Annotated in this window: 56 protein-coding genes, 1 other RNA gene and 1 riboswitch (2 of these 58 running past the window's edge); of the genes, 25 read left to right on the top strand and 32 right to left on the bottom strand. The window is 65.0% G+C overall.

Annotation, left to right across the window (positions count from 1 at the left end):
* The 6 genes from Q7U29_RS05865 to dapE form a co-directional block, all read left to right on the top strand.
* Positions 1–630 carry the 3' portion of a DUF1036 domain-containing protein gene (locus Q7U29_RS05865; protein ID WP_304739464.1) on the top strand. Its footprint begins 357 nt before the window's first position, so the window shows 630 of its 987 coding nt (coding positions 358–987); its start codon lies beyond the left edge, outside the window; the stop codon is at positions 628–630.
* A gap of 155 nt (positions 631–785) precedes the next feature.
* Positions 786–1,478: a pyrimidine 5'-nucleotidase gene (locus Q7U29_RS05860; protein WP_304739436.1), complete on the top strand. Its 693-nt coding sequence runs from the start codon at positions 786–788 to the stop codon at positions 1,476–1,478.
* A gap of 238 nt (positions 1,479–1,716) precedes the next feature.
* On the top strand, positions 1,717–2,562 hold the full coding sequence (gene dapD / locus Q7U29_RS05855) for a 2,3,4,5-tetrahydropyridine-2,6-dicarboxylate N-succinyltransferase (protein ID WP_304739435.1): 846 nt from the start codon (positions 1,717–1,719) through the stop codon (positions 2,560–2,562).
* A gap of 73 nt (positions 2,563–2,635) precedes the next feature.
* The gene (locus Q7U29_RS05850; RefSeq protein WP_304739433.1) at positions 2,636–3,178 is read left to right on the top strand and encodes a DUF805 domain-containing protein; all 543 of its coding nucleotides are present in this window, start codon (positions 2,636–2,638) and stop codon (positions 3,176–3,178) included.
* 72 nt (positions 3,179–3,250) lie between these two features.
* Positions 3,251–3,865 carry a DUF805 domain-containing protein gene (locus Q7U29_RS05845; protein WP_304739431.1) on the top strand — a complete coding sequence of 205 codons (615 nt, stop codon included), beginning with the start codon at positions 3,251–3,253 and terminating at the stop codon, positions 3,863–3,865.
* A complete protein-coding gene (gene dapE, locus Q7U29_RS05840; protein ID WP_304739429.1) occupies positions 3,862–5,025 on the top strand; it encodes a succinyl-diaminopimelate desuccinylase in 1,164 nt (387 codons plus the stop codon). The genes Q7U29_RS05845 and dapE overlap by 4 nt, the downstream gene beginning before the upstream one ends.
* A gap of 140 nt (positions 5,026–5,165) precedes the next feature.
* On the opposite strand, the gene truA is transcribed toward dapE, so the two are convergent.
* The 3 genes from truA to def form a co-directional block, all read right to left on the bottom strand.
* Entirely contained in the window at positions 5,166–5,903 is a 738-nt protein-coding gene (gene truA, locus Q7U29_RS05835; protein WP_304739428.1) for a tRNA pseudouridine(38-40) synthase TruA, read from the bottom strand.
* Positions 5,903–6,835, bottom strand: coding sequence for a methionyl-tRNA formyltransferase (gene fmt / locus Q7U29_RS05830; protein WP_304739426.1), 933 nt, complete (start codon positions 6,833–6,835; stop codon positions 5,903–5,905). Before fmt ends, truA begins: the two co-directional genes overlap by 1 nt.
* A gap of 136 nt (positions 6,836–6,971) precedes the next feature.
* Positions 6,972–7,499, bottom strand: coding sequence for a peptide deformylase (gene def, locus Q7U29_RS05825; RefSeq protein ID WP_304739424.1), 528 nt, complete (start codon positions 7,497–7,499; stop codon positions 6,972–6,974).
* A gap of 189 nt (positions 7,500–7,688) precedes the next feature.
* On the opposite strand from def, the gene Q7U29_RS05820 reads away from it, so the two are divergent.
* Positions 7,689–8,897, top strand: coding sequence for a DNA recombination protein RmuC (locus Q7U29_RS05820; RefSeq protein WP_304739422.1), 1,209 nt, complete (start codon positions 7,689–7,691; stop codon positions 8,895–8,897).
* A gap of 192 nt (positions 8,898–9,089) precedes the next feature.
* Here the strand turns inward: Q7U29_RS05820 and Q7U29_RS05815 are convergent, their stop codons facing one another.
* Entirely contained in the window at positions 9,090–9,389 is a 300-nt protein-coding gene (locus Q7U29_RS05815) for a GIY-YIG nuclease family protein (protein WP_304739420.1), read from the bottom strand.
* A gap of 92 nt (positions 9,390–9,481) precedes the next feature.
* On the opposite strand from Q7U29_RS05815, the gene Q7U29_RS05810 reads away from it, so the two are divergent.
* Entirely contained in the window at positions 9,482–10,852 is a 1,371-nt protein-coding gene (locus tag Q7U29_RS05810) for an MFS transporter (protein ID WP_304739418.1), read from the top strand.
* Positions 10,853–11,039: 187 nt separating this feature from the next.
* Here the strand turns inward: Q7U29_RS05810 and Q7U29_RS05805 are convergent, their stop codons facing one another.
* The 5 genes from Q7U29_RS05805 to ffs all read right to left on the bottom strand — a co-directional run bounded on the left by Q7U29_RS05805 (position 11,040) and on the right by ffs (position 14,559).
* Positions 11,040–11,468: a hypothetical protein gene (locus Q7U29_RS05805; protein ID WP_304739462.1), complete on the bottom strand. Its 429-nt coding sequence runs from the start codon at positions 11,466–11,468 to the stop codon at positions 11,040–11,042.
* A gap of 27 nt (positions 11,469–11,495) precedes the next feature.
* On the bottom strand, positions 11,496–12,101 hold the full coding sequence (recR, locus tag Q7U29_RS05800) for a recombination mediator RecR (RefSeq protein WP_304739417.1): 606 nt from the start codon (positions 12,099–12,101) through the stop codon (positions 11,496–11,498).
* Between the two features lie 5 nt (positions 12,102–12,106).
* A complete protein-coding gene (locus Q7U29_RS05795; protein WP_304739415.1) occupies positions 12,107–12,427 on the bottom strand; it encodes a YbaB/EbfC family nucleoid-associated protein in 321 nt (106 codons plus the stop codon).
* A gap of 19 nt (positions 12,428–12,446) precedes the next feature.
* The gene (locus tag Q7U29_RS05790; protein WP_304739413.1) at positions 12,447–14,300 is read right to left on the bottom strand and encodes a DNA polymerase III subunit gamma/tau; all 1,854 of its coding nucleotides are present in this window, start codon (positions 14,298–14,300) and stop codon (positions 12,447–12,449) included.
* Positions 14,301–14,462: 162 nt separating this feature from the next.
* Positions 14,463–14,559: signal recognition particle sRNA small type (gene ffs, locus Q7U29_RS05785), an RNA gene on the bottom strand.
* 264 nt (positions 14,560–14,823) lie between these two features.
* On the opposite strand from ffs, the gene Q7U29_RS05780 reads away from it, so the two are divergent.
* The 6 genes from Q7U29_RS05780 to Q7U29_RS05755 all read left to right on the top strand — a co-directional run bounded on the left by Q7U29_RS05780 (position 14,824) and on the right by Q7U29_RS05755 (position 19,721).
* The gene (locus Q7U29_RS05780; protein ID WP_304739411.1) at positions 14,824–15,249 is read left to right on the top strand and encodes an HIT domain-containing protein; all 426 of its coding nucleotides are present in this window, start codon (positions 14,824–14,826) and stop codon (positions 15,247–15,249) included.
* Positions 15,250–15,253: 4 nt separating this feature from the next.
* The gene (nudC, locus tag Q7U29_RS05775; protein WP_304739409.1) at positions 15,254–16,204 is read left to right on the top strand and encodes an NAD(+) diphosphatase; all 951 of its coding nucleotides are present in this window, start codon (positions 15,254–15,256) and stop codon (positions 16,202–16,204) included.
* Positions 16,205–16,285: 81 nt separating this feature from the next.
* Positions 16,286–17,248 carry a sugar kinase gene (locus Q7U29_RS05770; RefSeq protein WP_304739407.1) on the top strand — a complete coding sequence of 321 codons (963 nt, stop codon included), beginning with the start codon at positions 16,286–16,288 and terminating at the stop codon, positions 17,246–17,248.
* A gap of 70 nt (positions 17,249–17,318) precedes the next feature.
* Complete coding sequence (locus tag Q7U29_RS05765; RefSeq protein WP_304739405.1) at positions 17,319–17,822, top strand: Lrp/AsnC family transcriptional regulator; 504 nt, start codon at positions 17,319–17,321, stop codon at positions 17,820–17,822.
* A gap of 69 nt (positions 17,823–17,891) precedes the next feature.
* Complete coding sequence (locus Q7U29_RS05760; protein ID WP_304739403.1) at positions 17,892–18,239, top strand: hypothetical protein; 348 nt, start codon at positions 17,892–17,894, stop codon at positions 18,237–18,239.
* 15 nt (positions 18,240–18,254) lie between these two features.
* On the top strand, positions 18,255–19,721 hold the full coding sequence (locus Q7U29_RS05755; protein WP_304739402.1) for a methyl-accepting chemotaxis protein: 1,467 nt from the start codon (positions 18,255–18,257) through the stop codon (positions 19,719–19,721).
* Positions 19,722–19,889: 168 nt separating this feature from the next.
* Here Q7U29_RS05755 and Q7U29_RS05750 read toward each other — a convergent pair whose 3' ends face one another.
* The 4 genes from Q7U29_RS05750 to Q7U29_RS05735 form a co-directional block, all read right to left on the bottom strand.
* The gene (locus Q7U29_RS05750; RefSeq protein WP_304739400.1) at positions 19,890–21,389 is read right to left on the bottom strand and encodes a phosphomannomutase/phosphoglucomutase; all 1,500 of its coding nucleotides are present in this window, start codon (positions 21,387–21,389) and stop codon (positions 19,890–19,892) included.
* A 120-nt stretch (positions 21,390–21,509) separates the two neighbouring features.
* Positions 21,510–22,025 (bottom strand): TIGR02281 family clan AA aspartic protease, encoded by a 516-nt coding sequence (locus tag Q7U29_RS05745; RefSeq protein WP_304739398.1) that lies wholly within the window; start codon positions 22,023–22,025, stop codon positions 21,510–21,512.
* A 243-nt stretch (positions 22,026–22,268) separates the two neighbouring features.
* Positions 22,269–24,746 (bottom strand): ATP-dependent helicase HrpB, encoded by a 2,478-nt coding sequence (gene hrpB, locus Q7U29_RS05740; RefSeq protein ID WP_304739396.1) that lies wholly within the window; start codon positions 24,744–24,746, stop codon positions 22,269–22,271.
* A gap of 167 nt (positions 24,747–24,913) precedes the next feature.
* Positions 24,914–26,233 carry a UDP-glucose/GDP-mannose dehydrogenase family protein gene (locus Q7U29_RS05735; RefSeq protein WP_304739395.1) on the bottom strand — a complete coding sequence of 440 codons (1,320 nt, stop codon included), beginning with the start codon at positions 26,231–26,233 and terminating at the stop codon, positions 24,914–24,916.
* Between the two features lie 263 nt (positions 26,234–26,496).
* Here Q7U29_RS05735 and Q7U29_RS05730 point away from each other — a divergent pair, with 263 nt between their 5' ends.
* Positions 26,497–27,570 carry an acyltransferase family protein gene (locus Q7U29_RS05730; RefSeq protein WP_304739393.1) on the top strand — a complete coding sequence of 358 codons (1,074 nt, stop codon included), beginning with the start codon at positions 26,497–26,499 and terminating at the stop codon, positions 27,568–27,570.
* Between the two features lie 138 nt (positions 27,571–27,708).
* On the opposite strand, the gene Q7U29_RS05725 is transcribed toward Q7U29_RS05730, so the two are convergent.
* On the bottom strand, positions 27,709–28,302 hold the full coding sequence (locus tag Q7U29_RS05725) for a hypothetical protein (protein WP_304739391.1): 594 nt from the start codon (positions 28,300–28,302) through the stop codon (positions 27,709–27,711).
* 149 nt (positions 28,303–28,451) lie between these two features.
* On the opposite strand from Q7U29_RS05725, the gene polA reads away from it, so the two are divergent.
* Both polA and Q7U29_RS05715 read left to right on the top strand, forming a co-directional pair.
* Positions 28,452–31,568 (top strand): DNA polymerase I, encoded by a 3,117-nt coding sequence (gene polA / locus Q7U29_RS05720; protein ID WP_304739389.1) that lies wholly within the window; start codon positions 28,452–28,454, stop codon positions 31,566–31,568.
* Positions 31,569–31,763: 195 nt separating this feature from the next.
* Positions 31,764–32,726: a dihydrodipicolinate synthase family protein gene (locus Q7U29_RS05715; RefSeq protein ID WP_304739387.1), complete on the top strand. Its 963-nt coding sequence runs from the start codon at positions 31,764–31,766 to the stop codon at positions 32,724–32,726.
* 123 nt (positions 32,727–32,849) lie between these two features.
* On the opposite strand, the gene Q7U29_RS05710 is transcribed toward Q7U29_RS05715, so the two are convergent.
* Positions 32,850–34,592 (bottom strand): amidohydrolase family protein, encoded by a 1,743-nt coding sequence (locus Q7U29_RS05710; protein ID WP_304739385.1) that lies wholly within the window; start codon positions 34,590–34,592, stop codon positions 32,850–32,852.
* A gap of 90 nt (positions 34,593–34,682) precedes the next feature.
* Complete coding sequence (locus Q7U29_RS05705; protein WP_304739383.1) at positions 34,683–35,900, bottom strand: MFS transporter; 1,218 nt, start codon at positions 35,898–35,900, stop codon at positions 34,683–34,685.
* Positions 35,901–36,078: 178 nt separating this feature from the next.
* Between Q7U29_RS05705 and Q7U29_RS05700 the strand changes: the two genes are divergently transcribed.
* A complete protein-coding gene (locus Q7U29_RS05700) occupies positions 36,079–37,335 on the top strand; it encodes an ATP-grasp domain-containing protein (RefSeq protein ID WP_304739381.1) in 1,257 nt (418 codons plus the stop codon).
* A 151-nt stretch (positions 37,336–37,486) separates the two neighbouring features.
* Here the strand turns inward: Q7U29_RS05700 and Q7U29_RS05695 are convergent, their stop codons facing one another.
* The gene (locus tag Q7U29_RS05695) at positions 37,487–37,654 is read right to left on the bottom strand and encodes a hypothetical protein (RefSeq protein ID WP_304739379.1); all 168 of its coding nucleotides are present in this window, start codon (positions 37,652–37,654) and stop codon (positions 37,487–37,489) included.
* A 256-nt stretch (positions 37,655–37,910) separates the two neighbouring features.
* Between Q7U29_RS05695 and Q7U29_RS05690 the strand changes: the two genes are divergently transcribed.
* Entirely contained in the window at positions 37,911–38,153 is a 243-nt protein-coding gene (locus Q7U29_RS05690; RefSeq protein ID WP_304739377.1) for a hypothetical protein, read from the top strand.
* Between the two features lie 57 nt (positions 38,154–38,210).
* Here the strand turns inward: Q7U29_RS05690 and Q7U29_RS05685 are convergent, their stop codons facing one another.
* The 4 genes from Q7U29_RS05685 to Q7U29_RS05670 form a co-directional block, all read right to left on the bottom strand.
* Complete coding sequence (locus tag Q7U29_RS05685) at positions 38,211–38,501, bottom strand: hypothetical protein (RefSeq protein ID WP_304739375.1); 291 nt, start codon at positions 38,499–38,501, stop codon at positions 38,211–38,213.
* Entirely contained in the window at positions 38,502–38,735 is a 234-nt protein-coding gene (locus Q7U29_RS05680; RefSeq protein ID WP_304739373.1) for a transcriptional regulator, read from the bottom strand. It abuts the gene before it with no gap.
* A 133-nt stretch (positions 38,736–38,868) separates the two neighbouring features.
* Positions 38,869–39,870, bottom strand: a complete 1,002-nt coding sequence (locus tag Q7U29_RS05675; RefSeq protein WP_304739371.1) for a hypothetical protein — start codon at positions 39,868–39,870, stop codon at positions 38,869–38,871.
* Positions 39,871–39,945: 75 nt separating this feature from the next.
* Entirely contained in the window at positions 39,946–42,189 is a 2,244-nt protein-coding gene (locus tag Q7U29_RS05670) for a TonB-dependent receptor (protein WP_304739370.1), read from the bottom strand.
* A gap of 111 nt (positions 42,190–42,300) precedes the next feature.
* Positions 42,301–42,502: riboswitch (cobalamin riboswitch) on the bottom strand.
* Between the two features lie 138 nt (positions 42,503–42,640).
* Between Q7U29_RS05670 and Q7U29_RS05665 the strand changes: the two genes are divergently transcribed.
* From Q7U29_RS05665 to Q7U29_RS05655, 3 genes are read left to right on the top strand one after another with little or no spacing between them, the layout of a single operon-like run.
* A complete protein-coding gene (locus tag Q7U29_RS05665) occupies positions 42,641–43,684 on the top strand; it encodes an iron ABC transporter permease (RefSeq protein WP_304739369.1) in 1,044 nt (347 codons plus the stop codon).
* On the top strand, positions 43,681–44,457 hold the full coding sequence (locus Q7U29_RS05660; RefSeq protein ID WP_304739368.1) for an ABC transporter ATP-binding protein: 777 nt from the start codon (positions 43,681–43,683) through the stop codon (positions 44,455–44,457). The genes Q7U29_RS05665 and Q7U29_RS05660 overlap by 4 nt, the downstream gene beginning before the upstream one ends.
* Positions 44,457–45,329 carry an ABC transporter substrate-binding protein gene (locus tag Q7U29_RS05655; RefSeq protein WP_304739367.1) on the top strand — a complete coding sequence of 291 codons (873 nt, stop codon included), beginning with the start codon at positions 44,457–44,459 and terminating at the stop codon, positions 45,327–45,329. Before Q7U29_RS05660 ends, Q7U29_RS05655 begins: the two co-directional genes overlap by 1 nt.
* An 85-nt stretch (positions 45,330–45,414) precedes the next feature.
* Here Q7U29_RS05655 and Q7U29_RS05650 read toward each other — a convergent pair whose 3' ends face one another.
* From Q7U29_RS05650 to soxC, 11 genes are all read right to left on the bottom strand, one after another.
* Positions 45,415–46,455, bottom strand: coding sequence for an MBL fold metallo-hydrolase (locus Q7U29_RS05650; RefSeq protein WP_304739366.1), 1,041 nt, complete (start codon positions 46,453–46,455; stop codon positions 45,415–45,417).
* Between the two features lie 216 nt (positions 46,456–46,671).
* Positions 46,672–47,157, bottom strand: a complete 486-nt coding sequence (locus Q7U29_RS05645; protein ID WP_304739460.1) for a heme-binding protein — start codon at positions 47,155–47,157, stop codon at positions 46,672–46,674.
* Between the two features lie 59 nt (positions 47,158–47,216).
* Positions 47,217–47,678, bottom strand: coding sequence for a hypothetical protein (locus Q7U29_RS05640; RefSeq protein WP_370691699.1), 462 nt, complete (start codon positions 47,676–47,678; stop codon positions 47,217–47,219).
* 11 nt (positions 47,679–47,689) lie between these two features.
* Complete coding sequence (soxB, locus tag Q7U29_RS05635; RefSeq protein ID WP_304739362.1) at positions 47,690–49,432, bottom strand: thiosulfohydrolase SoxB; 1,743 nt, start codon at positions 49,430–49,432, stop codon at positions 47,690–47,692.
* Positions 49,433–49,584: 152 nt separating this feature from the next.
* Positions 49,585–49,902, bottom strand: coding sequence for a hypothetical protein (locus tag Q7U29_RS05630; protein ID WP_304739360.1), 318 nt, complete (start codon positions 49,900–49,902; stop codon positions 49,585–49,587).
* Entirely contained in the window at positions 49,899–50,759 is an 861-nt protein-coding gene (gene soxA, locus Q7U29_RS05625) for a sulfur oxidation c-type cytochrome SoxA (RefSeq protein ID WP_304739358.1), read from the bottom strand. The genes Q7U29_RS05630 and soxA overlap by 4 nt, the downstream gene beginning before the upstream one ends.
* A gap of 30 nt (positions 50,760–50,789) precedes the next feature.
* Positions 50,790–51,101, bottom strand: coding sequence for a thiosulfate oxidation carrier complex protein SoxZ (soxZ, locus tag Q7U29_RS05620; RefSeq protein WP_304739356.1), 312 nt, complete (start codon positions 51,099–51,101; stop codon positions 50,790–50,792).
* Positions 51,102–51,124: 23 nt separating this feature from the next.
* Positions 51,125–51,616 (bottom strand): thiosulfate oxidation carrier protein SoxY, encoded by a 492-nt coding sequence (soxY, locus tag Q7U29_RS05615; RefSeq protein WP_304739354.1) that lies wholly within the window; start codon positions 51,614–51,616, stop codon positions 51,125–51,127.
* 27 nt (positions 51,617–51,643) lie between these two features.
* Positions 51,644–51,949, bottom strand: a complete 306-nt coding sequence (soxX, locus tag Q7U29_RS05610) for a sulfur oxidation c-type cytochrome SoxX (RefSeq protein WP_304739458.1) — start codon at positions 51,947–51,949, stop codon at positions 51,644–51,646.
* A 116-nt stretch (positions 51,950–52,065) separates the two neighbouring features.
* Positions 52,066–52,761 (bottom strand): c-type cytochrome, encoded by a 696-nt coding sequence (locus tag Q7U29_RS05605; protein WP_304739352.1) that lies wholly within the window; start codon positions 52,759–52,761, stop codon positions 52,066–52,068.
* Positions 52,745–54,031: a sulfite dehydrogenase gene (gene soxC / locus Q7U29_RS05600; protein WP_304739350.1), complete on the bottom strand. Its 1,287-nt coding sequence runs from the start codon at positions 54,029–54,031 to the stop codon at positions 52,745–52,747. The genes Q7U29_RS05605 and soxC overlap by 17 nt, the downstream gene beginning before the upstream one ends.
* A gap of 250 nt (positions 54,032–54,281) precedes the next feature.
* On the opposite strand from soxC, the gene Q7U29_RS05595 reads away from it, so the two are divergent.
* The 3 genes in view from Q7U29_RS05595 to Q7U29_RS05585 are tightly spaced (at most 49 nt apart) and all read left to right on the top strand, a layout consistent with a single transcriptional unit that may run on beyond the window.
* Entirely contained in the window at positions 54,282–54,575 is a 294-nt protein-coding gene (locus Q7U29_RS05595; protein WP_304739456.1) for a helix-turn-helix transcriptional regulator, read from the top strand.
* Positions 54,572–54,721, top strand: a complete 150-nt coding sequence (locus Q7U29_RS05590) for a hypothetical protein (RefSeq protein ID WP_304739348.1) — start codon at positions 54,572–54,574, stop codon at positions 54,719–54,721. Before Q7U29_RS05595 ends, Q7U29_RS05590 begins: the two co-directional genes overlap by 4 nt.
* A gap of 49 nt (positions 54,722–54,770) precedes the next feature.
* Positions 54,771–54,798, top strand: partial view of an MBL fold metallo-hydrolase gene (locus Q7U29_RS05585; protein ID WP_304739346.1) — the start only. It continues 752 nt past the right edge of the window; the window shows 28 of its 780 coding nt (coding positions 1–28); its start codon is at positions 54,771–54,773; the stop codon falls past the right edge of the window.

Below are 54,798 nucleotides of genomic sequence, written 5' to 3'. Positions count from 1 at the left end.
AATCCGACGAAGACCGACGACGGCCATCTGGTGGCGTATCTGGCGGAAGGCAGCGAATATGACGACGAGCAGGCGCGGCTGGCCGCCATTCAGCGGCTGCTGGTGATCGCGGGCTATGATGCGGCGCCGATCGACGGCCTCGACGGCCCGAAGACGCAGGCCGCACTGGCGGCATTCCTGAAAAGCCGCGGGCTGACCGCCGACCTGGTGCAGTCGCCGAAATTCTTTTCCACCATGATCGACGCGGTGCAATCGCCGTCCACCACCGGGCTGACCTGGTGCAACGACACGCCGCACAAGATCATGGCCGCGATAGCCACCGACGACGGCAAGACCGTGATCAGCCGCGGCTGGTACCGCATCGATCCCGGCAAATGCCTGCATCCCGACGTGTCAGGCCAGCCGAAGCAGATTTTCAGTTTCGCCGAGGCGGTCGACGGCGAAAACCGCGCGCTCAAGTTCAGGGACCGGCCGCTGAACTGGGGCGGCGCCACCCAGCTCTGTACCCGCGAGAGCAAATTCGAGGTCAACGACCAGCACGACTGCGGCAACCGCGGCCTCACCGTGACCGGCTTTGCCGCCGTCGACATGAGCAGCGGCGGCAAGACGCTGCGGTTTGCATTGCCGTGATCTTCCGTCGTCCCTGCGAACGCAGGGACCCATAACCACCGGCCCCAATTGGAATCGCAAATGCCCGCAACAATCGCGTTCAACTCGCACCGTGATCACGACAGCCGCCGCGGCGTATGGGTCCCCGCGTTCGCGGGGACGACGGGATGAGAGAGATGACAACTCCCCGCCGCTTCACCGACATCGACACCTGGGTGTTCGATCTCGACAACACGCTGTATCCGCATCACGTCAATCTGTGGCAGCAGGTCGATACCCGTATCGGCGAGTTCGTCAGCGCCTGGCTGAAGATCACGCGGGATGAGGCGCGAGTGATCCAGAAGGACTATTATCGCCGCTACGGCACCACCATGCGAGGCATGATGACCGAGCACGGCGTGCGCGCCGACGACTATCTCGCCTATGTGCACAGGATCGATCATTCGCCGCTGGAGCCGAACCCGGCGATGGGCGCTGCGATCGCCAGACTTCCCGGACGCAAGCTGATCCTGACCAACGGCTCCACCGACCACGCGAGCGCGGTGCTGGCGCGGCTCGGCATCGGCGACCACTTCGAGGCGGTGTTCGACATTATCGCCGCGGACCTGGAGCCGAAGCCGGCGCCGCAAACCTATCAGAAATTCCTCAGGGATCACGGCGTGACTCCCGCCACCTCGGCGATGTTCGAGGATCTGGCGCGCAACCTCGTGGTACCGCACCAGCTCGGCATGACCACCGTGCTGGTGGTGCCCGACGGCTCACAGGAAGTGGTCCGCGAGGACTGGGAACTGGAAGGCCGCGATGCCGCCCATGTCGATCATGTCACGGATGACCTGACGGGGTTTTTGCAGAAGGTGTTGTCGACGTAGTAAGGAACAGCTCCAACAACACGTCGTCCCGGTCCCCGAGCCGGGACCCATAGCCACCGGCCAATGGGATTGCGAAAGATCGTCAAACAGCTTCCGTGTGCCGAAAGATCACGCGGTGTGGGTCCCGGCGCGGAGGCCGGGACGACGGTTGGGAGAGTCTTGACTCTCCCCTGCCAAATCCCGACAAAAGCCTCCCAATTGCCGCCCCGACAATCCCGCGCGCCCTGAGGAAATCTCGATGTCTCTCGCCTCCCTCGAATCATCCGTCAACACCGCGTTCGATGCCCGCGACAGCGTCTCGACCGCGACCAGGGGCGAAGTCCGCGACGCCGTCGATTCGGCGCTCGAACTACTCGACAAGGGCGAGGCCCGGGTTGCCGAGCGCGACGTCAGCGGCAAGTGGAAGGTCAATCAATGGCTGAAGAAGGCGGTGCTGCTGTCGTTCCGGCTCAACGACATGAGCGCGATATCAGGCGGCCCCGGCCAGGCCTCGTGGTGGGACAAGGTGCCCTCGAAGTTCGACGGCTGGGGCGAGAACCGGTTTCGCGACGCCGGCTTTCGCGCGGTGCCGGGCGCCATCGTCCGCCGCTCGGCCTTCATCGCCAGGAACGTGGTGCTGATGCCCTCCTTCGTCAATCTCGGCGCCTATGTCGATGAATCCACCATGATCGACACCTGGTCGACGGTCGGCTCCTGCGCCCAGATCGGCAAGCGCGTGCACATTTCCGGCGGCGTCGGCATCGGCGGCGTGCTGGAGCCGCTGCAGGCCGAACCCGTCATCATCGAGGACGATTGCTTCATCGGCGCGCGCTCGGAAGTCGCCGAAGGCGTGATCGTGCGCAAGGGCGCGGTGCTGTCGATGGGCGTGTTCCTCGGCGCCTCCACCAAGATCGTCGATCGTGACACCGGCGAAACCTTCATCGGCGAAGTGCCGGAATATGCCGTCGTGGTGCCCGGCAATCTGCCGGCTCGCCCCCTGAAGAACGGCCAGCCCGGCCCGTCCACCGCCTGCGCGGTGATCGTCAAGCGGGTCGACGAGCGCACCCGCGCCAAGACCAGCATCAACGAGCTGCTGCGGGATTAATTCGAACCGAATTCGGCGTCGCACGACCAATCTTCCGGAACCGCCGGCCATTGCCGGCGGTCCGGAGGTCGCGATGGACTACGCCTGGTTACTCCTGAGCTTCAGGGGCCGCCTCAACCGCGCCAGATATCTCGTGGTGCAGTTGGCGCTCCTCACCGCCTGGCTCGTATTGTGGCTCAAGCTCTCGCCGCAATCGGAGGCGCTGCACTGGGTCGTCGCACTCACGATGTTCTGGCTCAACACCGCCACGACGGCGAAGCGGCTTCATGACCGCAACCGGAGCGGCTGGTGGGCGGTTGCCGTCCTTTTCGTGAACCTGCTTTCCTATGCGTATTACAGCCTCTTTATCGGCCTCTATTTCGGCGTCGATATCTCGATCGGCAAGGAATTGCTGCTCGTGATGCTGGCGGTTGCCCTGCCCGTTCTGCAAACCTGGGTCGTCATCGAGTTGTTTTTCCTGATGGGGTCAGATGGACGCAACCGGTTCGGGCCCGATCCGCTTTCACAGGTCACGACCGGCGCTCCGGCGCCCTCGCGACCAATTCAGGACAACGTCCCGGCCTTTCTGGTGCGCAACGCCGGCTTGCCGCTCGCAGCACATGGGCGGCGATCCTAGGTTCGAACCGAAATCGGGCGGTGTGCGACCAATATGCCGAACCGCGGGATCTCCCGCGCCGGAGGTTTCCCGATGGACTGGAACTGGTTTCTGTTCAGCTTCGACGGCCGCATCAATCGCGCCAAACTCTGGCTCGCGGTGCCGGTCATCCTGTCCTGGATGATCTTCCTGGGCCTGCTGGCCATCGTGCTCGGGAGCCTGTTCGGCAACCCCGCACCGACAGGTTCACTCAGTTTCAGCACCTCGGATCTCTTCAAACTGCTTAATCCCGACTCATATCAGTCGTTGCGAACTGCCGGTCAGCCATTGCTGCTCATCAAGGTGGTCGGCACACCGCTGGTTCTGTGGGTCTACCTTGCGACGTCCATCAAGCGACTGCATGACCGCGACAGGAGCGGCTGGTGGATGGTCCCGTTCTTCGCAATGCCCGGCATTTTCAACGAACTCGCCGATCGGTTCGAGTATTCCCATGCGGCGATGGCGCTGGGTCTTGCCACCTTCGTGCTCTACCTCTGGGGCTTCGTCGAGATGTATTGCCTGAAGGGGTCGCGCAAGACCAACCGGTTCGGACCCGACCCGCTGGCGCCGATCGATGCAATGCCGGGCTGGCAGCAGCGGAGCGAAATCGAAATGGTGCCGCACAAGGCTGGTCCACCTCCGGTTTGGTATGTTAAGCGGAGTGCATGAATGATGCCCTCTCCGCTCTCTCCATCGCCCGCGACCTGCTGCGCTGCCCCTCGGTAACACCGGCTGATGCCGGCGCGCTCGGCGTTCTCGAAAACATCCTGCAGGCCGCCGGCTTCGAGGTGCACCGGGTCACCTTCGGCGAGCCCGGCACCGCCGATATCGACAATCTCTATGCCCGCATCGGGGCTTCGGCGCCGCACATCACCTTTGCCGGACATACCGACGTGGTGCCGCCGGGCGACGAGAGCGCCTGGACCCATGGCGCGTTCTCCGGCGACGTCAAGGACGGCTTTCTGTACGGGCGCGGCGCCGTCGACATGAAGGGCGGCATCGCCTGCAGCGTGGCCGCGGTGCTGGAGTATCTCGCAGCCCATGATGGAAAGCCGAAGGGTTCGATCTCGTTCCTGATCACCGGCGACGAGGAGGACATCTCCGTCAACGGCACCATCAAACTGCTGCAATGGGCGGCGGCCCGCGGTGAGAAATTCGACCACTGCGTGCTCGGCGAACCCAGCAACCAGGAAGTGATGGGCGACTGCATCAAGGTCGGCCGGCGCGGCTCGCTGCATGGCATGCTGTATGTCGACGGCATCCAGGGCCACGTCGCCTATCCGCACCGCGCGGCGAATCCGGTGCCGGATATTTCAAGGTTGATCGTGGCGCTCAGCGACGAGCCGCTCGATCACGGCAGCGCCCAGTTCCAGGCCTCCAACCTCGAATTCACCTCGGTCGACGTCGGCAACAAGGCCGGCAACGTGATCCCCGGCCAGGCTCGCGCGAAATTCAACATCCGCTTCAACGATCTCCACACCCAGGAGACGCTGCGCGAGTTGGTGGAAGCGCGCATGACCAAGGCGTGCGGCAACCGGATCAAGGCCCGGATCGTTTGGGAGCCGTCGAATTCCAACGTGTTCGTGACAAAGCCCGGTCCCTTCACGGATCTCGCGGTCGCCGCGATCGAGGAAGTCACCGGCCGCAAGCCGGAACTGTCGACCTCCGGCGGCACTTCGGACGCGCGCTTCATTTCGAGCTACTGCCCGGTGATCGAGTTCGGCCTGGTCGGCCAGACCATGCACCAGATCGACGAGCGGACGCCGGTTGCCGATCTTGAAAAATTGACGAAGGTCTATCGCGGCGTGCTGGATAGGTATTTTGGGTGATCTGTTTTCTTCCCCCTCTCCCGCTTGCGGGGGAGGGCCGGGGTGGGGGTGCTTCAACAGCACCGGCGCCAGCGGATAGAATTCCCCCACCCGCGCGCTTCGCGCGCGACCTCCCCCGCAAGCGGGAGAGGTAAAGAAAGCTAATAATCCACCCGCACCAGATACAGCCCGTCCGGCGGCGCGACCGGGCCGCAGGCGGTGCGGCTTCTCGCGTCGAGCGCCTTCTGCAGATCGTCGGCGCTCCAGCGGCCCTCGCCGACCCAGACCAGCGAGCCCACCATCGAGCGCACCTGGCTGTGCAGGAACGAGCGCGCCGAGGTGATGATGTTGACGGCGTCGCCGTCTCTCACCACGTCGAGCTGGTCGAGCGTCTTCTCCGGCGATTTGGCCTGGCATTCGGTATCGCGGAAGGTGGTGAAGTCGAACTTGCCGACCAGCCGCTGCGCCGCCTCATGCATGGCGTCGCTGTCGAGCGGCCGCGGCAGCCGCCAGACCTTGCCGATGTCGAGCGCAAGGTTGGCCCGGCGATTGGAGATGCGATAAATATAATGACGCTTCCTGGCCGAGAACCGCGCCTCGAAACTGTCGGGGACGATCTCTGCACTGAGCACGCCGATCGGATGCGGCCGCAAATGCGCGTTGAGGCCGTCGCGAAAGCGGCCCGGCACGAAATGTTTGGCAATGTCGCAATGCGCGACCTGTCCCAGCGCGTGCACCCCGGCATCGGTGCGGCCGGCGCCGTGCACGCGCACCCGCTCGCCGCAGATTGCCTTGACCGCGTCTTCCAGGGCGCCCTGCACCGTGGCGCCATTGTCCTGCAGCTGCCAGCCGCAGAACGGCGCGCCGTCATATTCGATGAGGAGTTTGTAGCGGGGCATCACACGAGCCGCAGCGGCGGTCGCAACGGGGTGCCGCGCAAAAATTCCTGCGCCTTCATCGGCTTTGCGCCGGCGCGCTGCAGGTCGAGAATGCGGACCGCGCCGTCCCGGCAGGCAATCGTCATGTGGTCATCGAGCAGATCGCCCGGCGCGCCCTCTCCCCTGGCCAGTTCGCAGCGCAGTATCTTGATCCGGACCTGCTCGCCATCGATCGCCAGTTCGCACCAGGCGCCGGGAAACGGCGACAGCCCGTGAATGTGGCGCAGTACCTCGCGGGCCGGCCGGTTCCAGTCGATCCGCGCTTCGGCCTTTTCGATCTTGGCGGCGTAGGTCACGCCCTCATCGCTCTGTTTCGTGAGCTGCAATCTGCCGCGCTCCAGCGCGCCCATCGCGCGCACCATCAGGTCGGCGCCGAGCGGCGCCAGCGCGTCATGCAGATCGGCGGCCGTCATGGCATCTGATATCGCCAGGCGTTCGGCCATGGCGACGTCGCCGGTATCGAGACCGACATCCATTTTCATCACCATCACGCCGCTCTCGGCATCGCCGGCCATGATGGCGCGGTTGATCGGGGCGGCCCCGCGCCAGCGCGGCAGCAGCGAGGCATGCAGATTGAAGCAGCCGAGCGGCGGCGCATCGAGGATGGTCCTGGGCAGGATCATGCCATAGGCGACGACCACCGCGGCATCGGCCCCGTGGGAGCCAAACTCCTCCAGCGCTTCCGGCGTCTTCAAGGTGGTGGGCGTGAGTACCGGGATGTTGAGCCGCCGAGCTTCCTGCTCCACCGGAGTCGGCTGCAGCTTCATGCCGCGCCCGGCGGGCTTGGCCGCGCGGGTATAGACCGCCGCGATCTCGTGGCCATGGGCGACGAGTTCCAGCAGCGTCGGCACTGCGAAATCGGGCGTGCCCATGAAGATCAGACGGAGCGGCATATTCGCGGAAGTCCCTACGGCAAATTCAGTTTACTCGTCATGGCCGGGCCTGACCCGGCCATCCACGTCTTTGGTCCGCGAAGAAAGTAAGACGTGGATGCCCGGGTCAAGCCCGGGCATGACGGCTGAGAGAACTCTACTCCGTCGCCCGCTTCGCGGCTTTTGTAAACTTCTTCAGCACGCGGTCGCGCTTCAACTTCGACAGATAGTCCACGAACAGCACGCCGTTGAGGTGGTCGATCTCGTGCTGGATGCAGGTCGCGAACAGGCCGTCGGCGTCTTCCTCATGCACCTTGCCGTCGAGGTCGGTGAAACGGATGCGCACCTGCGACGGCCGCTCGACCTCTTCGTAATATTCGGGGATCGACAGGCAGCCTTCCTCGTAGACTGAAAACTCTTCCGACGACGACACGATCTCCGGGTTGATGAAGACCCGCGGTCGCGGCGAGATCTCGCCGTCCTCGTTCTTCTTGGCGAGGTCCATCGTGATCAGCCGCAACGGCTGCGCGACCTGGATTGCCGCGAGACCGATACCGGGCGCGTCGTACATGGTCTCCAGCATGTCGTCAGCCAGCCGGCGGATCTCTGCCGTGACCTTTTCGACAGGTTTGGAGATCAGCCGCAACTGCTTGTCCGGCAGGATGATGATTTCTCTGAGTGCCATGGTCTTTCTGGGTGCCTTCGGGGGCGATTTAAGCTGCCGATCTGCCGGGGTCAATGCGTCAGCCGAGCCCGTTAACCCCGCGCTAACCATGAATCTTCAGGCAAACTTAACCACGAAAATCAGGCTTCGATTAACCATAAACGTTCCCTCTTCGTTCGCGTTTCCCGCCGAATCGGCTACAAGGGCGGCATGAACGAGATCCTTTTCATGGTCGGCGAGGTGCCGGTCCACACCGGCGAGGCGCTGCTCGGTTTCGGCGCGCTGGCGCTGGTGCTGCTGCTGACCATCGCCATCGTCATCGCGCGCTCCGGCAGCCGGGGAGCGGCGGTGGCGATGGCGCAGGCCATCCGGGCCGACGAGCTGGAGGAGCGGGTCAGCGAAATGCTGCGGGCCCAGTCCGAGGCCACCGGCCGGGTCCACGAAATGGGCCAGGCGCTGGCCGGCCGCCAGGCTGACATGGCGCGCGCCGTCAACGAGCGGCTGGATTCGGTCACCCACCGGGTCGGCCAGTCGATGGAAGCGACCACCCGCAACACCATGGATTCCCTGCGCGTGCTGCATGAGCGGCTCGGCATCATCGACAACGCGCACAAGAACCTCACCGACCTGACCTCGCAGGTCACCACGCTGCGCGACGTGCTCGCCAACAAGCAATCGCGCGGCGCCTTCGGTCAGGCCCGGATGGAAGCCATCGTCCAGGACGGCATGCCGAAGGGCGCCTACGAGTTCCAGTACACGCTGTCATCGGGCAAGCGGCCGGATTGCGTGGTGTTCCTGCCGGACCAGCGCCCGCTCTGCATCGACGCCAAATTTCCGCTGGAGGCGATGACCGCGCTGCATGACGCGCGCACCGACGAGGAAAAGAAATACGCCACGCAGCGGCTGCGCGCCGACGTCATGAAGCATGTCAGCGATATCGCCGAGAAATACCTGATCACAGGCGAGACCCAGGACACCGCGCTGATGTTCGTGCCGTCGGAATCGGTCTATGCCGAAATCCACGACGGCTTCGACGACGTGATCCAGAAGGCCTACCGCGCCCGCGTGGTGCTGGTGTCGCCGTCGCTGTTGATGCTGGCGATCCAGGTGATGCAGCAGATCCTGAAGGACGCGCGGATGCGCGACGCCGCCGACCAGATCCGCACCGAGGTGCTCAACCTCGGTGACGATCTCAACCGGCTGCGCGACCGCGTGCTGAAGCTGCAGAAGCATTTCGGCGACGTCAACGAGGATGTCCGCCAGATCCTGATCTCCGCCGACAAGATCGAGAAGCGAGCGGGCCGGATCGAGGAGCTGGACTTCAGCAAGGCCGAGGCCTCCGCCGAGACGGCGCCTGTCGCCAGGCCGGCCAGCGCCGAACTGTTCCCGCTGGCCCGCAAGCTGCAGGCGGGGGAGTAGGCGGGCGCGATGGAGAGTACACAGGCGCAACACATGATGCTGTCATCGCCCGGCTTGACCGGGCGACCCGGTAAGCCGCGGCCTCTCGATTGATCTCGGACGCCTCTGGAATACTGGGTCCCCCGCTTTCGCGGAGGACGACAACTTTGGTTGTTTGTGGTTCTTGGGACGACGCTATCAAGCTGATAGCCTTCAACCTCCGGCGATCTCCGGATAAAGATCAATCCAGTTCGGATTGTCTTTCTCAATCAACGCTATCTTCCAAGCGCGCGTCCATTTCTTCAATCGCTTCTCACGATGAATGGCAGCTTCGATGTCCTCGAAGCATTCGAAGTACACCAGTCGACTCACGTCATAGTCTTTGGTGAAACTTTCGGTCGCGCCCGTCTTATGCTCCCACACTCGACGAACGAGGTCGTTGGTCACGCCAATGTAGAGCGTGCCGCCGATGCGGCTCGCGACGATGTAGACGTAGAAGGTACGTGCACCCATCTACCGCCTCTGGAATACTGGGTCGCCCGGTCGAGCCGGGCGATGACATTATCATTATTATTTCACCATCCCGAATCTGCTAGCACTGCGGCATGACCAGCGCACCTGACAGCTTGCCCAAGGCATCGATCGCCCCCACCCCGCGCGCCTCGTGGCGCGAGGCGTGGGCGGTGTATCTGCAGCCGCGCGTGCTGATCGTGCTGCTGCTCGGTTTTTCTTCCGGCCTGCCGCTGGCGCTGTCGGGATCGACGCTGCAGGTGTGGATGGCCGAATCCGGCGTTGACCTGCGCACCATCGGGCTGTTTGCGCTGATCGGTACGCCCTATACGCTGAAATTTCTCTGGGCGCCGTTGGTCGACGCGCTGCATGTGCCGCTCTTCACCCGCACCTTCGGCCGCAGACGGGGCTGGCTGGTGTTCTCGCAACTGCTGCTGATCGGTGCAATCCTGCTGCTGGCACTGACCGACCCGGTACGCTCGCCGCTGTTCGTGGTCCTAGGCGCGCTGCTGGTGGCGACGACGTCGGCAACCCAGGACATCGTGGTCGATGCCTTCCGCGTCGAGAGCTTGCCCGAAAGCGAGCAGGCCGCGGGCATGGCCTCCTACGTCGCAGCCTACCGGATCGGCATGCTGGTCTCGACCGCCGGCGTGCTGTTCCTGGTCGCGGCCTTTGAGGGCGCAGGCATCGTGCGCACGTCGGCGTGGATGTGGGGCTTTATTGCCATGGCCGCGCTGGTGCTGATCGGCACCATCACCGCACTTGCCGCCACCGAGCCCGCACAATCCGCTCGCGCGGAAGCCGCGACCCGCGGCGAGGCCGCGTTCTCACGCGTCATGCATGCGGCCGTCAGAGCGTTTTCTGAGTTTCTGGTGCGTAAGCAGGCTTGGGCGGTGCTGGCCTTCGTCGTGCTCTACAAACTCACCGACGCATTTTCCGGCGCCATGACGGCGTCGTTCGTGATCAAAATCGGCTTCAGCAAGGTCGACTATGCGGCTATCGTCAAGGGCGTCGGCCTCGCCGCGACTCTGATCGGCGGTTTTGCCGGCGGTTATGTGGCGCGGCGCTATTCGCTGGCCGCCAGCCTCTGGATCGGCGGCGTGCTGCAGGCGCTCTCCAACCTGGCGTTCTGCTGGCTCGCCCTTGTCGGCGTCAAGCAATGGGCGCTGGCCGTCGCCATCACGGCGGAAAATTTCACCGGCGCGATCGGCACCGTGATCTTCGTCGCGTATCTCTCGGCGCTGTGCCAGAACCCGCTGCACACCGCGACCCAATATGCGCTGCTAACGGCCCTTGCCGCGGTCGGGCGCACTTATCTCTCTGCGGGCTCGGGCTATGTAGCCGAGGCGACAGGCTGGCCATTGTTCTTCGTGGTGTCCGTCGTGGTCGCGGTTCCGAGCCTGATCCTGCTGGCCTGGCTGCAGCGGCGCGGGCATTTCGACGAGCTGGGGCCGGTGCGGGTTTAGCTGCGAAGCTTACGCAACGCTGCGCCAACAACCTCAGTCGTCATCCCCGCGAAGGCGGGGACCCAGTATTCCAGAGACGTTGGTGATAGAGCCGAGACGGCCCGGCGTACTGGGTCGCCCGATCAAGTCGGGCGATGACGAGTAGTGGTTGTGCAGCAGTGGCTGCTCCCATCGAACACAAAGCACTTCAATGCTTCGTCACCACGCTCCATTTCGTCACCACGGCTTCGCTCATCTGCCCGGCGTCCTGCGCGCAGGCGACTTCGTCGACCTTGATCGAGATTGCCTTGCCGATGAAACCCTTGAGCTGCGCGGCCTGGGCGTCGCTCGACGTGATCAGCTGGAAAGTCTCCGGTCCGGTCTCCAGGTTGCAGAGCCCGTTCGGCGGCGGCAGCCGGCGTGGTTCGCTGGTGACCTGGTAGGTGGCGACCTTCTTGCCCTTCTTGGCCCCGCGCACCTTCATGGCGTTGAGTTCGCCCGACAGCACGTCCCCGGCGTTGATCAGCCGGCCCGGCTTCGGCGCAGGCTCGGCCTGCTGTGCGGATGCGGCAGGCGCGGCGCATGCCGCCGCGATCGTTGTCACCAAAGCAAGACGTTGGCCGAATCGTCGAATCATCATGTCGTTCATTTCCGTTTGCGATTGTCAGAATAGCGTGCGCTGCCGCATGGCTGCGGACAGGGTGCCTTCGTCGAGGTAATCGAGTTCGCCGCCCACCGGGACGCCGTGCGCCAGCCTCGTCACCTTGACGCCGGCCTCCTGCAGCAGGTCGGTGATGTAATGCGCGGTGGTCTGGCCGTCCACCGTCGCATTCAGGGCGAGGATGATTTCGGTCACCCGCTGGTCGTGCGCGCGCGCCACCAGCGCATCGATGGTGAGGTCCTGCGGACCGACGCCGTCGAGCGGCGACAGCGTCGCGCCGAGCACGTGATAGAGGCCATTGGTGGCATGCGCGCGCTCCAGCGCCCAGAGATCGGCGACGTCGGCGACCACGACGATGATCGAGGGATCGCGCCGCGGATCGGTGCAGACCGTGCAGGGATTTTGGGTATCGATATTGCCGCAGGTCTTGCAGACCTGGATCTTGTCGATCGCCACCTGCAGTGCTGCGGCCAGCGGCGTCATCAACGCCTCGCGCTTCTTGATCAGGTGCAACGCCGCGCGCCGCGCCGAACGCGGGCCGAGCCCCGGCAGCCGCGCCAGCAGCTGGATCAGACGTTCGATTTCGGGACCGGCAACCGCAGAAGCCATGTGGGCTAGCCGAGCCCCAGTCCGGGCGGCAGGCCGAGCCCGCCGGTCAAAGCCTGCATCTTCTCCTGCATCGCGGCTTCCGCCTTGCGCTGCGCATCGTTGTGCGCGGTCACCAAGAGATCCTCGAGGATCTCGCACTCGTCCGCCTTCATCAGCGACGGATCGATCCTGACGGCCTTGACCTGCATCTTCGCGGTCATGCGGACGCGGACCAGGCCGCCGCCGGAAATGCCCTCGACCTCGACGTTGCCGAGCTCTTCCTGCATCGCCTGCATCTTGGATTGCAGCTGCGCCGCCTGCTTCATCATGCCGAGAAAATCAGCCATGAATGCCTTCCTTCAAAATCTAGAGATCGTCGTTGTCGGGAGTCTCGGCGGGGTCTTCACCGTTAACATCGGATTCCGGCGTCTCGGGGGCAAGCTTGCGCACCTCGATCACCTTGGTGCCGGGAAACCGCGCCAGCACCTCCTGCACCCGCGGATCGGCTTCGGCGGCGCGCTCGCGCTGGTTCTTCTGTACTTCGTTCTGCGAACGCAGCGTCGGCTGTCCAGGCTCGTTGGACACGATCACGGTCCAGCGCCGCCCGGTCCATTGTTCCAGCTTGCGCGAGAGATCGTTGACCAGGGTCCGCGGCGCGGTGGGCTCCAGCGCGAGTTCGAGCCTTCCGTCCTCGATGCGGACCAGCCGGACATGGGCTTCCAGCGCGCCCTTGATCATGAGATCGCGCTTCTCACCGGCCAGCGCCACCAGTTCGGGGAAGCTGGCGATTTTCATCGCCGCAGGAGCCGACTGCGCATCGGCCACCGGCGCCATCATCTGCGGTCGTGCGGATGCCTCGGCACTGGCGCGCGGCGCGGAAGATGCGCGGGCCGCTGAAGATGACATGGAAGACACCGTCGATGCGGAGGTGGCTCGCGCCGACGCCGAACTCGATGCGACCACCGGCGAGGCGCCGCCATTCTGGTCCAGCATCCGGATCGCCTCGTCCGGCGTCGGCATGTCCGCGACATAGGCGATGCGCACCAGCACCATTTCGGCCGCGGCCGCCGGCCGGGTCGCGGCCTGCACCTCGGTGATGCCCTTGAGCAGCATCTGCCACATCCGCGACAGGATGCGCATCGAGAGCTTTGAAGCAAAGTCGCGGGCGCGCACGCGCTCGGTCTCGCCGAACGCGACATTGTCGGCGGTGGCCGGCACGATCTTGACCCGGGTGACGAAATTGACGAATTCGGCGAGGTCGCTCAGCACCACGATCGGGTCGGCGCCGGTATCGTATTGCTCGCGGAATTCCCGGAATGCGCTGGCGATGTCACCGCGCGCCAGCGAATCGAACAGGTCGATCACCCTCGTGCGGTCGGCGAGGCCCAGCATCTGCCGCACCGCATCGGCGCGCACCGGGCCGGCCGCATGCGCGATGGCCTGGTCGAACAGCGACAGCGAATCGCGCACCGAGCCCTCCGCCGCGCGGGCGATGATGCCGAGCGCCTCGGGTTCGACCTCGACGTTTTCCTTGCCCGCGATATTGCCAAGGTGCTTCATCAGGACGTCGGCCTCGACCCGGCGCAGGTCGAAACGCTGGCAGCGCGACAGCACCGTGACCGGGACTTTGCGGATTTCGGTGGTGGCGAACACGAATTTGGCGTGTTCCGGCGGCTCTTCCAGCGTCTTCAGGAAGGCGTTGAAGGCCGCGGTCGAGAGCATGTGGACTTCGTCGATGATGTAGACCTTGTAGCGCGCGCTGGCCGGCGCATAGCGCACGCTGTCGTTGATCTGGCGCACGTCGTCGACGCCGGTATGGGAGGCGGCGTCCATTTCCAGCACGTCCATGTGCCGGCTTTCCATGATGGCCTGGCAGTGCACGCCGGGCACCGGCATGTGGATGGTCGGCCCCTTGGCCGATCCGTCCGGCAGCTCGTAATTCAGCGCGCGGGCGAGGATCCGCGCCGTGGTGGTCTTGCCGACGCCGCGCACCCCGGTCAGGATCCAGGCCTGCGGAATCCGGCCGGTTTCGAACGCGTTCGAGACGGTGCGGACCACGGCGTCCTGGCCGATCAGATCTTCGAAACTGGAGGGGCGGTATTTGCGCGCCAGCACCCGGTAATGCTTGCCGGCCTGCGGCGGGCCGCCAAGGTCGAAACCGCCCTGATGGACGCTTTCGGGATCGCCTGATGGCGTTACGGGAGTGCCAGCGTCGGTCATCGATCGATCCGCAATGTTTGTCTCTCGAAGCCGGCTTGCGGAACATTACTTGGCGCGTATTCTGATCGCAAAACCGGTACCCACTTTTGCGGAATACGCGACGAAACTGAATCAAGCGCATGACGGGATGGCCCATCTAGCGCGATTCGCTCGAAAAAACAGGTAGGAGACTGACGAGCGACCCGATCCGGACCTCGTTAGGGCTGCTTCCTTCCGGACCTGACCCGGTTGGCGAGTGGCTCGTCCACCGCCAATCTCCCGGTCCTTATTTGGGGCCAAAAGCCCCGGAAAGCAAGCGGGGCATCGGGTATCCCTGGGGTGCCCAAAATGCCCCAATTCGTCATGCCGGGCTTAGCCGTCCAAGGGACGGCGCCGCTTCCGCTCGCCCATGCCCGGCCGTCCACGCCCTTCTTTCCGGCGGCGCACGAAAAAAGACGTGGATGCCCGGCATAAAGCCGGGCATGACGGGTGTTGTTTGCAGCTGCCGTCTCTGCGACGCTGCCGCGCTTGTTCGAGAACCCACATGCCTTCTGACGCTCCCGCCTGGTCGCTGCACTCCCAGCTCAAGAAAGACACCATCGATATCGGCGACCTGCCGCTGTGCAAGGTGCTGGTGATCAAGGACGCGCATTACCCCTGGCTGCTGCTGGTGCCTCGCCGGGCCGACGCCGTCGAGATCATCGACCTCGCCGAGGTCGAGCAGGCGCAATTGATGACGGAAACGTCCCGTGTCGCCCGTGCCCTGAAAGAGGTCACCAAGTGCGACAAGCTGAATATCGCAGCGCTGGGCAACCTGGTGCCGCAGCTGCACGTCCATGTCATCGCGCGTCGCACCAGCGATGCCGCGTGGCCGCGTCCGGTCTGGGGGGTGATGCCGCCGCTCGCGCATGACGCGGAAGAGGTCCAGAATTTCATCAGCGCGCTTCGTCGCAAGATTTGGCTTGGTTGAACTCATGACAGCATTCGATTCCTTTCCACTCGGCCGTCCCGCTTTCGTCACCAACATTCTCGATCGCGCCGCGCACCTGCGCGGCAGCGACGAGAAATTGTTCGCGCTGGAGGGGCATCGCGACGCCCGCGCCTATGTGGTGCACCGCGATTCGCTGGTAGTGAAGCAGGACGCCGGCGGCCCCCGCGTGCTGCTGACCATCGACGAGGCGCTGAAGTACGGCGCCAACCCCGGCACGATTTTTCTCGGCCTGCGCGACGGCGCGGCGGTGTTCGGCATGGGCATCTCGGCGGCCTCGGTTGAAAAGCTGCTGACACGCGACGACGTCGCCGTCACCGAACTGCGCGGCATGGCGATGCAGGGCGCGGTGCCGCCCGAGCAGCTCTCGGCGATCGCGATGGCGAAATCGATGGTGAGCTGGCATCAGCGCCACGGCTATTGCGCCAATTGCGGGACCCGCACGGCGATGAAGGAAGGCGGCTGGAAGCGCGACTGCCCGAGCTGCAAGGCCGAGCATTTTCCGCGCACCGACCCGGTCGTGATCATGCTGGTGACCTCGGGCGAGAAATGCCTGCTGGGGCGACAGAAGCAGTTTCCCGCGGGCATGTGGTCGTGTCTGGCGGGCTTCGTCGAAGCCGCCGAAACCATCGAGGACGCGGTCCGCCGCGAGATCTTCGAGGAATCCGGAATTTGCTGCACCGACGTCAATTATTACATGACGCAGCCCTGGCCCTATCCGTCATCCCTGATGATCGGTTGCACGGCGCGCGCCACCACCGAAGACATCATCGTCGACCACATGGAACTCGAGGATGCCCGCTGGTTCGACCGCGCCGAGGCGACGCTGATGATCAAGAGGGAGCATCCCGACGGCCTCGCCGGCCCGCATCCGTTCGCGATTGCCCATCATTTGCTGGGGCGCTGGCTGCATGAGGGCCCGGACGCACCCGCATAGCGGGGAACACGTCATGGTTCCATCCATTACCCCCGGACACAGGTTCCGGCAGAACGCGGAGCCGCTATGACGGATTCCCGCATGAACTTTCACGATGCCGCGCCAAAAATCCCGCCGCGCATCCTTTGCATCGGCATGCCGGTGCGCGACCTGACGTTCCGCGTCAGCGGCGTCCCGGCGCGCGGTTCCAAGGAGAACGCTACTCATTTCGACGAAATCTGCGGCGGCAACGCGCTCAACGCCGCGATCGGCATTGTCCGCCTCGGTGGGCGCGCCTCGATCTGCGGCCCGATGGGCGACGCCCGTGAAGCATCCAGCCGCTTCATCTTCGAAAAACTCGCGCATGAAGGCATCGAGACCAGGCACATCATGCACATGCCGGGGCTGGTGACGCCGATCTCGACCGTCATGGTCGATCCCAGCGGCGAACGCACCATCGTGACCTTCCGCGATCCGGAGCTTTGGAAAGTGCGGCTGCCCAGCCCCGAGAAATTGCTGGAGGATTGCGCCGCCATCCTCACCGAGAGCCGCGCCGCGGAATTCTGCACGGATTTGTGCGCCGAGGCACGCCGCCGCGGCATTCCCGTGGTGGTGGACGTCGACCGCGCAATGTCGCTGCGCGAGGGCCTGCTGAATGCCTCATCGCATCTGGTGTTCTCGAGCGAGCCCTTACAGGAGACCGCCGGCATCGCCGACGACGGCGAGGCGCTGAAAAAGATTGCAAAACTGACGCCGTCATTCCTGGCTGGGACGCGCGGGCCGAAAGGCACGATCTGGCTCGACGAGCAGGGCCATCTGCAGGAGACGCCGGCCTTCCCGGTCCACACCGTCGACACGCTGGGAGCCGGCGATGTCTTCCATGGCGCGTTCGCGCTCGCGATCACCGAAAAGCAGGAATTGCGGCAGGCGCTGCGATTCGCCTCCGCCGCCGCGGCGCTGAAATGTACCCGCCATGGCGGCGCCTTTGCCGCCCCGCAACGTGTTGAAGTGGAACAGCTTTTGAGCCAGAGCCAGCCTGCCGCTCCGGCCCAGGGCGGCCAATAGCAGGCTTGTCATAGAAGATTTTTCTCTATATGAGGGTGATTAGCTCCCCAGATGGAACAAAGTTCTTCTCATGACCGACATTGCCCCTCAGATCACCGAGCCCAACCGCCGCCTCGACGCCATCGACCGCAAGATCCTGACCGTGCTGCAGGAAGACGCTTCGCTCTCGGTCGCCGAGATTGGCGACCGCGTCGGGCTGTCGTCGACCCCGTGCTGGAAGCGCATCCAGCGGCTGGAGGCCGACGGCGTCATCCTGCGCCGGGTCGCCCTGGTCGACCAGAACAAGATCGGGCTCGGCATCACGGTGTTCGTCTCGGTCGAGAGCGCCGATCATTCCGAGGCCTGGCTCAAGACCTTTGCCGGCGCCGTCAGCGCGATGCCGGAGGTTATGGAGTTCTATCGCATGGCCGGCGACGTCGACTACATGCTGCGCGTCGTGGTCGCGGACATGGCGAGCTATGACGTGTTCTACAAGAAGCTGATCAGCGCGGTGCCGCTGAAGAACGTCACCTCGCGCTTTGCGATGGAGAAGATCAAGTCGGTGACGGCGCTGCCGGTTCCGGCGGTGGCCTGACAGGCATCCTCCGTAGTTCTCCCTCCGGATGTTCATCCGAAATTAGCTTTGTCGCGCTAACCAGTCGGTATGGGCACGGACCGGGATATCATCACCTCTCGCTGGCCGGCCTGGCTCAATGCCACAGCCTTGCTGCTTGCCAGCGTCGTCGCGGTCGCCGCGCTCTCGCTCCAGGTTCGGCCCGGCGCCGAAATCGTGGCTGTCGCCTTTCCGCCCTGGTGGAACACCCAGCAAATTTTCGAGGCCGCCGCCTCCGCTGACGCCGCGATCGTCAGAACCACCGCCCTTGCAGCCATCGTCGTGGTCAGGCCGACCGATCAGGAAGGCCTGAGCCGTTTGCGCCAGGCCGGCGCGTGGCTGACGATCGATCCCCAGGCCATTGCGGCCTGCTTCAACACCCCTGCCAAAGAAATCTGAGAAGGAAATCTGAGCATGTATATCGGCAGCAAGGATCTCGACGCTTTGCGTGAAACCGCCAGCAAGGCGCTGATCGCACTGCTCTGGCTGCATGTTCCGATTGCGATGGCCGTCGGCATGGCGCGCGGCGCCTGGCTGATACCGACCCTTCTCACGGCCGCCTTCGCCGCCGCGGCGACGTTGTCGTGGCGCGCCGCAGGCAACGGACTTTCGACCAGCCTCGTGGTCGCCGTCGCGCTGATGGGCGGGGTTTCGGTGTTTACCTGGGAGCTCGCAGGGCATCCCTGGCAGATCGACATGCACATGTACTTCTTCGCGGCGCTGGCCTGTCTCGTCGCCTATTGCGACATCAGGCCGATCCTCGCCGGAACCGTTGCTGTCGCCCTGCATCATCTGGCGCTGAATTTCATCATTCCGGCGGCGATCTTCCCGGGCGGCGCCGATTTTGGCCGCGTGGTGCTTCACGCCGGTATTCTCATCCTCGAAGCCGGCGTGCTGGTGCTGGTTGCCTATCAACTCGAGCGGCTGTTCATGACGACGGCGCAAAAGACCGCGGAAGTCGAAGCCGCAACCGCCGCCGAGGCCCGCGCCACCGCCGAACGCGGCCAGGCCGAGCAGCAGTCCAGGCTGGAGCGTGACGCCGCCATGCGCCGGCTCGCCACCGAATTCGAGAACAAGGTCGGCCATATCGTCGAAGCCGTCGCGGTGGCCGCCCGCGAAATGCAGGGCATGTCCTCGTCGATGAGCAACAGCAGCGGGGCAGCCGCGCGACAGACCGCGGCAGCCGCCGCCGCATCGACCCAGGCCTCGCTCAATGTCGGAACCGTGGCCTCGGCGGCCGAGCAACTGACCGCCTCGATCAGCGAGATTGCACAGCAGGCGACCCGCTCCGCCACCGTTACCGGAAAGGCCGCCGACGAGGCCCGCCGCACCAATGCCGTCGTCGAGGGCCTCGCTGCCGGAACCCACAAGATCGGCGAGGTCGTGACCCTGATCCAGAGCATTGCCAGCCAGACCAACCTGCTGGCCCTCAATGCCACGATCGAGGCAGCGCGCGCCGGCGAGCACGGCCGCGGCTTTGCGGTGGTCGCCAGCGAGGTCAAGGCGCTGGCCAATCAGACCGCGCAGGCGACCGAAGAAATCTCGTCGCAGATCCAGAGCATCCAGGCGGCGACCGGCGAGGCCGTCAGCGCGATCCAGGCTATCGGCGGCACCATCGCCGAAATCAACGAAATCTCCAACGCCATTGCGACCGCGGTCGAACAACAGGGTTCGGCGACACGCGAAATCTCCGGCAACGTGCAGCAGGCGGCGAACGGCACCCGCGAAGTCAATGAGAACATCGTCGGCGTCGCCGAGGCTTCCAGCGATCTCGGCAGTTCGGCGTCGAAACTGCTGGACGCGGCGACGGGGCTATCGTCGCAGTCGGAACGGCTGAAATTCGAGGTCGCCAGCTTCCTCGGATCGGTGCGCGCGGCGTAGACCGCGCTCGCGAACAACCACGATTGTCGTCGCCCGCGAATGCGGGTGACCCAGTATTCCAGAGACGCCGACGACAGAGCCGAGAAGCTGCGGCGTACTGGATCCCCGCATGCGCGGGGATGACGAGTTGAGTGTGTATCGCGCTTACGTTGCTTGCGACGGAAGTGCTCAAATCGTCTGATTATACGCGCCGACTTCGGGATGTGTCCGCAGCACCACGTTCATCGCCTCGAACAGATCGTGCATGCGCTGTTCGCTGACCGGGCTCTCGACTACGACCACCAGTTCCGGCTTGTTGGACGACGCCCGCACCAGGCCCCAGCTGCCGTCCTCGACGGTGACGCGCACGCCGTTGACGGTGACGAGATCGCGGATCTTTTGCCCGGCGACTTTCTCACCCTGCTTCTGCATCGCCTCGAAATGCTTCACCACGGCATCGACGACGCCGTATTTGGTTTCGTCGGCGCAATGCGGCGACATCGTCGGCGACGACCAGGTCTTCGGCAGCGCGTCCTTCAGATCCGCCATCGACTTGCCGGGCGCGCGATCCAGCATCTCGCAGATCGCAATCGCGGAGATCAGGCCGTCGTCATAGCCGCGGCCGAGCGGCGCGTTGAAGAAGAAGTGACCGGATTTCTCGAAGCCGGCCAGCGCGCCCAGCTCGTTGGTGCGGCGCTTCATGTAGGAATGGCCGGTCTTCCAGTACGTGACTTTTGCACCCTGCTTTTGCAGCACCGGATCGGTGACGAACAGGCCGGTGGATTTCACGTCCACCACGAATTCCGCATTCGCGATGACCGCCGACATATCGCGCGCCAGCATGACGCCGACCTTGTCCGCAAAAATTTCCTCGCCTGAATTGTCGACCACGCCGCAGCGATCGCCGTCGCCGTCGAAGCCGAGGCCGACATCGGCCTTGTGCGCCAGCACCGCATCGCGAATCGCGTGCAGCATTTCCATGTCTTCGGGATTGGGATTGTATTTCGGGAAGGTGTGATCGAGCTCGGTGTCGAGCGGCACCACCTCGCAGCCGATCGCCTGCATCACCTGCGGCGCGAACGCGCCGGCGGTTCCGTTGCCGCAGGCGACCACGACCTTCAGCTTGCGCTTCAGTTTTGGGCGTTTGGTGAGGTCGGCGATGTAGCGCGCCGGAAAGTTCTCGTGAAACTGATAGAAGCCGCCGACCTTGTTGTTGAACTCGGCGTTGAGCACGATCTCCTTCAGCCGGGTCATCTCGTCCGGCCCGAAGGTCATGGGACGGTTGGCGCCCATCTTGACGCCGGTCCAGCCATTGTCGTTATGCGACGCCGTCACCATCGCCACGCAGGGCACGTCGAGATCGAACTGCGCAAAATACGCCATCGGCGTCATGCACAGCCCGATGTCGTGAACCTTGCAGCCGGAGGCCAGCAGCCCCGAAATCAGCGCGTATTTGATCGAGGCGGAATAGCCGCGGAAATCGTGCCCGGTGACGACTTCCTGCTTGACGCCGAGCTCCGCGATCAGCGCGCCCAGCCCCATGCCCAGCGCCTGGATGCCCATCAGGTTGATTTCCTTGCCGAACAGCCAGCGCGCGTCGTATTCGCGAAAGCCGGTCGCCTTCACCATCGGCTCGGATTCATAGGCATAGGTGTTCGGAACCAGCGCGGGTTTCGGCTTCGGAAACATTCAGGCCTCGTGGTGAAAGGTAAAAAGAGGGCACCGCACCCATAGCGAATGCACGGCCGCGGCGAAAGGCAGGATCGGCGTTGTGGCGACTAAATAAGGCGGATTGGCAGCGAATTCTGCCTATTGCTCAAGCACCAGCCTGCCGTTGGCGTACTCGAACCGCTTCAGCTTCGACAGGAACGAGAGGCCGAGCAGATTTTCCGACAAGGCCTCATCGGGCAGCACCATGGCATCGACGTCGCGCACCACGATGCCGTCGAGTTCGACCATGGCGAGCCGCGTGCGAGCCGCCTTGATGGTGCCGTTGGCGGTCGAGACGGTCGTGGTGTAATCGCTGCGGTTGGGGCGAAAGCCGAACCGCGCCGCGGACTTCTCGTTCAGCGCCACCACGGAGGCGCCAGTATCGACCATGAAGCCGATCCGCTGGCCGTCGATCCGGCCCTCGGTCTGGAAGTGACCGCGAGCGTCGCGCGGAATGCTGAGGCTGCGGCCGCTGGTCTGGACCGGCGCTTCGACGGGAGCTTTCTGGGCGACGTTTTTGGCGAGCGCCGGCGATGCCGTCATCTTGTCCGCCAGCTGTGCCATGATGGTGCCGAGGCCGACCAGGAACGCGGCCATGATCATAATGCTACGCATACGCCACACTCACTCGGAAGACCCGCGATCTCACCACATCCGCCACCAGCCCGCGACCGAATGGCGGCGGCGGAGACTGCCATTTTGGCTAAAAGGATGAGCGAAGGGTTAACGGGGGCACTGAAGTCGTCATGCCCGCGAAGGCGGGCATCCAGTACGCTGTGCCCTCTCGGATCTATCGCTGACGTCCCGGAGTACTGGATCACCCGCCTGCGCGGGTGATGACAGCTTGAGGCCAGCCGCTCACGTCCCCCGCGGCTTCACCCGCCTTGTCGGCGCAGCACTCGCGGGATCCTCGGGCCAGGGATGCCGCGGATAGCGTCCGCGGAGGTCGGAACGCACCGCCGCATAGCTGCCGCGCCAAAATCCCGGCAGGTCGCGCGTCACCTGCACCGGGCGGTGCGCCGGCGACAGCAGTTCAAGCACCAGCGGCACCGCGCCCTTGGCGATCGACGGGTGGGTGTTGAGCCCGAACAATTCCTGCAGTCTCACCGCGATCGTGGGCCCCTGCTCGGCCTCGTAGTCGATCGCCAGCTGGGTGCCGGTCGGTGCCTCGAAATGGGTCGGCGCCTCGCGCTCCAGCCGCGCGCGCAATTCCCAGGGCAGCAGCGTCATCAGCGCGTCCGACAGATCGCCGGCCGAAAGGTCCTTCAGCGCCGTCTTGTCATACAGCGCCGGCACCAGCCACGCCTCGCGCTGTAGCGCCAGCGCTTCATCCGACAGGTCAGGCCAGCTTTCGCCTTCGGCCTTGCGCAAAAACATCACGCGATCTCGCCACTGCTTTGCCGGCTTCGACCAGGGCAGCCGGTCGAGGCCGACGGCGACCAGCCCATCGGCCAGCACGCGCGCGGTTTCCGCCGAAGGTTTCAGCGCCATCGGCGTTTCCGACAGCGTGATCGCATGCAGGGTTTTCCGGCGCCGCGCCCGCAACGCCATCGCGCCGCGATCGAAGGAAATCTCGTCGGCGCTCTCGATCTGGTCGGCGAAGTGCCGCTCGATATCGGATTGCAGGATCGGCGCCGCCAGCAGGATACGGCCGTTGGCAGCCGTGCCGGTGAGTTCGGCGACCGCGACATAGGGCGCGCGCGCCAGCGCGGAAGTCTGGTCGACCGCGGCGCCGCGGCCGTTGGCGAGCACAAAACTGCCATTGCCGCGGTTGCGCGCGACGCGGTCAGGAAAGGCGAGCGCGAGCATCACGCCGGTCGAAGGCGACGTGTCTTCGGCGGGCGCGCCCTCGGTGGCCGCGACCTGCGACGCCCAGCGCTGCGCGAGCGAGCGCGCACTGCTCGAGCGCTGCGAGCGGTCGCGGCGAAATTGGTCGAGCCTGGCGTCGAGATCGACGCTGTCGCCGCCGAGGCCGCGCTCGGTCAGCACCGCCGCGATATCGGCGGCTTCTTCGCCCGCGCCGAGGCGGTGCGAATCCACGATCATCCGCGCCAGCCGGGGCGGCAGCGCCAGTTCGCGCAGGCTCTTGCCTTCCGCGGTGATCCGGCCATCGGAATCGAGCGCGCCGAGCTCGCCGAGCAGGCTGCGCGCTTCCTTCAGCGCCGGCGCCGGCGGCGGATCGAGGAACGCCAGCGTGGCGGGATCGCTGACGCCCCATTGCGCGAGGTCGAGCACCAGCGAGGAAAGATCGGCGGAAAGGATTTCGGGCTGGGTATAGGCCGCGAGCGACGCGGTCTGCGGCTCGTCCCACAACCGGTAGCAAACGCCGGGCTCGGTGCGTCCGGCCCGGCCACGGCGCTGGTCGACCGCGGCGCGCGAGGCGCGCACGGTCTCCAGCCGCGTGAGGCCGATATCCGGCTCGTAGCGCGGCACCCGCGCCACGCCTGAGTCCACCACGATGCGGACGCCCTCGATGGTCAGTGAGGTCTCCGCGATCGAGGTCGCCAGCACCACCTTGCGCTGGCCTTTCGGCGCCGGCGCAATGGCGCGGTCCTGCACGGCGGCGTCGAGCGCGCCGAACAGCGGCACGATCTCGATCGACGCATCGTGGATTCGCTCGCCGAGAAAGTTTTGCGTGCGGCGGATTTCTGCGGCCCCCGGCAGAAACGCCAGCACCGAGCCCGGATCGGCGCGCAGCGCCATCGCGATCGCATCGGCCATCTGCCGCTCCAGCGGCGCATCGGCCTTGCGGCCGAGATAGCGGGTCTCCACCGGAAAGGCGCGGCCCTCGCTGGATATGACCTTGGCATCGCCGAGCAGCTTTGCGACCCGCGCCCCGTCCAGCGTCGCCGACATCACGAGAATGCGCAGATCATCGCGCAGGCCGACCTGTGCGTCGCGTGCCAGCGCGAGCCCCATATCGGCATCGAGCGAACGCTCGTGGAATTCGTCGAACAGCACCGCGGCGACGCCGGACAATTCGGGATCGTCGAGAATCTGCCGCGAGAAAATGCCCTCGGTGACGACTTCGATCTTTGTGGCGCGCGAGACTTTGGAGCCGAAGCGGACGCGGTAGCCGACGGTCTCGCCGGCGCGTTCGCCCAGCGTCTTCGCCATCCGCTCGGCGCTGGCGCGGGCCGCAATCCGGCGCGGCTCCAGCATGATGATCTTCTTGCCCCGCAGCCACGGCGCGTCGAGCAGCGCCAGCGGCACCCGCGTGGTCTTGCCGGCGCCGGGCGGCGCCACCAGCACCGCGGCGTTGTTGTCCGCGAGCGTACGGGACAACTGGTCCAGCACGGCGTCGATCGGGAGCGGGGTGTCGAAGCTGCGGGGCAATCAAGGCTCGCGTCGGGTTCTTCCCCTCTCCCCTTGTGGGAGAGGGTGGCGCCTCACGAAGTGAGGCGACGGGTGAGGGGTCTGTGTCCGCGGATAGAGACCCCTCATCCGGCGCGGACGTTGTCCGCGCCACCTTCTCCCACAAGGGGAGAAGGGAAGAAAGTGCGTCAGTTCCGGGGCTCGGGCGCGCGACCGACGCTCTCATAAGTAAAGCCCAGCGCCGCCATGTCCTCCGGGCGGTAGACATTGCGCAAGTCGACCACGACCGGCTGCGCCAGTTCCTGCTTCAGCCGCGCCAGATCGAGCGTGCGGTACTGCACCCATTCGGTCACCACCACCATGGCGTCGGCGCCGCGCACGCACTCGTAGGGATCGTCGCAATATTCGATATCGGGCAATTCGCGGCGCGCCTGCTCCATGCCGACCGGGTCATGCGCGCGCACCCTGGCGCCCATGTCGAGCAGCCCGGTCACCAGCGGGATCGAGGGCGCCTCGCGCATGTCGTCGGTGTCGGGCTTGAAGGTGAGGCCGAGCACGGCGACGGTCTTGCCGCGCAGGCTGCCGCCGGCCGCGTTCGACACCTTGCGCGCCATCGCGCGCTTGCGGTTGTCGTTGACCGCCAGCACCGCCTCGACGATCCGCAAATGGACGTCGTGGTCGAGCGCGATTTTTACAAGCGCGCGGGTGTCCTTCGGGAAGCAGGACCCGCCGAAGCCCGGGCCGGCATGCAGGAATTTCGAACCGATGCGATTGTCGAGCCCGATGCCGCGCGCGACTTCCTGCACATCGGCTCCGACCTTTTCGGCGAGATCGGCGATCTCGTTGATGAAGGTGATCTTGGTGGCGAGGAAGGCGTTGGCGGCGTACTTGATCAGCTCCGCCGTGCGCCGCGCCGTGAACATCAAGGGCGCCTGATTCAGCGACAGCGGCCGGTAGATGTCGCCCAGCACTTTTCGCGCCCGCTCGTCCGAGGTGCCGACCACGATGCGGTCGGGGAACTTGAAGTCACGGATCGCCGCACCTTCGCGCAGGAATTCCGGATTGGAAGCGACCGCGACCTCGGCCAGGGGATTGGCTTCGAGAATCAGCCGCTCGACCTCGTCGCCGGTGCCGACCGGCACGGTCGATTTGGTCACCACCACCGTGAAGCCGGAAAGCGCTGCGGCGATCTCGCGGGCGGCGGTGTGGACGTAGCTCAGGTCGGCGTGGCCGTCGCCGCGCCGCGACGGCGTGCCGACGGCGATGAACACCGCATCGGCCGCGGCGACCGGTTCGGCGAGATCGGTGGTGAAATCCAGCCGTCCGGCCTTCACATTGGCGGCGACCAGCGCATCGAGCCCGGGCTCGAAAATCGGGATTTCGCCGCGACGCAGGCTGGCGATCTTGTCGACGTCCTTGTCGACGCAGGTGACCTGGTGGCCGAAATCCGCGAAGCAGGCGCCGGACACCAGTCCCACATAGCCGGTGCCGATCATGGCAATGCGCATGAAATATCCAAATCGTCATGGTTAACGCAGGGGCGCAAGGCGCGTCTGCGCGCCCAAGGGCGCGAAGCGCGTCCGCGTCCCCGGCTCTCGCCGCGTCTTAGAGCATTTTCCTGTGACAAGGAAAACCCGCCCAAAGGCGGCCCAACAAGCCCCCCTGGGGAGGATCACATCGGCGCGAGAACGGCACATTCCTTGATAGGAATAAGGCAATCGAAACTTTGGGGCCCGAAGATGCCCCCAATCCGCGCCGAAAAGGGACACCGATGACACCAAACGGCACATCCGCCGTTGCCGAGCGTTCCCTGGCTGCAGGGCAGCCCGCGCCGCGCATCGACTGGGTCGACTACGCCAAGGGCATCTGTATCGTCATGGTGGTGATGATGCATTCGGTGCTGGGGGTCGAGGCGGCCACCGGGCAGACCGGCTTCATGCATTTCCTGGTCGCATTCGCCAAACCGTTCCGGATGCCGGATTTCTTCCTGATCTCCGGGCTGTTCCTGGCGGTCGTGATCGACCGCGACTGGCGCACCTATCTCGACCGCAAGGTGGTGCACTTCGCCTATTTCTATGTGCTGTGGGTGACCATCCAGTTCGGCTTCAAGGCGCCCTCCTTTGCCGCCGAGAGCGGCTGGGCCCATGTCGGCCTGATGTACCTGCAATCCTTCATCGAGCCATTCGGCACATTGTGGTTCATCTATCTGCTGCCGGTGTGCTTCGTGGTCAGCAAGGCAACTCGCCACATGCCGCCGCTGGCCATCTGGGCCGTGGCGGCGCTGCTGGAGGCCGCGCACATCTCGACCGGCTGGACCGTGATCGACGAATTCGCCGCGCGCTTCGTCTATTTCTATTCCGGTTACTGGCTCGCGGGCTATGTGTTCGCATGGTCCGACCGCGCCCGGGCGCGTCCCGGCTGGGCGCTGGCGGGTCTGGCGCTGTGGACGCTCGTCAATGGCGGCCTCGTCGAACTGGGTGTCAGCGAATGGCCGGTGGTCTCGCTGGCGCTCGGGCTCGCCGGCGCGCTCGCCATCGTCACCATGGGCACGCTGCTGGCGCGCATGCAATGGCTGAAGGTCCTGCGCTACTGCGGCGAGCATTCCATCATCATCTATCTCGCCTTCTTCCTGCCGATGGCGGCGACGCGAACGCTGTTGCTGCAGACCGGCCTGATTCACGGCATCGGGACGATATCGCTTGTCGTCACGGTCGCCGGCGTCGTCGGCGCGATAGCAATCTGGCGAGCCGCCCTTGCGGCCGGCGCGAATTTCCTGTTCGAACGCCCGGCCGCATTCTGGGTTGTGCCGAAGAAGGCGCGGCCGGCGCTGCAGGCGGCGGAGTAGATCTCGCTACGCGCATCACCCACAACTGTCATCGCCCGGCCCTTGACCGGGCGACCCAGTATTCCAGAAGCAGCAGCGATAGAACCGAGAGGCCTCGGCGTACTGGATCGCCCGGTCAAGGGCCGGGCGACGACAAGATCAGTTAACCCCCTCGATCTTCACGCCATCCTTCATCCCGGTCAGCTTGCCGCGAAACGCGTCGACGTCGCCGAAATCCGCAAAGCCCTGGTAATGCGGGTGCGGACCGAGCACGCGGCGGGCGTGCTTGATCGGGCACCAGTAGACCTCGGTGCGCGCCGCCACCTCGCGCACAAACGCGATCGCGCCGTTGGCGTAGGAGCAATAGGCGCAATTGATCTTCTCGATGATGTTGAGATAGGCGAGATGGTGACGGTCGAACACCAGGTAATCGCGGCGGCGAACTTTCGGGATCCTGTAGATCGGAAAGCAGATCGCCTGATAGGCCATGGCCCAGAGGTCAACCAGCGCGATCGGGATGACAAGTGAATAGATCACCGGCGCGCTCAGGATCATCAGCGGATTGGCGTCGATGAGGTAGCGCGTCGCCCGGGTCTTGAGTTCGCGGTGGATCCGCAGCACCTCCCGCTCGAACACGATCCGGCGGTTTTCGAGATGGAAGCGCAGTTCCTCCCTCCGTTTCGCCAGTTCGACCTCGATTTCGGCCTGGACCTCCCGCAGCTTCCCCAAGAGTTCGTCGAGTTGCGCGGTCATGGTTGATCCTTCCGGTCGTGCCTGGGCCGCAGGGGTTCATGGAACGGAGGCCGACGCAACCGATTCGAGGGAACGGCTGCTGCGAAAAATCCCGGCACATCGCGGCTTCGAAGGCTGTCAATCCCCGCAAAAATCCCTAAGTTGCGGCCATGCCGAAAACAGCCCCAAAAGCCGCCGCCAAGCCCGTTGCCGTCAAAGCCTCTGCCGTCCAGGCCTCTGTAAGGGCCTTGGCCAAGGGCGACCACGTCTTTCTGGTCGACGGCTCCGGCTATATTTTCCGCGCCTACCACGCGCTGCCGCCGCTGAACCGCAAATCCGACGGCCTGCAGGTCAATGCCGTGCTCGGCTTCTGCAACATGCTGTGGAAGCTGCTGCGCGACATGCCGCCAGACAACCGGCCGACCCATCTCGCCATCGTGTTCGACAAGTCGGAAGTCACTTTCCGCAACAAGCTCTATCCCGACTACAAGGCGCACCGGCCGCCGGCGCCGGACGATCTGATCCCGCAATTTGCCTTTATCCGCGAGGCGGTGCGCGCATTCGACCTGCCCTGCCTCGAACAGGGTGGCTTCGAGGCCGACGACCTGATCGCGACCTACGCCCGCGAAGCCAGCGAGCGCGGCGCCACTACAACGATCGTCTCGTCCGACAAGGACCTGATGCAACTCGTCGACGACAAGGTGACGATGTACGACACCATGAAGGACCGCCGCATCGGTGTTGCCGAGGTGATCGAGAAGTTCGGCGTGCCGCCGGCGAAGGTGGTCGAGGTGCAGGCGCTGGCCGGCGATTCCACCGACAACGTGCCCGGCGTGCCCGGCATCGGCATCAAGACCGCCGCCCAGCTGATCGCCGAATATGGCGACCTGGAAACGCTGCTGGCGCGCGCGGGCGAGATCAAGCAGCCGAAGCGGCGCGAGTCATTGATCGAGAATGCCGGGAAGGCGCGTATCTCGCGGCAGCTGGTGCTGCTCGACGACAAGGTCAAGCTCGACGTGCCGCTCGACGAACTCGCGGTGCATGAGCCGGACGCGCGCAAGCTGATCGCGTTCCTGAAGGCAATGGAATTTTCCACCCTGACCCGCCGCGTCGCCGAATATTCGCAGATCGACCCGTCGGATGTGGAAGCCGATGCGAATAATACGAGTGGTGGCAAAGGCTCCTCCTCGCCTCCCCCGCTTGCGGGGGAGGTCGACGCCCGCAGGGCGGCGGGTGGGGGCCTCTTCGATTTCGCAGGCGGAGGCACCCCCACCCCTCGAGACGAGCTTCGCTCGCTCGGGACCTCCCCCGCAAGCGTGAGAGGGAGCGCTCCACCGCGCAAGCCAGGGGACCGTCAGGACAAGGCGGGCAGCCTCAAGGGCGACCCCATTTCGCTCGCAAACGCGCGCGCCGAGGCGGCGCGAAAGACGCCGATCGACCGCAGCAAGTACCTGACCGTCCGCACGCTCGCCGAACTCGACGGCTGGCTCGCGCGGGCGCACGACGCCGGCCATTTCGCCATCGAAGCCAAGGCGACCTCGATCGATCCGATGCAGGCCGAGATGTGCGGCATCGCGCTGGCGTTGGCGCCGAACGACGCCTGTTATATTCCGCTCGCGCACAAGCAATCGGGCGACGGCTCCGGCCTGTTCGCGGCGGGGCTCGCGCCCGACCAGATCAAGGCCGCCGATGCGATCGAGGCGCTAAAGCCGTTGCTGGAATCGGCCGGCATCCTCAAGATCGGCTTCAACATCAAGTTCAACGCCGTGATGCTGGCGCAACATGGCGTCACCCTGCGCAACCACGACGACGCCCAGCTGATGTCGTATGCGCTCGACGCCGGCCGCAATTCGCACGCGCTCGATGCGCTGGCCGAAAGCCGGCTTGGCCACGCCGTCATCAGCCATGGCGAACTGACCGGCAGCGGCAAGGCGAAACTGACTTTCGATCAGGTTGCGATCGACAGGGCCACCGAATACTCGGCCGAAAGTGCCGACGTGATCCTGCGGCTGTGGAGCGTGCTGAAGCCGCGGCTGGCCGCCGAACACATGACCACGGTGTATGAGACGCTGGAGCGGCCGCTGATCTCGGTGCTGGCGCGGATGGAGCGGCGCGGCATCTCGATCGACCGCCAGGTGCTGTCAAGACTGTCGGCCGATTTCGCCCAGACCGCTGCGCGCGTCGAATCGGAGATCCAGGAGATCGCCGGCGAGCCGGTCAATGTCGGCAGCCCGAAGCAGATCGGCGACATCCTGTTCGGCAAGATGGGCCTTCCCGGCGGCACCAAGACCAAGACCGGGGCGTGGTCGACCACGGCGCAGGTGCTGGACGAACTCGCCGAGCAGGGCCACGACCTTCCCAAAAAGATTCTGGAGTGGCGGCAGGTTTCAAAACTGAAATCGACCTATACCGATGCGCTGCCGACCTACGTGCATCCGCAGACCCACCGCGTCCACACCACCTACGCGCTGGCGGCGACCACCACGGGGCGGTTGTCGTCGAACGAGCCGAATTTACAGAACATCCCGGTGCGAACCGAGGACGGCAGAAAAATCCGCCGCGCCTTCATTGCCGCCCCCGGCCACAAGCTGGTGTCGGCGGACTATTCGCAGATCGAATTGCGGCTGCTGGCGGAAATCGCCGAGATTCCCGTGCTGAAGCAGGCGTTCAAGGACGGCCTCGACATTCACGCCATGACGGCGTCGGAAATGTTCGGCGTGCCGATCAAGGACATGCCGAGCGAAGTGCGCCGCCGCGCCAAGGCTATCAATTTCGGCATCATCTACGGCATCTCGGCGTTCGGGCTGGCCAACCAGCTCGGCATCGCCCGCGAGGAAGCCTCCGCCTATATCAAGAAGTATTTCGAGCGCTTTCCGGGCATCCGCGCCTACATGGATCAGACGCGCGATTTCTGCCGGGCCAACGGCTATGTCGAGACGCTGTTCGGCCGCAAATGCCACTATCCCGATATCAAGGCTTCCAACGCCTCGATCCGCTCCTTCAACGAACGCGCCGCGATCAACGCGCGGCTGCAGGGCACCGCCGCCGACATCATCCGCCGCGCCATGGCGCGGATGGAAGAGGCGCTCGCCGAAAAGAAACTCTCGGCGCAGATGCTGCTGCAGGTGCACGACGAGTTGATCTTCGAAGTGCCCGATGATGAGGTCGCCGCGACCATTCCTGTGGTGCAGCATGTCATGCAGGACGCGCCATTCCCGGCGGTGCTGCTGTCGGTGCCGCTGCATGTCGACGCCAGGGCGGCGAACAATTGGGACGAGGCGCATTGAGTCGATGAGGCGAACTCTTCCTTACCTCTCCCGCTTGCGGGGGTCGAGACGAGCGAAGCTCGCTCTTAGGTCGACGCGCTCGCAAGAGCGCGGCGGGCGGGGGAAATCTCTCGAGTTGCACCGGCATTGCGGAGACACCCCCACCCCGGCCTCCCCCGCAAGCGGGAGAGGGAGCAGATCTGAAGGAGACGCCACATGAGCCGCCATCCCGATTTCGTGCCCCATGGCGTCATTCCCGCGGTGCTGCTGCCGTTCCATGACGACCTGTCGATCGACGAGCCGAGCTTTCGGGCGCACTTGCGCGATGTCGGCTCGGTGCAGGGCCTGTCGGCGATCACGATCAATGCCCACTCCACCGAGGTCGCCTCCTGCACCGAGGACGAGCAGCGCCGCGTTATGGAGATATCAGGCGAGGAAATCGGTGCCAGGCTGCCGATTATTCACGGCGTCTGGGCCGACGGCAGCCTGCAGGCGGCGCGGATCGCCCGCCAGGCGCAGGCCGGCGACGCTTCGGCGCTGCTGGTTTTTCCGCCGGCTCCCTTCACGCTCGGCCAGTCCCCGGAAATGGCGCTGGCGCATTTCAAGACCATTGCGGATGCGACCGACCTGCCGCTGATCGTTTTTCAGTATCCGCTGGCGACAGGGCAGGGCTATCCCTTGGCGACGCTGGAGCGGCTGTTCGACGAAGTGCCGACCATCCGCGCCATCAAGGACTGGACGCCACAGGTGCCGCAGCACGAGGGCCAGATTCGAGCGTTGCAGGGGCGCGCGCGTCCGATCAATGTGCTCACAACCAACAGCGCCTGGCTCCTGAGTTCGCTGGTGCTCGGCTGCAACGGCCTGCTGTCCGGCTCGGGCAGCGTCATCGCCGATCTTCAGGCCCGGCTCTATCGCGCCGTTCAGGCCAACGATCTCGCGGAAGCCCGTCGGCTCAACGACCGGATCTATCCGACGGCGCAGGTGTTCTACGCCGATCCCTTCATCGACATGCACAACCGCATGAAGGAAGCCTTGGTGCTGCTCGGCAAACTGCCGCGCGCGGCAGTGCGTCCGCCGCTGGTCAAGATATCGGACGCGGAGATCGCGCGGATTCGGGAAGCGCTGGTGGAGGCGGGTCTGCTTGGCGCGCAAACGGCGCAGGGAAGAAACGCGGCATAGTGGGCATCTTCTCCCCTCCCCACCACGCGGCGAAGAGCCGCGCGGGGGGAGGGGAGAAGTAAGAGCCGGCTTTCATTGCATGGGGTTGTTTTCGAGATTTTTCGCAAACCCCTCCCGTCGGCCCTAACCCGCCGCCGCACCAAATTTCCGCGTGTCGCCCTGCGCGCCGCGCACCAGCCGGCCCGGCCGCGCGCCGGTGGCCGTACCATGACGCTGCGTCACCACGCCTGACACGATGGTGGCGTCGTAGCCGTCGACCTGCTGCAGCAGGCGGCGGCCGCCGACCGGCAAATCGTAATGCACCTTGGGCGGATGCAGATGCAGTTTGTCGTAGTTGATGACGTTGATGTCGGCCTTGTAGCCCGGCGCTATCACGCCACGGTCGCAGAGGCCGACCGACAGCGCGGTCTTGCGCGACTGCGCCGCCACCACGAACGGGATCGAGAGTTTTTCGCCGCGGCTGCGGTCGCGGGTCCAGTGCGTCAGCAGATAGGTCGGGAAGCTGGCGTCGCAGATGATGCCGCAATGGGCGCCGCCGTCGGAAAGGCCCGGCACCGAATTCGGATCGCACAACATTTCGCGCGTGGCGTCGAGATTGCCGTCGGCGTAATTCAAAAACGGTACGTAGAGCATGCCGCGGCCCTGGTCCGACAGCATCGCCTCGTAGGCCAGTTCTTCCGGTTGCCGGCCCTGGCGGCGGGCCTGCGCGCCCAGCGTATTCTCCGGCGGCTGCTCGTAATCGGGGGGATCGCCGAGCAGGAACATCTTGTCGTAGTTCGGCCGGAAGAACAGCGGGTCATCGGTCGCGGTCGGCGTCTCGCTCAAAATGGCGGCGCGGACCTCAGGCTGGTGTAGCCGCTGCAACCGCTCGGCCAGCGGCAAATGGGCGATCGCCTTGTAGCTCGGCAGGGTCTGGAAGGGGTTGCGCGACAGCTCCAGCCCGAGCAGCAACCCGACCGGGCGCGCGGCGATCTGAGCGGTGATCGACAGTCCGCGCGCGGAAGCCGCGTTGATGGTGTCGAGGGTCTGGCGCCAGCGCCGCGGCGCCTTGTCGTTCTGGGTGATCGAAAACGACACCGGGATTTTGGTGTTCTCCGCCACCCGCAGCATCATCGGCAGGTCTTCGTCCAGGGTCGACAGATCGAGCACGAACTGGAACACGCTGCGGCCGGTCCGGTGCATGGCGCCGGCAATCGCTGTCAGCTCATCCTCGCTGGCCTTCAGCGTCGGGGTGTAGTCGCCGGTCGAGGTGCGGTGATTGAGGGTGCGCGAGGTCGAAAATCCCAAAGCGCCGGCGCGCACGGCATCGCCGGCCAGCGCGGCCATGGCGCGGTTGTCTTCCGCCGTGGCGGGGTCGCGGTTGGCGCCGCGCTCGCCCATCACATAAACCCGCAACGCGGCGTGCGGCAGTTGCGCGCCGATATCCATGTCGAAGCGGCGCTGCGACAACCAGTCCATGTAGTCCGGAAAGCTCTCCCAGGCCCAGGGAATGCCGGCGCTCAGCACCGGCTCCGGAATGTCCTCGACGCCTTCCATCAGCTGGATCAGCCGGACATGATCTGAAGGCCTGCACGGCGCGAAGCCGACGCCGCAATTGCCCATGATCGCGGTGGTGACGCCGTTCTGCGACGAGGGCGTGATGTCCTGGCTCCAGGTGACCTGGCCGTCATAATGGGTATGGACGTCGACGAAGCCCGGCGTGACCAGTTTGCCGCGCGCGTCGATCTCTTCGGTTCCAGTGCCTGTGATTCTGCCGATCTCGGCAATGCGGCCGCCGGTGACCGCGACATCCGCTTCGAACAGTGCGCCGCCGAGGCCGTCGGCAATGCTGCCGCCACGGATCACGAGATCTGGATTGGAGGCCATGGCGCATCTTCCCGAGGTTCGAATTCTTATGCCGCATCATGAGTTGCGGCGCTGACCTGTCAACCGCCCGGGATGCGGCTCAGGAATGCATCAGGCGGCGCGTTGCCTGCGATCGGTGACCAGCGCCAGCAGCACGGTCAGGGTCATGAACACCACGGAAGCGCCGAACACCCAGTGCGGCATGTGCTGGTCCATGATCCAGCCGTACAGCAGCGGACCGAAGATGCCCGAGAGGTTGAAGCCGGTTGAGACGATGCCGAAAGCGCGGCCGGCGGCACCCGGAGGGGCGGCGTTGCGCACCAGCATGTCGCGCGACGGCGCGATCACGCCGCTGAGAAATCCGGCGATCGCCATCATCCCTGTGAGCAGCAGCGGCGGCAGGGAGGTGGCCGCAATCACCAGCAGGATGACCGCGTTGATGGCAAAACAGGCGGCGGCGACCTGTCCATGGCGGCTGGTGCGGTCGGCGAGATAGCCGCCGGCCAATACGCCAGCGGCGCTGCAGGCGAGAAAGGCCGTCAGCGCGACGTTGGCCGCCTGGAACGAGACCTCGTAGCCCGTCATCAGCGCGACCACGCCGAAATTGCTGATGCCGGCGTTTGAGAGGCCGAGCAGCATGAAGAAGATCGTCAGCACGATGATGGCGGGCGTGATGATGCTTTGCTTCGGCGCGTGCACGCCGTCGACCTTGCGGTCGGCAGCGCTGGCGTCGGGAATGCCGACCGCGATCAGCACCAGCGCCACCAGCAGTCCCACGGCGCCTGCCGCGATCAGCGCACCTGTTCCGCCGACCGTCGCCACCAACGCCGCCATGATGAAAGGCGCCACCGCGCCGCCGAGGAACCCGGCAAAGGTGTGGATCGAAAACGCGCGGCCCATCCGCGCTTCATCCATATGCGCCGACAGGATCGCGTAATCGGCCGGATGATAGACGCTGTTGGCCAGCCCCAGCAGTCCGGCGCAGACCAGCAGCCAGGGATAGCTCAGATTGAGGCCGAGCATGATCAGCGCCAGACCGCCGAGCGTCAGCCCCATCAGCAGCACTTTTCGGGCGCCGATATGGTCGGCGAGGTAGCCGATCGGGGCCTGCGTCAGGCCGGAGACGATTCCGAGCACGGTGATCGCAAAGCCGAGCTCGATATAGCCGACGCCGAGTTGCTCCTTCAGGAACGGGAACAGCATCGGCAGCACGAACAGATGGAAATGGCTGACCCAATGCGCGAGCGAAATCGCCGCCAGCGTCCGCAGCGAACTGTCCGTCTTTCCTTGATTCTTGGTCTGTTGCGGTGCGGCGAGAACGTCGACCATATCTGCGCTGAAAACCCCGTTGAAATGCGGCCCGGCAAGGCGCGCCAAAATACCGGCTACCGGTTATTTGTCCATGAATACCGCTGCATAGCAGCCCCCGCGCTTCACCCTCTCCTCCAGGCGAGGGTAAGAAATCAAACCCAGAGACAAAGCGCGCATGCGCGGGGATGATACCTGCATGGCCGCGTCAGCCCATGTTCCAAGACCGCTCCGGGTACTGGTCCCCGAGGGAAACAGCACGTCCGCGCGCGAGGCGATCACGATTCTCGGACTGTCGGGTCACCACATCGAGGTCTGCGATCCCGCGCCATTCTGCCTGGTGCGGTTCTCGCGCTTTGTTCGCAAATTTCATCGTTGCCCCGGGCTGCGCGATGATCCCTCCGGCTTCCTTGGCTTTGTCGAGCGGCTGCTGGCCACCGGACAATACGATGTGCTGCTGCCCACCCACGAACAGGGGTTTTTGTTCGCGCGCGTGCAGGAGCGGCTGAGGGATCGCGTCGGGCTGGCGCTGCCGGATTTTGCAGGTTATCGCGCCGCGCACAGCAAGGCCGGGTTCAGCCGGCTGCTCGACCGATTGAGCCTGCCGCAGCCGGCGACGCGAATCGTGAATTCGCCGAGCGGACTGTGCGATGCGATAGAATTTCCGTCCGTCGTCAAAACCTCGATCGGCACCGCCAGCCGCGGCATCTGGTTCGTCCGCAACAGCGATGATCTGGATCGCGCGCTGCAGGATCTGAACGCCGTAGGCGCGTTCGCCGATGACGTGCTGGTGCAGGAGTTCGTTGCCGGCACCATCGAGAAGGCGCAAGCGGTGTTCTGCCGCGGCGAATTGCTCGGCTTTCATGCCTATCGGCAGATCGCCGGCGGCGCCGGGGGCGGCGAGGCGATCAAGCAAAGCGTTGTCAGGCCGCAGCTGCGAAGCCATGTCGTCCAAATCGGACGAGCACTCGGCTGGCACGGCGCGTTGTCGGTCGATTGCATCATGCGGGACGATGGAGCGGCGCCGCTGCTGATCGACTGCAATCCGCGGCTGGTCGAACCGATGAGCGCGTATCTCGCCGGCCTCGATCTGGTCGGGCTGCTGCTGCGGATTTCGGTCGGCGAAGTGCCCCCGATGGCGGGCGAAGGCCGCGCGGACGTGCGGACGCATCTGGCGATGCAGGTGCTGTTGGGATGCGCGGCGCGCGGCGGCACGCGGCGCGATCTGATCGGGGAGTGCTGGAATCTCGCGACCGGCGGCGGACCCTACGCCGGCAGCACCGAGGAACTGACGCCGCTGCGGCGGGACTGGATCAGCGCGGTGCCGCTGGCGATGATCGCGACGCTGCTGCTCGCTGTGCCCGGTCGCGGCATCGCGCTCGCCCGCGGCGGCTGGGGCGCTCATCTGCTCGATATCGGAAGTATCCGGCGCATCGAGCGCGAGGAATTCGGCTAGAGTCCAAAACTCTCACTCGTCGTCGTTCGGCTTGACCGGGCGATCCAGTACGCCGCGCCCTCTCGCTTTATCTCGAACGCCTCTGGAATACTGGGTCACCCGGTCAAGTGCCGGGTGATGACACCTTTCATGATTTGCGACTTATGGCGCCCTACAGCGGCTCGTCGTCGTCGCCGCTGCGGTCGCGTTTCGGGGTGGCGATGTCGCCATCCTCGTCATCGTCGTCCTCGACCGGTCGAGGCAGCGGTTTCCGGGGGGTGCCGCCGTCCTTGGTGTCGTTGTTGGGGGGAGGTTCGCTCTTTTTACCGGTTCCGCCCATGTGATCCCTCAAATCGGCTGATTTCGCCACGTTTGATGAGTATATTAGCCGCAGTTGGACAATCTTTCCTGCCTTTTTCCGGCGTTCGGTGTAAAGGGAGGCGCAACCCGAGCATGATCCGGACCCGAAGCGCCGCACAAGCGTGAAGAGCGGGAACCGGTTTTCCCTCGGGTCAAACGCGAAGCGTTTGCCCTGACCTCATGCCAAACCAACGAAATGAAATCATGATCCGACCGGATCGTGATCTGGAGCCCCGATGAAAAAGCCGAAGATCGAAGCCGAAGAACAGCAGCCGCGCAAAATCATTCGCGCCGACAAAGCGCCGACCGAGGGTTACTCGCTGGTGGTGGACGGCCACTTCAAGTCGCACCACGACACCGTCGAAGCCGCCGAAGAGGCCGGCATGGCGTTGAAGAATCGGTACCAGATGCTTCAGGTGCAGGTGTACGACGCCGCCACCAAGACCCGCTCGATGATCGAGTGGCCGGCGCCGGTCTAGTGTCTTTTCACTCCCCTCCGCACCGCTTCGCGGGAGGAGGGGAGAAGAAAATGCGGCTTAGGTCCGGTGGCCGCCGCTCTGCCGCCCGGCCAGCCAATCCGCCAGGACCTGGGCCTTTTCCACCGTCTTCTTTGTTGACGACGTCGACGACTTGGCGCGCGGCTTCTTGACCGCCGCGGGCGGTGCGGAGGCTTCGCGCGCGAGACGCAAGGCTTTCAGCCTGGCCATGTTGTCGAGCACGGCTTTGGTCGTCACGTCGCGATCGGATTTCACGACCTTGGCGTCGTTGGCCGCACGGGCGGCCTTGTTGAAACGCGCATCGGCGCGGTCGCGGTCTTCTTTTGACATTCAGGTCGTCTTCTTTTTCTTGGGTTTGGCCTTGGCCTTCGGCTCCGGCGGCTTTTCGCGGTCGGCGGCTTCGCGCGCCAATCGTTCCTCGCGCAGGGTCGCCGTGCGCTTTCGTATCGCGATATCGGCTGCCGCGATATCGGCCATCGCCTTGATGCCTTCGGCATCCTGGGCGGCCCTTCGGTTCAGCCGGATCTCCTTCAATTCAGCCGGGGTTTTCGGTTCGTCATCCATCGTGTGCCTCGAATTTTACGGCGCGCATCATGGTGCGGCGTCCTGCTGCCCCCTCTTACCATGCATCATGTCGCCAGCGGGCAACTTTAGGCCGGATCTGGAGGCAAAAAGGGCCGGTTTTCGGGCCAAATCCTCAATCGTGGTGAAGGTCGGCCTCGTCGGCATCGGCTTCGAGGCCTGCCGGATCGAGGTTTTGCAGCCATGACTGCAATACCGGCGAGACGTGGCCGGCGGCCTTCAGCTGCCGCAAGGCGATCCGGATGCCGGCGCGGCCGTGGCGGTCTCCTGATATCGCCGACGGCGGCTGTTGCGCTTCGATCGCGTCCCGGACGCGCTGCTTGAGGCCGAGAATTTCAGGGCTACCGAACTCAGCGATCATCGACTGAAAGGCATCATGGCGCGCCGGGTCGAACGGCCGCGCCTCGCCGAATCCGTCGCGCGTCGGATGCGGCGGATAAAGATGCGCACAGGGAACCCAGCCCTCGGGGATGGGCTCGGTCGCCGGATGGGTCCGGCCGTTCTTCAACAGTTTCGGCAACACATGGGTATGCGGCCCCTCGGGACTCCTCCCCGAGGCCGGCGGGATCGGCTGATAGACCTCGATGCGGCCGAGCCGGCTGATGAAGACGCGGTGCGGATTGGCACCAAGGATCAGTCCCATCGCGGGATTGCCTGTTTCGAACACCGCCCGGCCGGCGTGCCGGCGCAGTTGCGCCGCCGTTTCGGGATCATCGATGCGGACACAGAAATCCGCATGCGGCGCGCCGAGGCCGAGATCGAACAGGATTGAATCGCGATCGCTCGCGCGCAACGCCCCGATGTCGGCGCCGAGTTCGGTCAGCGTGGCTCGGCCGCCCATCGCGCCATCGGCTTCGGACAGGCATAGCGCGATGCGCTGATTCCAGCCTGATCTGGCGATGCTTTCGGATGCCAGGGCCCGGTTGCGCGGATGATGCCGGATGGCGATGCCGCCGCGCGCGGTGACCGCCGAGACGGCGTCATCGGATTGCCGCAGGGTGACCGGCTCGTCGGGATCGCGCGAGAACTCGGCGATGGCGCCGAAGGTGCCGAGGCTCCATTGCGTGTCGGGATCGGCGATCGCCCGGTGCAGCAGATCAATGGTCGCGGCATTCATCGTCCGATATTCTCCCGGCGGTTGGGCCGGGAGAATATCGTCTGATACGGTCAGGACAAGCGAGGCGAGGGAGCCTCAGAACGTCGCGCCGGCCTTCACCATCCAGGTCCGGCCCGCCAGCGGATAGGCGCTGAAGCGACCGGCGGTGAACGAACTCGCGATGGCATAGTCGTAATACAGCGCGTTGAGCAGGTTGTTCACGCCGAGCGACCAGAAGAAGTGGCCGTATTCGCCGCTCAGCTTGAAGTCGACCGTGGCGTTGGCCGGAATCCGGCGCTGGGTGTTGGCTTGGTCGTTGTCCATGAAACGCTCGCTCCAGGCCCGCACCGTGGCGTCCGCCACGAGATATTTCTGCCAGATGTTCCAGGCCACGCCGCCGCTGGCGGTGTAGCGGGACACCAGCGGAACATCCATGCCGGCGAAGGCGCCTTCGCGAAACACCGCGCGGGTATAGGCCGCGCCGCCGCGCAGCGTCACGCTGTCGCTGAGCCGCAGCGAAGCGCTGGTCTCGGAGCCGTAGCGCCGGGTCGGGTCGAGGTTGACGTTGTAGAACAGCGCCGGGATGAAATGGATTTCGTTGTCGAGGTCCATGTTGTAGATGCTGGATTGCAGCTGGAACCCGCCCGACTTGATGCGGAAGCCGCCCTCGATGTCGTGCGATGTCTGGGTCTTCAGACTGAAGTTGCCGGGGATGGGGTTGAAGAAGGCATCGAAGGAGGGGCCTGACGACACGCGCTCGTCGACATTCGGCGTGCGGAACGCGCGGGCGGCGCGGCCGAACACCGAAACCACATTGTTGAAGCGATGCTCGGCGCCGACATGCAGCGCGTATTGCGTCTCGTCGCTGTCGAGCGGCAGGTTCTGGGCGCTGAAAGCGAAAGGTGCGGCGGGATCGTAGCGATCCCGGGCGCTGAGGCGGGTGTTCTGAATGCGGGCGCCGTAGGAGACATCGGTGGTCGGCAACAGGCCGATGGTGTGTTGCCAGTAGCCTGCCAGGGTCTGCTGCGACAGGTCGTAGATGTGCCAAGGGGCAAACCCTTTGAATGCGCCGCGATTCTGCTGGAAGGTCGCGTCGTAATAATCGATGCCGGTCAGGATCGAGGAGGGAACTCCGAACATGGCGTCCTTGATGCTCAGGCGGGGCGTGATCGACCATGTCAGCAGGCTGGCATCGACATAGGTGGAGGCGAAACTCGGAAGCGGCGTGGTACCGAAGAATCCGCTCTGCTGCTTCTTGTCCCGTACGCCGCCGTCGATGATCAGGTCGACGCCGTTCATCAGGGTCTTGGTGAAGCCTGCGGTGACGCTGGCGCCCTGCTGGTTGCCGTAGTCGAGCGGGGTGGCGGCGCCGCGGCGGTTGGTGGCGAGTTCGTCGAGTCCGATCGAGGGGTCGACCAGCCGGCCGCCGGGAAAACCCAGCTTCTGGTCGTCGCCCGAAAGGGTCACGAACGCGGAGAGTCCGGGCGTGGTGTAATTGAGGTTGCCGACGCCGTTGCGCTGGTCCAGCGCGTTGTTGACGCGGTAACCGTCGGACTTGATGCCGTTGCCGTAGAACGACGTCGACCACGGGCCGTAATTGGTCGCGGCCGAAACCGAGGCCATGCGCGAATTGAACGAGCCGACGCCGGCCTCGGCGCGCATCTTGACCGGTGGGCCGCCGACGCCGTTCTTCAGCACGATGTTGATGACGCCGCCGACGGCGTTGTCGCCGTACAGCACCGCGCCGCTGTTGCCGCGCGTGATCTCGATGCGCTCGATCGAATCGCGCGGAATGGTCGAGAAATCGACCCCGGCCATGTCGATGTCGTTGAGCCTGCGGCCGTTGATCAGCACCAGGGTGTTGGAGGTCGCGAACGCGCCGAATCCGCGGATGTCGACGCTGGTCTTCACGCCGTTGACGCCGCCATACAGGCTGGTCAGCTGAACGCCGGGCGTCTGCGCAATGATCTCCTGCACGGTCTGCGCCGGAGAGTGCGCGATATCGTCTGCCGTGATGACCGACGTCGATGCGCCGACGATGCCGCTGAACTGCCTGACGGCCGTGACATTGGTCGCGGCCGCGCTGCCTGATGGCGCCGCGTTCGGCCGGCGGGTGGGTGTTGCGCTCGGCGCCACGCGGCGCGAGCCTTGCTCCTGCTCGATTTTCGGCTTTGCGCGGGTGCGGTTTTCGTCCGGTGAGGTGATTTCGATCGGCGGCAGCGCCTGGGCAAGCTGCTGCGCCTTCGCGGCTGAAGCACTGAACAGGGCGGGTACAAGGAAGGTGGTGGCAAGCAAACAGGTGCGACGCCGCTGGGCGGCTGTGGCGAAGATGGCAGACATGGTTCAACCTCGGTATGACGTCAGTGGCACGTCACAGCGAACCAAGTCTCACCATGGTGCTTGCGCACCGCTGGTAAAGCTAATGTCTGTACTCCCCGACCGACATCTTCGCGTGTGACCACGGCTGACGGCAGGTCTCCTGGCTCGCGGGTCGATACCTTGCGTCGCCTTCCCAGGACCGAGATTCCCAGTGGCCTATGACGAAAGATTCACCGCTTACAGTTGCGGGGGCAGCCGCGGCATTGGGGAAGTTTCCCCGCACCGCATTCCCTTTTGATCCCCAAGCAAGGGAACCGTCGAGGATTATGGTAGAAGTTTGTCAGACGCCGAGTCAATGCCTTGGAGGGCCGCGCGCCTCCTCACTGGACGAGTGCGCTATTTTTGTCGCATGCAACCCTGTTGCCCGGCCTGAAATCATGTATCAGCACGGCGAATGGTCCGGGGATTGTCGATGAGTGTCGGGGACGCCGCGGTGAGCGCGGATATCAAGGCCGGGCGACGTGTCAGTGTGACGATGGCGCTGGTCGCGCTCGTCGTGCTGCTGGTGCTGATCTCGCTCGGGACAGGTCCGGTGCGGCTGTCGCCGCTGGCCGTGATCGAGGCCCTGTTCGGCGGCGGCAGCGACGTCTCGCAGGTGATCGTGCGCGAGATCCGGCTGCCGCGCACCATTCTGGGCTTTGCGATCGGTGCGATCCTCGGGCTGGCGGGCGCGGCGCTGCAGGGATTGCTGCGCAACCCGCTGGCGTCGCCGTCGCTGTTCGGCGCGCCGCAATCGGCGGCGTTCGGCGCCGTTCTGGTGATCGCGCTCGGACTCGCCGATGTCAGGTCCTACGCGTTGCCGGTCGCCGCCATCGCGATGGCCTTTACCTCGGTATTCGCTTTGCTGGCGATCGCCGGCCGCAATGCGGGGCTGCTGATTCTCATCCTCGCCGGCCTTGCGATCTCCAGCCTTGCGGGGGCTGCGACCGCGCTGGTGATGAACCTCTCCAGCAATCCCTTCGTGGTGCTGGAAATCGCCTTCTGGCTGCTCGGCTCGCTGGAGGACCGCAGTTTTCGCCACGTCATGCTGGCGCTGCCGTTCATCGTCGCCGGCGCGGTCATTCTGTGGAGCCAGCGCAATGCTTTTCGCGCGCTCAGCCTCGGCGAGGAAACTGCGCAGAGCCTCGGCGTCGATGTCGGCCGGCTGCGGCTGGTGGTGATCACTGGCACCGCGCTCGGCGTCGGCGGCGCGGTCGCGGTCACCGGCACCATCGGCTTCATCGGCCTGGTGGCGCCGCATCTGATGCGGCCCCTGATCGGCCACGATCCGGCGCGGCTGCTGCTGCCGAGCGCACTCACCGGTGCCGCGCTGCTGCTGGCGGCCGACATCGCGGTGCGCATCATTCCCTCGACCAGCGACATCAAGGTCGGCGTGCTGACCTCGATCATCGGCGTGCCGTTCTTCCTCTATCTGATCAGGCGCGAGCGCCGCGCGCTCGGTGGAGGCGTGGCATGAGCGCCTTCCTCACCGCGCAGGGCCTCAACGTCGAACTGGCCGGCCGGCGGGTGCTGGACGATATCTCTCTGTCGCTGTCATCGGGGCATCTGGTCGCGCTGGTGGGGCCGAACGGCGCCGGCAAGACCACGCTGTTGCGCTCCCTCGCGGGCCTGCTGCCGTCGGACGGCGCCATCCATGTCGGCGGCGAGGCGCTGTCGTCGCTCTCGCTGCGCGACCGCGCGCGGCGTTTTGCCTATCTGCCGCAGGGTCACATCGTGCACTGGCCGCTGCCGGCGCGCGATATCGTGGCGCTCGGGCGCTATCCGCATGGCGCGACCGACCCGGCGCGATTGTCGCCGAAGGATTCCGAGGCGGTGCTGCGGGCGATGCGGGCGACCGACGTTGTGGAGTTTTCCGATCGCCGGGTTACCGAGCTCTCCGGCGGCGAGCGCAGCCGGGTGGCGCTGGCCCGCGTGCTCGCGGTGGAAGCGCCGGTCATCCTGGCCGACGAGCCGACGGCCTCGCTCGATCCGCGCTACCAGCTCGATGTCATGAAAAGCCTGCGCGCCGCCGCCGACCAGGGCGTGCTGGTGATCGTGGTGACGCACGACCTCGGCCTCGCCGCGCGCTTCGCAGATCACCTGCTGGTGCTCAGCGAAGGCCGCCTCGTGGCGCAGGGCGCGCCGGCCGCGGCGCTGTCGGAGCAGGTGATGGCGGACGTGTTCCGGATCAGCGCCTATCGCGCCGAATTCGAACGCGCAGCGGTGATCGTGCCGTGGGCGGAAATCTGATGCCGCGGCGGCTTGTCACTCTCGCGGCTTCGATCGCGCTTGCGGCCTGCGCGGTGTCGCCGGTATCCGCCGCACCTCTGCCGCGCATTGTCTCGATGAATGTCTGCACCGACCAGGTGCTGCTGACGCTGGCCGATCCCGAACAGATCCTCGGCCTCAGCAGGTTTTCCAGGGATGCCTGGGTGACCGGCGATGTCAGGCGTTTTCCGACGCTGTCGGGCGGCGCCGAGGATGTGCTGGTGCTGAAGCCCGACGTGGTGGTCGCCAGCGTGTTCGACAAGCGCGCGACCCGGGAGTTGTTGAAGGCCAATGGGCTGCGCCTCGCGGAACTTTCGGTGCCGCGCAACCTGACGGAGGTGAAGGACCAGCTTCGCCAACTCGGCGACATCGCCGGACATCCCGATCGCGCGGCGCAGCAAATCGCCAAACTCGACGCGGCGCTGGCGCGGGCGCGCCGGGCCGTCGCCGACAAACACTACCGCGTGCTGCCGCTGTCGCGGCGCGGCTGGGTGGCGGGCAGCGACAGTTTTGTCGGCTCGCTGCTGGCCGAAACCGGGCTGTTCAACACCGCCGGCGAACTCGGGTTTGATTTCGGCGGATTCGCTTCGCTGGAGGCGATCGTGAGCGAAAGGCCCGATCTGCTGCTGGTGTCGCAGGCTGGCGATTTCGCCCGCGATGATGGCCAGGCCTTTTTGCTGCATCCGGCGCTGGAGCGATTCTATCCGACGGAAAAGCGTATCGTGATTCCGGAGCGGTTGACCGAATGCGGCGGCGTGATGCTGGCGGAAGCGCTCGACGTGCTGGTGGCGGAGCTGCAGCGGGTGGGGACTTTTGTCGTCCCTGCGAACGCAGGGACCCATAACCACAGGTGATCGTGGTTATGACGAAGTCATCAAACACCTCTCTTACATCGATAGATCACGCGGTATGGGTCCCTGCGTTCGCAGGGACGACGATCTACCCCGTCGCCACCGGCCCGCCCGCCTTCTTCCATGCATCCATGCCGCCGGCGATGTGTGCGGTGTTGGCGAGGCCGGCTTCCTTGGCCGCCGCCACCGCCATCGCCGAGCGCTCGCCGAAGGCGCAGAAGAACACGATGCGGCGTCCGGTCGCCGCCGCCACTTCGCGCAGCATGCCGCCGGGTTTCAGGGCTTCGCCGATGCCGGGATAGGGCGCGTGCAGCGCGCCCGGCAGCGTGCCGTGCTTGGCGCGTTCGCCGGTTTCACGCAGATCGACCAGCAGGATATCGGGCCGGCCGAGGCTCTCGATTCCCTCGCGCGCGGTGAGCGATTGTCCCTGCTTCGCCAGATCGTCCTGATGCAGGCCAACATGCATGTTGGCGGGCACCGCGACGTCCATCATCTTCGGATTGGGCAATTTCAGATTGCCCATCAGTTCGATATATTCATCCACCGAGCGCACCTGCAGCCGCGGATTGAATCGCTTTTCCTCGCCGATGGTGGAGACGGTGTCGCCCTTGTAGTCATGGGCCGGAAAAACCATGGTTTCGTCCGGCAGTTTCAGCAGCCGGTTGAAGATCGAATCATATTGCGCCCGCGCGCTGCCGTTCTGGAAATCGGTGCGGCCGGTGCCGCGGATCAGCAGCGTGTCGCCAGTGAACACCCGGTCGCCCATCAGGTAGCTGTAGGAATCATCGGTATGGCCGGGCGTGTACATGACGTCGAGGCTGAGGCCCTCGATCGTCACCCTGTCGCCTTCGGTAACCCGCATCGCCACCACGTCGGCCTTGCTCTGCTCGCCCATGATGGTGACGCAATGGGTGCGGTCGCGCAGCTCACCCAATCCGGTGACGTGGTCGGCGTGCAGATGGGTGTCGACCGCCTTGACCAGCCGCAGATCGAGCTCGCGCAGCAGCTGGCAGTAGCGGTCGACCTTTTCCAGCACGGGATCGAGGATCAGCGCCTCGCCGCCGGCGCGGCTGGCCAGCAGGTAGCTGTAGGTTCCGGAAACGCTGTCGAACAGTTGTCGAAAGATCATGGCCGCTGGTTACTCATCTTCACCCTCCCCTGGAGGGGGAGGGTCGACGCGCGTGCAACGCGCGGCGGGGTGGGGTGAAGGTCTCTCAGCTTGCGCACCGCCCGAAGGGAGTGACTGTCACCCCACCCCGTCTCGCATCGCGCTTCGCGCGACCCGAGCCGACCCTCCCCCTCCAGGGGAGGGTAAGAAATCGGCGCGCTGCTTTGCGGCATCATATCAGAAATCCAGTTTGTCCCTGATGGCGTCGATGCCCGCCTTGGCGCACTCGTCGTCCTTGTCGCCGCCGGGAGCGCCGGAGACGCCGATGCCCCCGACCATGCTGCCGGCCGCCTCGATCATCAGCCCGCCGCCGATCATGGCGGTATGAGGAAGCTGGGCAAGGCCCGGCTCCAATTGACCGGAGCGAATCAGCTTTGCCATCTCGCTGGTGGCGGTACGAAAGCTCACGGCCGTGTAGGCCTTGCGGGTTGCGGTATCCGGGGTGTGCGAACCGGCGAAGCGGTCGCGCAGCATTACCTGCGGCTGGCCGAAGCGATCCACCACGGCGACCGCGACCTGAAAGCCGTTGTCGCGGCATTTCTTCAGCGTCGCCTGCGCCGCCTCCAGCGCCACTTCCGGCGACAGCGATTTGTAGATCACGAGCGCATCGTCACCCGCGGTGGCGGGTGTTGTGCCGAGCGCCAGTGCGCAAGCGATGATCATGGCCGCAGTTCGCATCGTCGATCCCTCTGCTTCGTTGCGCTCGCAATGACGTTGTGAATTCATGGTCTCACCAGGGTAAAGCCGTTTTCCGTCAGCGACAAAATATGTCCGACGCCGACCTTGACCGGGGTTGCTGCGGCGATGAACTCCGGCCGCTTGCCGCTCTCACGTTCGACGGTGTCGACGGTGTTGAGGCAGATATCGAAGCGCACGCCCTGCGCAACCAGGCTCTCGATCCGCGCGCGATGGCTGTTGCCGGGGCGCAGCAGGTCGATGCCCGGACCGAACGCCACCACTTCGATCGCCACCTTGTCGGGATCGTAGTGCTTGAGCAGATTATTGGCGACGCTGATGACGAGGCCCTGCTTCGCCGCGTCATTGTCCGAGAGCTGCAGCACGATGCGATGCTCGGCGAAGGGCTTTTCGGGCAGCGGCGCCGGCTCCGCGGCGGAGGCGGCCGTCACCATCAGCGCCGCGATCACGGCGTCGCCGAGCACGCGAAGCGTCGATCGCCGATGTATCAGGAACATTGTCATCCCTGTCCCGCGATGCCCGGATTGTCGTCGACGCCCTTCAAGGTAACGCCGGTGCCGCGCTGCGCCGGCATCTTGCCGGCGCGCAGATGTTTTGCGAACACATCCCACACCGGCACGCCCTGCTGTTCGTTGACGGAGGCCCATCCCGCCACCCGGTAGCTCTTGCCGGCTTCGAGCGACTTGCCGTTGCCGAGCTTCAGGTCCGAAATCCGTCGTCCGACGCTTTCGGTGGGCGAACAGGCATAGGTGAGGCCGCCGACGCGGACCATGTCGCCGCCCTGCTGGTAATAGGGATCGGCATTGAACAGATTGTCGCAGACATCCTCGAGGACATCCTTGATCTGCCCGCCGGTCATTTTCAGCACGTAGGTTTCGGGATAGCTCATCGCGGTCTCGGTCAGTACGTCTTCCATGGTGACGGGCTGGCCGGGCAGCACGCTGTTGCCCCAGCGAAAACCCGGCGACAGCGCGATCTCGGCGTCGAACTCGCCGAGCAGCGCGTCGCAAATCAGCTGATCCACGGTGCCGCCGAAATTGCCGCGGCGGTAGAGCAGGCGGTCCGATGTCGCGAGCTTTGTCGCGTAGGCCGCCGCATGCGGCTCGCGCATCTTGCCGATCAGCGCCGCCATCGCCGGATCCGGCTTCAGCAATTCCGAAAACACCGGCAGCAGCCGGTAGCGGACGTCGGCGACCTTGCCTTTGGCGAGTTCGAGATCGAGCACGCCGAGGAATTTTCCGCTGGAACCGGCATTGGTGACCAGGGTGGTGCCGCCGGCATTGGTGACAGGTATCGGCTGCGGAACGGCGTCGTGGGTGTGGCCGCCGAGGATGACGTCGATGCCACTGACGCGGCTGGCCAGCTTGAGATCGACGTCCATGCCGTTATGCGACAGCAGCACCACGGCATCGACCTTGTCGGTGGTGCGTAGCGTATTGACCAGCTTCTGCAGTTCGTCGTCGCGAATGCCAAAGGTCCAGTCCGGCGTGAACCGTTTCGGGTGCGCGATCGGCACATAGGGAAACGCCTGCCCGATCACGGCGACACGATGTCCGCCGATCTCCTTGATGGTGGCCGGCTTGAATACGCGCCCCGAGGCGGGGTCGAACGCCTTGGCGTCGTTGAAGGCGGCTTCCTCGGTCAGAAACACGTTCTGCGCCAGGAATTCGCCCTTGAAGCGTGCGAGGTTGCTGCGCAGCGCCTGCTCGCCATAGGTGAATTCCCAGTGGCCGGTCATCGCCTCGATGCCGAGCAGATTCGCCGCTTCCACCATGTCGGCGCCCTGCATGGTGTTGGCGAGGCCGGTGCCCTGCCACAAATCGCCGCCATCGAGCAGCAGCGAGCGGCCGGGGCCGGCCTCTTGGCGCAGCCGGTCGATCAGCGTCTTCAGATGCGCGAAGCCGCCGAGCTTGCCGAAGCGGCCGGCGGATTTCTCGAAATCGAGAAAGGTGAAGGCGTAGGCTTCGGCACTGTCGGGCCGGATGCCGAAGCGGTCGAGAAAGGCGCGGCCGACCAGATGCGGCGGCTTCCCCTGCATCGCGCCGATCCCGAGATTGACGCTCGGCTCGCGAAAATACACCGGCAGCAATTGCGCATGCGTATCCGTCATGTGCAGGATGCGCGCATTGCCGAAGCGCTCGAGGTCGTACGCCGTTTCGGCGCTGCGCGCGGTCCGAGGCAGCCCGCCGCTGAGCGCGGCGACGCCTGCGAGAGTGAGAAAATCCCGACGGCGGATGGTCATGTGATGTCTCGCCTCTCCGCCACAACAAGACTGTCGTCGCCCGGCTTGACCGGGCGATCCAGTACACCGCGGCTTCTCGATCTATCCAAAACGTCTCTGGAATACTGGGTCGCCCGGTCAAGCCGGGCGATGACACCTGCGTTTGTGCTATCTCAGCGTATTTCCATGTCTTTCCAGAGCTTCTTCTCGCTGGTGGCCTGGAAGATCGATGCCTTGGCCAGCGCTTCGGCTTCGTTCGCCGACGCCACCGCCTTGTCGAAGTCGCCGGCCTCGGCGGCCTTCTTCGCGGCGTTGATCGTCGCTGCCGTCGTGGTCCATTGATTGCGGACGCCGGCGGCCTGCTTGTTGGCGGCTTCGGCTGCAGCCAGCGCCGCCTTGTAATCAGCCTCGCTGGCGGCGAGAGCAGATGTCGCGCCTGCGATCAGCAGCACCGAGGCCAGCGATAAGAGCGATGTCCTGATCCTGTTCATGGCCGCGCTCCCGGGCCGGAAATCGGCAGGCCGTTGCTGACAAAGGACAGATAATATTCGACGTTGCGGTATTCGTCGTCCTGCGGGCTGAACGGCACGCCGCGGATCTGGCTGTTGCAGCTGGTGAACCGTCGGCTGGTGGTGCCCATGCCGCTCCACTCGGAACGATAGATCGGCATCGCGTTGAGGATGCCTAGCGCGGGCGCCAGCACCTCGGCGCGGATTCGCTCGCCCGGGCTCTGCACATGGCAGGTCGCGCAGGAGAAGTTGAGCTGGCCGCGCCTGGTATAGAAATATTCCTTGCCGTTCTCATAGGCGGCGAGCGCACGCGGATCGTTCGGAATCTTGATGTCGAACGGCTTTCCACGCGACGTAAATGCCATGTACGCGGTCAGCGCGGCCATCTCATCCTTGACATAGGAGAACGGCGGCTCGCCATTGGCCTCGCGGCAGCGGTTCAGCGCCAGCTCGAGGGTAATGACCTTGCCTTCCTTCTCGTCGAAATAGGGATAGTTCTGCCGGATGCCGATGCCCTTGTTGGGGAAGCAATCCCCGTAGCTCTTGCCGTTCTTGAACGGCTTGGAAAACATCTCCTTGCCCAGTTCGAGCGAGAACTCGTAGGGCGGAAACTGTTCCTTCTCCTGCCACTGCTGGTGCAGGCCCTCATCCATCGAATAGGGGCCGTTGACGAAGTCTTCCAGCTTCACCTTGGGGAACTTGTCGGTGAAGTATTTCTTGAACGCCTTGGCGTCGGCCACCGGATCGACGGCGTCGGCGGCGGTCGCGGACGGCGCGGCGGCATATGCCAGTGCGGCCAGCGCAAGACCGATCGAGGCGAAACGGATGGCAGGTCGCATGTTGGGTTCTCTCCGCTTTCGCGTCAGCCGTTACAGGATTTTCGCCGTGGTGGTATCGGTCTTGCCCTTGCTGTCGACCCAGCTGACCTTGAGGTCGTCGCCCTTCTTGCCGCCCTTGAAGGCGAACTTGACATAGGGGTCCTTGGAGACGCCGCCGCCCCAGTCGGCGGCGAACACGACCTTGCCGTCATATTCGAAGGTCAGCTGCTGGATGAAGTGCGGCGGGATGGTCTCGCCCTTGGCGTCCTTGATGAAGCCGGAATCCATCGGGTGCTGGATCAGCGCCTGGACTTCGGTGGTTTCGCCGGACGAGGTGGCGCGTACGCGAATGGTTGATGCCATGAGAGTTGTCCCTGCCTGTCCCGTTAACCGCCGCAGCCGCCAACGGTGACTTTGACTTCCTTGCTGGTGCTGTAGAGCTTGCCGCCGGCTTCGACGACGACGATGACGTTGCTGGTCCTCGCCATCTTGATGCGATTGGCGACGCTCGGCATCGTGCCCGCGGGAATCTTGTACGCTGCCACCAGCGCGTTCGGGTTCTCGGCGACCAGAAACGCGATTGCGGTCACGTCTGATAGCGTCGAACTCACCGCGATCGGCACCACCGCGCCATTCTCGGCGATCTCGGGCGCGTCGAGCTTGATCTTGTCGGATTTCTCGGCGGTCTTGCCATACAGCAGCTTGATCGCGTCATCGCTGCTCTTCTGCTTGAACGCCTCGTCCGGATATTTGTCGTTGGCGGCGAAGGCGGGTGCTGCGCCGAACGCGATTTTGCCGAGCCCGAGCAGCGCGACCGAGGCCACGCCTTGCAGAATCACGCGCCGGGGAAGCGCAAATCCATTATTTTTCCCAGTCATTCGAAATCTCCTTGGGTCGCGCGCCGGTCACAGGGTCTGCAGGAAGTCCACGATCGCGTTGATCTCTTTGTCGTTCAAAATCCGGTTGCGTCCGAACGGAGGCATCACGGTCAGCGGGTTGCGCTTGGTGGCGTCGACCAGGATGGCGACCAGTTCGTTGCGGTCGGGATATTTGCGCTTGATATCGGTCAGCGCCGGCCCGATGGAGCCTGGAAGATTGCCGCCCTTGATGTCGTGGCAGGTCAGGCAATTGCCCTTGCTGCGGTCGAAAGCCAGCTTTTGTCCTTCCGCCACCGACGACTGCGCCGCAGCCGGCAGCGAAGTTGCGAGCATGCCGACCAGCAGCGCCACCGCAGCGGCCGGGATCAAGGCGGACTTGGTCAGGACGTGCTTGGTCAGGACGTGCTTGGTCGGATCGGTGATCTTCAAGGGCGCGTTTCCCGTTTGCGTCATTTCGGTTGCATCGTATCGAGCGGTCCGGTCGTGCGCGGCGTCAGGTCCCTGCCTTCCGCCGTGGAAGAAATCCTGACGTCGGCAGGGTTGGCACATGCGCTCATGCACGGCTTGGCCATGGTATCAGGTCTTGGATCGGTCCAGGTGAAACTGTCGCGATTGGGCATCCTGACTTTCGGCAGGCTGTCCCGGTCGGCGACGAATTCTCCCGGCACGATGTCGTTCAGGTTGAGAATATAGGCGGTCAAAGCATAAACGTCATCGGCTGACAATGAGCGCGGGGCCTGCATCGGCATGGCGCGATTGATGTAGTCCCACAGCGTCGGCGCGAACGGCCAGTAGCTGCCGACCGTCAGTTCCGGCCGGTCGTCCTTCAGGCTTCCCGCGCCGCCGGCCAGCTTGGGAAAGCGGCCTTCGCCCTCGCCGAAGGTGCCATGGCAGGCGGCGCATTGCTCGGCAAACACCTCGGTGCCCTTGGCCACGCTGCCGCTGCCGGGCGGCAGGCCGGCGCCATCGTCGCCGCGAACGTCGATGTTCCAGCCCGCGATCTCCGCCGGCGTGGCTGGTCGGCCGTAACCGTAATGACCGGGTTCCGCCGCGCCCGCCGCCGTGGCGATGGCGACCAAGGCTGCTTTCAAGGCTGCGGTCAAGGCTGCGCCGAGCAGCAGGGGGCGGCTAGCCTGTCTGAACATCGAACACGCTCCCGTCAGGCTTGACCTGCCAGGTCTGGATTGAATTGTTGTGATAGACCGAATTTGACCCGCGCTGCTTTCGCAGTTGCGTAATGGTTGGCTGGACATGGCCGGTCTCGTCGATGACGCGGGATTCCAGCAGCGCCGGCGTGCCGTCCCAGCGCCAGGGCAGGGTGAATTTGGTCAATGCCTTCGACAGCACCGGCTCGTGCAGCCGCGCGCTCTGCCAGTTGACGCCGCCATCCATGGAAACATCGACCCGCCGGACCTTGCCGTTGCCGGTCCATGCCAGACCCCTGATTTCGTAGAGGCCGGGACCCGCGAGCGGCTTTTCGGGACAGGGGAAGGTGATGACGGACTTGGCGTCGATCAGCCAGGTGAAGCCACGGCTGGTGCCGTCGGGCATCAGGTCGGTGTATTTCGAGGTTTCCTCGCGGGAATACCAGGGTTTTTCGCCGAGCTTGATCCGGCGCAGCCATTTGATGCTGACATTGCCTTCCCAGCCCGGAACCACCAGCCGCAGCGGGTAACCCTGCTCCGGCCGCAGCGCCTCGCCGTTCTGCGCATAGACCACCAGGCAATCGTCCAGACATTTGTTGAGCGGCAGGCTGCGGTTCATGTGGGCGCCGTCGGCGCCCTCGACCATGGCCCATGCCGCTTCCTTCTTGACCCCGACTTCTTCCAGCAGGGTCGACAACCGCACCCCGGTCCACTCCGCGCAGGAGATCATGCCGTGGTTGAACTGCAGCGAATTCAGCTGCGCGGCGCGCCACTCCATGCCGCCATTGGCCGGGCATTCGATGAAGTGGATGCGCGACACGGACGGAAAACGGACGATGTCCTTCATCGTCAGCAACAAGGGGCGCTCGACCAGCCCGTGGATCATCAGGCGGTGCTGATCCGGGTCGACGTCCGGCCGCCCCGCATGGTAGCGCTCGAAAAACAGGCCGTTCGGCGTGATGATGCCGTGCAGATCCTGCAGCGGCGAGAAGCTGATGGAGGATTCGGTGCCGGCGGTGAGCCACGGCACGTTGCGCCGGATCACGCCCGATTCGGTGTCGGCGGGCCGGCCATAGGGCCGGTCGACCACGCCGGGCCCGAGCGTTTGCGACCACGGCGCGTCGGCGGGCGGGGAAGCCGGTTGGGGTTGCGCGCTGGAAGGCGTGGCGCCGAGCGCGAGGCTGCCGGTCAGCGCCGCGCCAAAACCCAGAAATGAACGGCGGGCGAGCCGCGGATCGGGTAGATTCGCCGGCTTCGGGGTCGCAGGCATGCCGCGTTCCAGGGGTGGCCGCACGTTCCTCACCTCGCGGCAGCGCCGCCGCAATTTTATCGTTGGTTCAGCCCTATCGACACTCGCTAATTTAGTCAATTCTAAAGTATGGAAGTTGCGCTATTGTGATAACGGCGCTGGTGACGGCGCACCCTATATCCGATCGGGACATCAGGCCATGAGAGCAGTTGCAGCAGCCGCGAAAAACAAGGCTGCAGGAATCGGCGCCGCAGATGCCGCGGCATTGAAGATGCTGGCAAGGCAGGCCGGCGCGGCGTCGCGACTGCTGAAATTGCTCGGCAACGAAAAGCGGTTGCTGGTGCTCTGCTTTCTCGCCGCGCGCGGTGAAATGACGGTGGGCGAACTGGCCGAAGCGGTAAAACTCAGCCAGTCCGCGCTGTCGCAGCATCTGGCGCGATTGCGCGCCGATGGCCTGGTGACGTTCCGCCGCACCTCGCAGACGCTGCATTACAGCGTCGCCGACAGGAACGCGCTGCGCCTGCTGCAGGTGCTGAAGGACATTTATTGCGGGAACCTGAGGTGAAGCGGCTGGTGGTCGCGGCGCTGCTTGCCGTCTGCGCGGCCTCGACCTCGGGCGCGCAGACCGCGCCGCCCTATCCGGCCATCACGATTCCGCTGGAGATCAATCAGGTGCCGGGCAGGCAGATCTGGTACTCCACCGGACAATGAAGGCAACACGTCCAATGCCGGATTTGTCGTAACGTCCGACGGCGTCGTGGTGTTCGACGCGCTGGGAACGCCGAGCC

This window comes from Bradyrhizobium sp., from assembly GCF_030654605.1.
Classification (GTDB): domain Bacteria; phylum Pseudomonadota; class Alphaproteobacteria; order Rhizobiales; family Xanthobacteraceae; genus Bradyrhizobium.
This window is presented reverse-complemented; position numbering and strand designations above follow the sequence as displayed.

Coding starts and splice junctions, on each gene's coding strand:
- Q7U29_RS05760 (WP_304739403.1), top strand. CDS start 17,892: ATGGGCACGGACCGGGATATCATCACCTCTCGCTGGCCGGCCTGGCTC.
- dapD (WP_304739435.1), top strand. CDS start 1,717: ATGTCTCTCGCCTCCCTCGAATCATCCGTCAACACCGCGTTCGATGCC.
- Q7U29_RS05700 (WP_304739381.1), top strand. CDS start 36,079: ATGGCCGCGTCAGCCCATGTTCCAAGACCGCTCCGGGTACTGGTCCCC.
- Q7U29_RS05735 (WP_304739395.1), bottom strand. CDS start 26,233: ATGCGCATTGCCATGATCGGCACCGGCTATGTGGGACTGGTGTCCGGC.
- Q7U29_RS05675 (WP_304739371.1), bottom strand. CDS start 39,870: ATGAATGCCGCGACCATTGATCTGCTGCACCGGGCGATCGCCGATCCC.
- Q7U29_RS05765 (WP_304739405.1), top strand. CDS start 17,319: ATGACCGACATTGCCCCTCAGATCACCGAGCCCAACCGCCGCCTCGAC.
- Q7U29_RS05790 (WP_304739413.1), bottom strand. CDS start 14,300: ATGACCGACGCTGGCACTCCCGTAACGCCATCAGGCGATCCCGAAAGC.
- Q7U29_RS05685 (WP_304739375.1), bottom strand. CDS start 38,501: ATGTCAAAAGAAGACCGCGACCGCGCCGATGCGCGTTTCAACAAGGCC.
- dapE (WP_304739429.1), top strand. CDS start 3,862: ATGAATGATGCCCTCTCCGCTCTCTCCATCGCCCGCGACCTGCTGCGC.
- Q7U29_RS05670 (WP_304739370.1), bottom strand. CDS start 42,189: ATGTCTGCCATCTTCGCCACAGCCGCCCAGCGGCGTCGCACCTGTTTG.
- soxC (WP_304739350.1), bottom strand. CDS start 54,031: ATGCCTGCGACCCCGAAGCCGGCGAATCTACCCGATCCGCGGCTCGCC.
- fmt (WP_304739426.1), bottom strand. CDS start 6,835: ATGCCGCTCCGTCTGATCTTCATGGGCACGCCCGATTTCGCAGTGCCG.
- soxX (WP_304739458.1), bottom strand. CDS start 51,949: ATGCTCGCAACTTCGCTGCCGGCTGCGGCGCAGTCGTCGGTGGCGGAA.
- soxB (WP_304739362.1), bottom strand. CDS start 49,432: ATGACCATCCGCCGTCGGGATTTTCTCACTCTCGCAGGCGTCGCCGCG.
- nudC (WP_304739409.1), top strand. CDS start 15,254: ATGACAGCATTCGATTCCTTTCCACTCGGCCGTCCCGCTTTCGTCACC.
- def (WP_304739424.1), bottom strand. CDS start 7,499: ATGGCACTCAGAGAAATCATCATCCTGCCGGACAAGCAGTTGCGGCTG.
- Q7U29_RS05745 (WP_304739398.1), bottom strand. CDS start 22,025: ATGCGTAGCATTATGATCATGGCCGCGTTCCTGGTCGGCCTCGGCACC.
- Q7U29_RS05665 (WP_304739369.1), top strand. CDS start 42,641: ATGAGTGTCGGGGACGCCGCGGTGAGCGCGGATATCAAGGCCGGGCGA.
- Q7U29_RS05725 (WP_304739391.1), bottom strand. CDS start 28,302: ATGACCGCGCAACTCGACGAACTCTTGGGGAAGCTGCGGGAGGTCCAG.
- Q7U29_RS05795 (WP_304739415.1), bottom strand. CDS start 12,427: ATGGCTGATTTTCTCGGCATGATGAAGCAGGCGGCGCAGCTGCAATCC.
- Q7U29_RS05850 (WP_304739433.1), top strand. CDS start 2,636: ATGGACTACGCCTGGTTACTCCTGAGCTTCAGGGGCCGCCTCAACCGC.
- Q7U29_RS05845 (WP_304739431.1), top strand. CDS start 3,251: ATGGACTGGAACTGGTTTCTGTTCAGCTTCGACGGCCGCATCAATCGC.
- Q7U29_RS05755 (WP_304739402.1), top strand. CDS start 18,255: ATGTATATCGGCAGCAAGGATCTCGACGCTTTGCGTGAAACCGCCAGC.
- Q7U29_RS05605 (WP_304739352.1), bottom strand. CDS start 52,761: ATGTTCAGACAGGCTAGCCGCCCCCTGCTGCTCGGCGCAGCCTTGACC.
- Q7U29_RS05715 (WP_304739387.1), top strand. CDS start 31,764: ATGAGCCGCCATCCCGATTTCGTGCCCCATGGCGTCATTCCCGCGGTG.
- Q7U29_RS05595 (WP_304739456.1), top strand. CDS start 54,282: ATGCTGGCAAGGCAGGCCGGCGCGGCGTCGCGACTGCTGAAATTGCTC.
- Q7U29_RS05655 (WP_304739367.1), top strand. CDS start 44,457: ATGCCGCGGCGGCTTGTCACTCTCGCGGCTTCGATCGCGCTTGCGGCC.
- Q7U29_RS05710 (WP_304739385.1), bottom strand. CDS start 34,592: ATGGCCTCCAATCCAGATCTCGTGATCCGTGGCGGCAGCATTGCCGAC.
- soxA (WP_304739358.1), bottom strand. CDS start 50,759: ATGCGACCTGCCATCCGTTTCGCCTCGATCGGTCTTGCGCTGGCCGCA.
- Q7U29_RS05690 (WP_304739377.1), top strand. CDS start 37,911: ATGAAAAAGCCGAAGATCGAAGCCGAAGAACAGCAGCCGCGCAAAATC.
- Q7U29_RS05780 (WP_304739411.1), top strand. CDS start 14,824: ATGCCTTCTGACGCTCCCGCCTGGTCGCTGCACTCCCAGCTCAAGAAA.
- Q7U29_RS05815 (WP_304739420.1), bottom strand. CDS start 9,389: ATGGGTGCACGTACCTTCTACGTCTACATCGTCGCGAGCCGCATCGGC.
- soxZ (WP_304739356.1), bottom strand. CDS start 51,101: ATGGCATCAACCATTCGCGTACGCGCCACCTCGTCCGGCGAAACCACC.
- recR (WP_304739417.1), bottom strand. CDS start 12,101: ATGGCTTCTGCGGTTGCCGGTCCCGAAATCGAACGTCTGATCCAGCTG.
- Q7U29_RS05660 (WP_304739368.1), top strand. CDS start 43,681: ATGAGCGCCTTCCTCACCGCGCAGGGCCTCAACGTCGAACTGGCCGGC.
- Q7U29_RS05860 (WP_304739436.1), top strand. CDS start 786: ATGACAACTCCCCGCCGCTTCACCGACATCGACACCTGGGTGTTCGAT.
- Q7U29_RS05730 (WP_304739393.1), top strand. CDS start 26,497: ATGACACCAAACGGCACATCCGCCGTTGCCGAGCGTTCCCTGGCTGCA.
- Q7U29_RS05770 (WP_304739407.1), top strand. CDS start 16,286: ATGAACTTTCACGATGCCGCGCCAAAAATCCCGCCGCGCATCCTTTGC.
- Q7U29_RS05820 (WP_304739422.1), top strand. CDS start 7,689: ATGAACGAGATCCTTTTCATGGTCGGCGAGGTGCCGGTCCACACCGGC.
- Q7U29_RS05695 (WP_304739379.1), bottom strand. CDS start 37,654: ATGGGCGGAACCGGTAAAAAGAGCGAACCTCCCCCCAACAACGACACC.
- polA (WP_304739389.1), top strand. CDS start 28,452: ATGCCGAAAACAGCCCCAAAAGCCGCCGCCAAGCCCGTTGCCGTCAAA.
- Q7U29_RS05680 (WP_304739373.1), bottom strand. CDS start 38,735: ATGGATGACGAACCGAAAACCCCGGCTGAATTGAAGGAGATCCGGCTG.
- Q7U29_RS05650 (WP_304739366.1), bottom strand. CDS start 46,455: ATGATCTTTCGACAACTGTTCGACAGCGTTTCCGGAACCTACAGCTAC.
- Q7U29_RS05645 (WP_304739460.1), bottom strand. CDS start 47,157: ATGATCATCGCTTGCGCACTGGCGCTCGGCACAACACCCGCCACCGCG.
- truA (WP_304739428.1), bottom strand. CDS start 5,903: ATGCCCCGCTACAAACTCCTCATCGAATATGACGGCGCGCCGTTCTGC.
- Q7U29_RS05630 (WP_304739360.1), bottom strand. CDS start 49,902: ATGAACAGGATCAGGACATCGCTCTTATCGCTGGCCTCGGTGCTGCTG.
- soxY (WP_304739354.1), bottom strand. CDS start 51,616: ATGACTGGGAAAAATAATGGATTTGCGCTTCCCCGGCGCGTGATTCTG.
- Q7U29_RS05805 (WP_304739462.1), bottom strand. CDS start 11,468: ATGATTCGACGATTCGGCCAACGTCTTGCTTTGGTGACAACGATCGCG.
- Q7U29_RS05705 (WP_304739383.1), bottom strand. CDS start 35,900: ATGGTCGACGTTCTCGCCGCACCGCAACAGACCAAGAATCAAGGAAAG.
- Q7U29_RS05750 (WP_304739400.1), bottom strand. CDS start 21,389: ATGTTTCCGAAGCCGAAACCCGCGCTGGTTCCGAACACCTATGCCTAT.
- Q7U29_RS05810 (WP_304739418.1), top strand. CDS start 9,482: ATGACCAGCGCACCTGACAGCTTGCCCAAGGCATCGATCGCCCCCACC.